Annotated in this window: 45 protein-coding genes, 1 tRNA gene and 1 pseudogene (2 of these 47 only partly in view); 12 read left to right on the forward strand and 35 right to left on the reverse strand. The window is 59.8% G+C overall.

The annotated features are described in order from the left end of the window. The 3 genes from nagE to C4J84_RS20700 all read left to right on the forward strand — a co-directional run. Positions 1–212: the 3' end of an N-acetylglucosamine-specific PTS transporter subunit IIBC gene (nagE, locus tag C4J84_RS20690; protein ID WP_124371754.1), read on the forward strand. 1,495 nt of this gene lie to the left of the window's left edge; only the last 212 of its 1,707 coding nucleotides appear in the window; its start codon lies off the left edge, out of view; it ends in the stop codon at positions 210–212. Between the two features lie 78 nt (positions 213–290). Next, positions 291–6,290 (forward strand): membrane-targeted effector domain-containing toxin, encoded by a 6,000-nt coding sequence (locus tag C4J84_RS20695; protein WP_177412758.1) that lies wholly within the window; start codon positions 291–293, stop codon positions 6,288–6,290. Positions 6,291–6,449: 159 nt separating this feature from the next. Beyond that, positions 6,450–11,123 carry a dermonecrotic toxin domain-containing protein gene (locus C4J84_RS20700; RefSeq protein ID WP_124371755.1) on the forward strand — a complete coding sequence of 1,558 codons (4,674 nt, stop codon included), beginning with the start codon at positions 6,450–6,452 and terminating at the stop codon, positions 11,121–11,123. A gap of 65 nt (positions 11,124–11,188) precedes the next feature. Here the strand turns inward: C4J84_RS20700 and C4J84_RS20705 are convergent, their stop codons facing one another. Beyond that, positions 11,189–11,500 carry a YqfO family protein gene (locus C4J84_RS20705; protein WP_124368244.1) on the reverse strand — a complete coding sequence of 104 codons (312 nt, stop codon included), beginning with the start codon at positions 11,498–11,500 and terminating at the stop codon, positions 11,189–11,191. 4 nt (positions 11,501–11,504) lie between these two features. After that, positions 11,505–15,401: a phosphoribosylformylglycinamidine synthase gene (gene purL, locus C4J84_RS20710; RefSeq protein WP_124371756.1), complete on the reverse strand. Its 3,897-nt coding sequence runs from the start codon at positions 15,399–15,401 to the stop codon at positions 11,505–11,507. A gap of 286 nt (positions 15,402–15,687) precedes the next feature. Here purL and mltF point away from each other — a divergent pair, with 286 nt between their 5' ends. The 3 genes and pseudogenes from mltF (at position 15,688) to C4J84_RS20725 (ending at position 20,607) form a co-directional block, all read left to right on the forward strand. Next, entirely contained in the window at positions 15,688–17,148 is a 1,461-nt protein-coding gene (gene mltF, locus C4J84_RS20715; RefSeq protein WP_124369020.1) for a membrane-bound lytic murein transglycosylase MltF, read from the forward strand. A gap of 169 nt (positions 17,149–17,317) precedes the next feature. Beyond that, positions 17,318–17,491 (forward strand): annotated as a pseudogene (locus C4J84_RS20720) (UTRA domain-containing protein); the annotation flags it as partial. Between the two features lie 65 nt (positions 17,492–17,556). Beyond that, positions 17,557–20,607 carry a membrane-targeted effector domain-containing toxin gene (locus C4J84_RS20725; protein WP_124371757.1) on the forward strand — a complete coding sequence of 1,017 codons (3,051 nt, stop codon included), beginning with the start codon at positions 17,557–17,559 and terminating at the stop codon, positions 20,605–20,607. A 68-nt stretch (positions 20,608–20,675) separates the two neighbouring features. Here C4J84_RS20725 and guaA read toward each other — a convergent pair whose 3' ends face one another. The 4 genes from guaA to C4J84_RS20745 form a co-directional block, all read right to left on the reverse strand. Continuing rightward, a complete protein-coding gene (guaA, locus tag C4J84_RS20730; protein ID WP_124368247.1) occupies positions 20,676–22,253 on the reverse strand; it encodes a glutamine-hydrolyzing GMP synthase in 1,578 nt (525 codons plus the stop codon). Positions 22,254–22,334: 81 nt separating this feature from the next. Next, positions 22,335–23,804 carry an IMP dehydrogenase gene (gene guaB, locus C4J84_RS20735; RefSeq protein ID WP_015885726.1) on the reverse strand — a complete coding sequence of 490 codons (1,470 nt, stop codon included), beginning with the start codon at positions 23,802–23,804 and terminating at the stop codon, positions 22,335–22,337. A gap of 234 nt (positions 23,805–24,038) precedes the next feature. Then, entirely contained in the window at positions 24,039–24,587 is a 549-nt protein-coding gene (locus tag C4J84_RS20740) for a sugar ABC transporter ATPase (RefSeq protein WP_124364282.1), read from the reverse strand. 144 nt (positions 24,588–24,731) lie between these two features. Next, positions 24,732–25,499 carry a sulfite exporter TauE/SafE family protein gene (locus C4J84_RS20745; RefSeq protein ID WP_124371758.1) on the reverse strand — a complete coding sequence of 256 codons (768 nt, stop codon included), beginning with the start codon at positions 25,497–25,499 and terminating at the stop codon, positions 24,732–24,734. 123 nt (positions 25,500–25,622) lie between these two features. Here C4J84_RS20745 and xseA point away from each other — a divergent pair, with 123 nt between their 5' ends. From xseA to leuA, 3 genes are all read left to right on the forward strand, one after another. Then, the gene (gene xseA / locus C4J84_RS20750) at positions 25,623–27,002 is read left to right on the forward strand and encodes an exodeoxyribonuclease VII large subunit (protein WP_124371759.1); all 1,380 of its coding nucleotides are present in this window, start codon (positions 25,623–25,625) and stop codon (positions 27,000–27,002) included. A gap of 3 nt (positions 27,003–27,005) precedes the next feature. Beyond that, entirely contained in the window at positions 27,006–27,827 is an 822-nt protein-coding gene (locus C4J84_RS20755; RefSeq protein WP_124371760.1) for a peptidoglycan DD-metalloendopeptidase family protein, read from the forward strand. Positions 27,828–28,151: 324 nt separating this feature from the next. After that, positions 28,152–29,831: a 2-isopropylmalate synthase gene (gene leuA / locus C4J84_RS20765; protein WP_124368251.1), complete on the forward strand. Its 1,680-nt coding sequence runs from the start codon at positions 28,152–28,154 to the stop codon at positions 29,829–29,831. A 156-nt stretch (positions 29,832–29,987) separates the two neighbouring features. On the opposite strand, the gene C4J84_RS20770 is transcribed toward leuA, so the two are convergent. The 21 genes from C4J84_RS20770 to trmJ all read right to left on the reverse strand — a co-directional run bounded on the left by C4J84_RS20770 (position 29,988) and on the right by trmJ (position 48,915). Then, the gene (locus tag C4J84_RS20770) at positions 29,988–30,779 is read right to left on the reverse strand and encodes an amidohydrolase (protein ID WP_124371761.1); all 792 of its coding nucleotides are present in this window, start codon (positions 30,777–30,779) and stop codon (positions 29,988–29,990) included. Further along, positions 30,767–31,915: a pyridoxal phosphate-dependent aminotransferase gene (locus tag C4J84_RS20775; RefSeq protein WP_124371762.1), complete on the reverse strand. Its 1,149-nt coding sequence runs from the start codon at positions 31,913–31,915 to the stop codon at positions 30,767–30,769. Before C4J84_RS20775 ends, C4J84_RS20770 begins: the two co-directional genes overlap by 13 nt. A gap of 115 nt (positions 31,916–32,030) precedes the next feature. Next, positions 32,031–33,500: a ribosome biogenesis GTPase Der gene (gene der / locus C4J84_RS20780; RefSeq protein WP_076949869.1), complete on the reverse strand. Its 1,470-nt coding sequence runs from the start codon at positions 33,498–33,500 to the stop codon at positions 32,031–32,033. Positions 33,501–33,770: 270 nt separating this feature from the next. Beyond that, on the reverse strand, positions 33,771–34,922 hold the full coding sequence (gene bamB / locus C4J84_RS20785; RefSeq protein WP_124364291.1) for an outer membrane protein assembly factor BamB: 1,152 nt from the start codon (positions 34,920–34,922) through the stop codon (positions 33,771–33,773). Continuing rightward, a complete protein-coding gene (locus tag C4J84_RS20790) occupies positions 34,915–35,556 on the reverse strand; it encodes a YfgM family protein (RefSeq protein ID WP_124364292.1) in 642 nt (213 codons plus the stop codon). The genes bamB and C4J84_RS20790 overlap by 8 nt, the downstream gene beginning before the upstream one ends. 41 nt (positions 35,557–35,597) lie before the next feature. Next, entirely contained in the window at positions 35,598–36,887 is a 1,290-nt protein-coding gene (hisS, locus tag C4J84_RS20795; RefSeq protein WP_124368255.1) for a histidine--tRNA ligase, read from the reverse strand. A gap of 23 nt (positions 36,888–36,910) precedes the next feature. Beyond that, positions 36,911–38,020, reverse strand: a complete 1,110-nt coding sequence (gene ispG, locus C4J84_RS20800) for a flavodoxin-dependent (E)-4-hydroxy-3-methylbut-2-enyl-diphosphate synthase (RefSeq protein ID WP_124368256.1) — start codon at positions 38,018–38,020, stop codon at positions 36,911–36,913. A gap of 2 nt (positions 38,021–38,022) precedes the next feature. Continuing rightward, positions 38,023–38,994, reverse strand: coding sequence for a RodZ family helix-turn-helix domain-containing protein (locus tag C4J84_RS20805; protein ID WP_124371763.1), 972 nt, complete (start codon positions 38,992–38,994; stop codon positions 38,023–38,025). After that, the gene (gene pilW, locus C4J84_RS20810) at positions 38,994–39,752 is read right to left on the reverse strand and encodes a type IV pilus biogenesis/stability protein PilW (protein ID WP_124371764.1); all 759 of its coding nucleotides are present in this window, start codon (positions 39,750–39,752) and stop codon (positions 38,994–38,996) included. The genes C4J84_RS20805 and pilW overlap by 1 nt, the downstream gene beginning before the upstream one ends. 12 nt (positions 39,753–39,764) lie before the next feature. Further along, the gene (gene rlmN / locus C4J84_RS20815; protein ID WP_124371765.1) at positions 39,765–40,913 is read right to left on the reverse strand and encodes a 23S rRNA (adenine(2503)-C(2))-methyltransferase RlmN; all 1,149 of its coding nucleotides are present in this window, start codon (positions 40,911–40,913) and stop codon (positions 39,765–39,767) included. A gap of 29 nt (positions 40,914–40,942) precedes the next feature. Further along, the gene (gene ndk / locus C4J84_RS20820; protein WP_003175956.1) at positions 40,943–41,368 is read right to left on the reverse strand and encodes a nucleoside-diphosphate kinase; all 426 of its coding nucleotides are present in this window, start codon (positions 41,366–41,368) and stop codon (positions 40,943–40,945) included. A 90-nt stretch (positions 41,369–41,458) separates the two neighbouring features. Beyond that, the gene (gene iscX, locus C4J84_RS20825) at positions 41,459–41,659 is read right to left on the reverse strand and encodes a Fe-S cluster assembly protein IscX (protein ID WP_003238461.1); all 201 of its coding nucleotides are present in this window, start codon (positions 41,657–41,659) and stop codon (positions 41,459–41,461) included. Positions 41,660–41,673: 14 nt separating this feature from the next. Further along, a complete protein-coding gene (gene fdx / locus C4J84_RS20830) occupies positions 41,674–42,015 on the reverse strand; it encodes an ISC system 2Fe-2S type ferredoxin (RefSeq protein ID WP_057723961.1) in 342 nt (113 codons plus the stop codon). A gap of 3 nt (positions 42,016–42,018) precedes the next feature. Further along, positions 42,019–43,881 carry a Fe-S protein assembly chaperone HscA gene (hscA, locus tag C4J84_RS20835; RefSeq protein ID WP_124371766.1) on the reverse strand — a complete coding sequence of 621 codons (1,863 nt, stop codon included), beginning with the start codon at positions 43,879–43,881 and terminating at the stop codon, positions 42,019–42,021. Positions 43,882–43,932: 51 nt separating this feature from the next. Further along, positions 43,933–44,454 (reverse strand): co-chaperone HscB, encoded by a 522-nt coding sequence (gene hscB, locus C4J84_RS20840; RefSeq protein ID WP_014719822.1) that lies wholly within the window; start codon positions 44,452–44,454, stop codon positions 43,933–43,935. An 8-nt stretch (positions 44,455–44,462) separates the two neighbouring features. Further along, positions 44,463–44,786 carry an iron-sulfur cluster assembly protein IscA gene (iscA, locus tag C4J84_RS20845; protein WP_003209680.1) on the reverse strand — a complete coding sequence of 108 codons (324 nt, stop codon included), beginning with the start codon at positions 44,784–44,786 and terminating at the stop codon, positions 44,463–44,465. Positions 44,787–44,814: 28 nt separating this feature from the next. Beyond that, positions 44,815–45,201 (reverse strand): Fe-S cluster assembly scaffold IscU, encoded by a 387-nt coding sequence (iscU, locus tag C4J84_RS20850; RefSeq protein WP_003175965.1) that lies wholly within the window; start codon positions 45,199–45,201, stop codon positions 44,815–44,817. Between the two features lie 99 nt (positions 45,202–45,300). Then, entirely contained in the window at positions 45,301–46,515 is a 1,215-nt protein-coding gene (locus tag C4J84_RS20855; RefSeq protein ID WP_057723964.1) for an IscS subfamily cysteine desulfurase, read from the reverse strand. A gap of 50 nt (positions 46,516–46,565) precedes the next feature. Then, a complete protein-coding gene (iscR, locus tag C4J84_RS20860; protein WP_003194020.1) occupies positions 46,566–47,057 on the reverse strand; it encodes a Fe-S cluster assembly transcriptional regulator IscR in 492 nt (163 codons plus the stop codon). Positions 47,058–47,359: 302 nt separating this feature from the next. Further along, positions 47,360–48,142, reverse strand: coding sequence for a serine O-acetyltransferase (gene cysE, locus C4J84_RS20865; protein WP_124371767.1), 783 nt, complete (start codon positions 48,140–48,142; stop codon positions 47,360–47,362). Positions 48,143–48,144: 2 nt separating this feature from the next. Further along, entirely contained in the window at positions 48,145–48,915 is a 771-nt protein-coding gene (trmJ, locus tag C4J84_RS20870; protein WP_124364301.1) for a tRNA (cytosine(32)/uridine(32)-2'-O)-methyltransferase TrmJ, read from the reverse strand. A 145-nt stretch (positions 48,916–49,060) separates the two neighbouring features. Here trmJ and suhB point away from each other — a divergent pair, with 145 nt between their 5' ends. Then, the gene (gene suhB, locus C4J84_RS20875; protein WP_003175971.1) at positions 49,061–49,876 is read left to right on the forward strand and encodes an inositol-phosphate phosphatase; all 816 of its coding nucleotides are present in this window, start codon (positions 49,061–49,063) and stop codon (positions 49,874–49,876) included. Positions 49,877–50,097: 221 nt separating this feature from the next. Here the strand turns inward: suhB and C4J84_RS20880 are convergent, their stop codons facing one another. The 6 genes from C4J84_RS20880 to queA form a co-directional block, all read right to left on the reverse strand. Beyond that, a complete protein-coding gene (locus tag C4J84_RS20880) occupies positions 50,098–50,640 on the reverse strand; it encodes a glycine zipper 2TM domain-containing protein (protein WP_005791197.1) in 543 nt (180 codons plus the stop codon). A 123-nt stretch (positions 50,641–50,763) separates the two neighbouring features. Next, positions 50,764–51,678: a protein translocase subunit SecF gene (secF, locus tag C4J84_RS20885; RefSeq protein WP_124368263.1), complete on the reverse strand. Its 915-nt coding sequence runs from the start codon at positions 51,676–51,678 to the stop codon at positions 50,764–50,766. Positions 51,679–51,687: 9 nt separating this feature from the next. Further along, complete coding sequence (gene secD, locus C4J84_RS20890; RefSeq protein ID WP_124371768.1) at positions 51,688–53,559, reverse strand: protein translocase subunit SecD; 1,872 nt, start codon at positions 53,557–53,559, stop codon at positions 51,688–51,690. Between the two features lie 62 nt (positions 53,560–53,621). After that, positions 53,622–53,960 carry a preprotein translocase subunit YajC gene (gene yajC / locus C4J84_RS20895; RefSeq protein WP_003175975.1) on the reverse strand — a complete coding sequence of 113 codons (339 nt, stop codon included), beginning with the start codon at positions 53,958–53,960 and terminating at the stop codon, positions 53,622–53,624. Between the two features lie 43 nt (positions 53,961–54,003). Continuing rightward, the gene (gene tgt / locus C4J84_RS20900) at positions 54,004–55,119 is read right to left on the reverse strand and encodes a tRNA guanosine(34) transglycosylase Tgt (protein WP_162279259.1); all 1,116 of its coding nucleotides are present in this window, start codon (positions 55,117–55,119) and stop codon (positions 54,004–54,006) included. A 5-nt stretch (positions 55,120–55,124) separates the two neighbouring features. After that, positions 55,125–56,174, reverse strand: coding sequence for a tRNA preQ1(34) S-adenosylmethionine ribosyltransferase-isomerase QueA (queA, locus tag C4J84_RS20905; RefSeq protein WP_124371769.1), 1,050 nt, complete (start codon positions 56,172–56,174; stop codon positions 55,125–55,127). Between the two features lie 108 nt (positions 56,175–56,282). Here queA and C4J84_RS20910 point away from each other — a divergent pair. Beyond that, a tRNA-Leu gene (locus C4J84_RS20910) sits at positions 56,283–56,367 on the forward strand. Between the two features lie 165 nt (positions 56,368–56,532). Here C4J84_RS20910 and C4J84_RS20915 read toward each other — a convergent pair. After that, positions 56,533–56,841: a DUF3077 domain-containing protein gene (locus tag C4J84_RS20915; protein WP_076949885.1), complete on the reverse strand. Its 309-nt coding sequence runs from the start codon at positions 56,839–56,841 to the stop codon at positions 56,533–56,535. Between the two features lie 220 nt (positions 56,842–57,061). After that, complete coding sequence (locus tag C4J84_RS20920; protein ID WP_124371770.1) at positions 57,062–57,436, reverse strand: MerR family transcriptional regulator; 375 nt, start codon at positions 57,434–57,436, stop codon at positions 57,062–57,064. Between the two features lie 75 nt (positions 57,437–57,511). Between C4J84_RS20920 and C4J84_RS20925 the strand changes: the two genes are divergently transcribed. Beyond that, a protein-coding gene (locus C4J84_RS20925) for a hypothetical protein (RefSeq protein ID WP_124371771.1) crosses the window boundary here: on the forward strand, positions 57,512–57,671 show its start. The gene runs 287 nt beyond the window's last position; the window shows 160 of its 447 coding nt (coding positions 1–160); its start codon is at positions 57,512–57,514; the stop codon falls past the right edge of the window.

The raw sequence follows: 57,671 nt of genomic DNA on the forward strand, positions 1-57,671 counted from the left end.
TGCAACTGGACTGCGTGGCCATGACCCGTATTCGCTTGCAACTGGCCGATGATCAGGCGCTGTCGGAGCAGCAGCTCAAGGCTCTGGGTTGCCAGGGTGTGAGTCAGCTCGACGGTGGTATCTGGCACCTGTTGGTGGGTGATTCGGCCCAGGGTTTAAGCGCCGCTCTCAAAGCGCTTTCCAGCCGCAGCTCGGTAGGCTCCAGCGTCTGACACCGCTACCTATCTACCGCCCGACCACGGGCACGACTCTCCATGCTGGACTCTTGTCCCAACATGGAGAGCGTTCCTGTGAGCACCACCACCCAGGCCGTTGAAGGCATCAAAGGCAATCTCAACCAGATTGGCAATCACCTGCTCAAGATCGAAAGACCGCTTCTGCCAGAGCAAAAAGCTTCAACCGAACTGGCTTATCTGGAAACACTGAACGGCGTCCTGAAAAGCTATCGGCAGCAGTTTCTGACCAAGAGCCGAGCGTTTTATCAAGCACTGGAGCCGCATGATTTACCGCAAAAACTTGCGCTGCTCAAGACGACGCTGAACGCTCATCTACAAGACCTCGATCTCTCCGAGCAGATCGGCGGTAAGTCACGCAAATCCTTCATGACCTATAACGCAGGCTTCACCGCGCTTGAGCATGAAGCCGCCCTCGGTGTCCAGGATCGCCTGTTACACCCGCAGGAACAGAAAATCCTCGCAAAGGTGTCGCGGGGACCAGCGCTACGTCCCGGCGTTTACGCACTGACTTTCCGCTACCAGGAACAGGTCGTCGAACTGGCCGGTGCCTTTGTACTCACCGAAAAATCCAGCCCGCTGGCGACCGACCTGTCGCCAGGCCAGGCAGTCGGCGCAGTGATGCTGTTCACCCCTGCGCATGGAATCGAATCATTCGACTCGCTGGATAAACTCAACAACCATTTGCTGCAAGGCATGGATGACACGGCTCAGCATCGCGACTTCATGAGTCTGCTGCCTATGCGCTATCACGCCCTGACACCCGCTGGGATCTGGCCGCTGGAACTGTCGCCCATAACCGATGAACCGCTGTTCGAACACACGTACAACGCTCTGCTCGACAAACGCACCCAGGACATCGACCGAGCCTTGAGCCTGATCGATAACCCGACACAGGACGCGGCGCAGTTGATCGATGCCCTTGATCTCGCCATCACCTGCGCCCTACCCGACCTCAACGCCCGTCTGGAGTGGCGCGCTCAGCGCTTGCTGGAGCGCCACCTGCGCAACAGCGCCCCGGACTGGTATCGCAGCGCCAGCGAAACCCGGCGAGCCACCCTGGCCGAGCATCTGGCCCGCTATAACGAAGCGCGTCAGGACATGCTCGACCTGCTCAACCCTGTCGCCACGCCTGAAACCCTGGCTCGTTATCAACTGCTCGAACGCCTGAGCGATGACCTGGATATTCACCACCTGAACCCGGAACACCTGCAGGTCATCACCCGTCGCCATGTCGCCCCTATCGGCGAGTATGAACACGACCGCAATCTGATCGACCTGGCCCTGCGCGGCCTGCGCACCGGTGATGAGTTGCCCGGTTCCGACTTCCTGGAAAAAACCACTCTTCTCTATAATGGCGCGCCCCTGCCCGAAGACTACGACGACCTGACACCGGCCTGGCTGGCGCAGCAGCTGAGCACACTGCAACCGCGCATCGCGTTTGGCGATATACAAATACAACTGCACAAGAAGCCCGAACTCAGACACGCCATCGAACAGATGCTCGATCAGCGGATCAACGCACTGGCCTATACCGCAGTGCTCCAGGGCCACCTGCGCGAGGACGACTTCCAACTGGTTCAAAGCCTGCGCCAGGACAGCGATAGCCAACTGAGCGCCGCGACACTTTCACTTCATGAGGCACAACTTCAAGACTTGTGGGTATTGCGTCAGAGCGATGCCAGCGGCGTGGTCAAGCGCCTGTTGCTGTGTACTCCCGAGGCGCCTCAAGAGCAGCAATTCCAAGCATTTGACAGCGAAATCGCCTGCCAGAACCATATCCTCGGCTGGAGCCTGGACAACGGCCACAGAGAACCGCCAGGCACGTTGACCGACTATCTGATCAAAAGGGTCCCCCTGCGTTTTCGCCCGGCCATGAAACGTGTCTTGAGCGGCCTGAGCTTCAAGCCCCACGCCCAGGAATACAACGAGGTGGCTTTCAACAATATCGGCAGTCATGCCGATTGCCTCAAGGCAATGTCAGCCCACGTCTTGGCAACCCGTATCGACGACTACGCACTCGGCACACCGAACTGGTTTCGCTCCACCAGCACCGACAACCGCCGGAAACTGTTGCAACTGGCCGAAGATTCCCGCCACGCCTTGCGCATCTACAACGATTTGCCGTTGTCCGAAGCGCGCTACCCAAGCTTTTCCGACTACCTGCATGAACAGGCGAAAAAGAAGCTGAACGAGCTGCTGGGGCGCAGGCAAAACGATGTTGATCCCGATACGGTGTGGGCCTACTCACCTGCGGCAGTGCTGGGCAAGTTGACCCCACCCCCCCTGACTTACACTGAACTTTATCGCGACGGCTACAGCGAAGGCGTGGGTTTTCTCGACCAGAAATTCTCTCGATCAGCCCGCTTCAAAGGCCCGCAAGGCATTGATATCAGCCCACTGACCGCCGAAAAGGTCGCACGCTCGGTCACTGGCGTGTGGATCGGCGCGCGCTACATCAACGAACTCAAAGCGAAATTGCTCGACAGGGCCAGTGCGGGCTACAGCTTTCGGCGTAACGCGACACTGGCCATCACCCAATTGCAGTTGCAAACCGCCGCCCTTGAAAGCCGCCTGCAAGGAGATATTGCCGACGTTGACCTGATATGGCTGAACCAAAGTATCGCCAGCATGGGCGAGACTTCGACACAGACACGCGGCAATTATGCGATCCACCGACTTCTGATCGACGGCGAATGGATCATCGATACCTACCTGTTCAGCCACGGCGATAACCCCGTGCTGCTCTACACACCGCAAGCGCCAGATGGCATCAGCTTTCGCGAGGCCCGGCAGTTCAACTACCTGCTGAAAAAGCTACCCGGCATGATCACCTACCTCACCAGCCGCGTCGGTGTGCCGTCCCGGACACGCGTGCGCACATTCCTGGAGGAAGCGCAAAAACAGCTGCCTGAAAACCTGGATAAAACCACCGCCAGCCCAGCGCGTTACGACTCGACCCGCGCCATACCTCCAGTACTTGACCTGCGCCGGCTGCTGTATGACATGAAGCTGCAGCGCAAAATCGATGACGTGCAAGCAACCACCGTCAATCGTACCCAAATGATCGCCGGCATCCTGTGGACCTGCGTGGAGTGGGTGAGCGCCGTTGCCACGGCCCCGTTTCCGGCGCTGAGCCTGAGTTTGGGGATGCTGCTGGCTTTCAAGGACGGCATGCTGGCCTTGCACGCTTACCATCAGGGCGATGACGCAGGTGCCCTGAAACACTTGATAGGCTATCTGCTCAACAGTGCCGGCGCAGCCTTCACCGATCTGCGCCCGGCCCTCGCGTCACTGGAGCAGCTAAGCAAACCGGCTTTGCGCCAGGTCGCGAGAAGAGCCCCACAGAACCCGGTCATGAAGCTGATCCAGCAATTGGAACCTGCGCCACTCCCAACCGCTGACATGCAAAGAGTGCTGTTTGACAGTGAATTCCTTTGGGCCAAAAAGACGCCGGATGAGATCGGTCGCTACTTGTTGTATCGCCTCGACCCGATCAGCGGGCAACTGGTCTCTACCACCCGTGTGGCAGCGCCAAACGCACAAGGGGTCTGGACACGTACCGGCGTCACTGGCGGAGCACCCAAGTATGAAAAACTGCCTGAAGCACCTGACACGCTGAAAAACTATGAGATGCCAGCCAAACACTGGCGCGATGTTGAGCGCGTACTGGACCCGGACATCGGTGCCGCCATGCGGCAACGCGCAGACGAGTGGTTCAGCGATCCTGGCCTGCTCCCCAGTGTCGCCGCAGCACAGCTGGCACCTGCGCTCAACATTTATAAACAACAAGTCGAACGTCTGACGAAGGACGCCCAGAATTTCTTCAAATACCTCGACCCTCTCGCGCCACGAGCCGACGCCCTTGCTGTCGAGGCCAACACTCAGTTCCCACAATTGATTGCCAGCGATGCTTTTGCCGCAAACCAGAACCTGGTCATCGGCGCGGTCCCCGGCTCTATCGCCAGCAAGCAATTGCTGATTGAGCAGATGGATGCGTTGATCGAAAACGGTTTCAAGCGTCTCTATGTGGAATACCTGCCCGGCGATGTGTTTCGACCCAAGCTGGAGAAGCTTAATCGCGGCAAATCATGGAAGCATATTGAGCGGCACTTGAAGAACCTCGACAAAACCGTGGGCTTCGCCGAGAACGCCGAATACTCCTACCTGGCCCTGGTACGCAAGGCGCGCGAGAAGGGCATCAAGATCAAGGCGCTGGACGCCTCGACCTCCTACCACCTGGAGGATGCCCTGCAAATGGGCGATACCTCCCCGACCACGCCGCGGGACAACGCCATCAGAAACTTCTACTCCCACCGCGCCATCGAAGCGGATGCCCTCACCGAGCCCGACGAGCGTTGGGTCGCACTCGTGGATTCATCCCGCCTGCGTACGTTCAATGAGACACCTGGCCTGGCGGACCTGCAAAATGCCGTCGCCCTGCGGGTTGAGGACATCGGCCCGAACCAGCCCGTGGGTATCTGGGCAGACACCCCCGGATCGATACCGGGTGACCCTTCAGCCAGGGGAGACTATCGAATGACACTGCAAACATCCTACAAAGCGCCCGCCCCTATCGAGCCGAAGGCTGGCGGCGTCAGCGCAGGACAAGTCGACCCGGTGGCCGGCACATCATCCTCGGTGCTCAATGCCAACGAGTTTGACATCCCTGTCTCCATGAGAGATGAAATTATTCGCCTGGATTACAGCAGCCGCCGTGGCCTGGATCCCGTTTACCGTCCTCGTGGCGGGGTAAAGGGGGCTGCTTTCGACACTTTTATCGAGGCGCGAACCCGGCTGCACGTCAAGGCTGAAGAGTTCTTTACCGACTACACTCCCCCCTCTCGACCGACGTTGCCCACCATAACGGACAACACCACACCTGAATCTTTTCTGAAACAGATCAGCGACAGTTCCTTGCCAGGGCTTGTGCTGGGTGAACCCCACGGCATGGAGTCGAGCAAAAAACTGCTGATAACACAGATGGAAACCATCAAGAAGTTGGGTTTCAAGACACTCTATGTCGAACATCTGTATACCGACCTTCATCAGGCCGAACTGGAGGTGTTTCTTAAAACCCAACAGCTTCCTGACAACCTCAAGAGATACCTGAAACAACAGGACATAGGCCACATGCACTTCCGTCATGCCGGCCCTCACACCTACACGGAGGTCTACCAAGCCGCCAGCAAATACGGCATCCGTATCAGAGCCCTGGACTGCGTCGCCAGCTATAACCTCAAGGGAATGCCCGACGACGCCCGGACCAAGATGTTCAATTATTTTGCCTCACGGGTCATACACGCTGACCAGGCGGCGCATGGGCCGCATAAATGGATCGCTTTCGTCGGCAACTCACATGCCAATTTCTACGCAGGGGTACCTGGGCTGGCAGAGTTACTGACGACGGTCAGCCTGAACGTCCGTGATGTTGCGCCTGGCCTGGGCAAAAAAATTCACCTCGGTCACTGGGAAACACTGGATAGCATAAAGGGCCGGAGCGCATTGCGTAACGACTTCAAACTGGAGGAGGTCATTGTCGGACAGCCAGCACGTATCCCCGATGTTCCCGTCGACAGGTCAACCTTGAAAGACCCGCGCCACTACCTGATCGAACGCCTATCGGACCCTGAGACCAATCTGCTGCGCTACTCCGCCGCCGAGGGCATCATCTCTACGCCTATTCAGATAGACGATACCGGTCTGTTCTTCATTGATCTGGAGGGTATGGCCCATGAGCGCTTCAAATACCAGAAAGACCTGATCTACAAAGTGACAAGGGACCTGCAACTGACGCCGGCGCCTGTTGTACCTGCAAAAAGGACATGGTTGAAAAAAACCGGGCACTACGTGATCGAACGGCCATCGGAAACCGAGGCTAATTTGATACACCTCTCCCGTAACGATGGCGTTATGGTTACAGCCATTCAGAAAGACGATGCAGGGAAGTATTTTATTACTCGATGGAATATGGAGCAGCGACGCTTCGACTCCGAGGACGCCCTGATCAAGTCACTCCAAATATATCCAGGTCTAAGACCCGAACCAGCACCGTAACTTGCTTTTTCGATTGCTCTCCGCTGTTTGGAGAGCAATCGTCGGCAACATCGACCCTACAAATATCCGCCATCTGCGCCTTTGCCGAGCATCTATCTACCGCTCGATGCGCTATCCGCCCGTCTACGTTAGACGCATCAACCAACAGGGAAGATTGGCATGCGCACTACGTTAGAACTCTCTCCAGCGATTCAACAGGCCCACGCATCACGCGACTATCTATCACCATTATTTGCCGCCCGACCGCGGCTGACGGCGGTGGCTCAGTCATTGCTCCAGGAGTGGATCAAGGACTGGGCGATGGGCAACTCGTTACAAGCGAGCGACCTGTGGGTGGGGGTGCAACGGGAGGGCGCGGGACCAGGCTTCAGTCAACTTCAAACCTTGAGTGATGCCCTGATTCGGCGCTGCATGAGTCGAGAGCCGTTGAATTACACGCCTGGGCACCATCGTTTGCTAGCCAGTTCGACAACCTCGCGACCGGTGTCAACGACGGGGACCGAAGCCGTGTCGATTGATGACATCGAACTCATGCTCAACACCTTGGCACCCGAGTTGGGAAAGGCGTTTACTTCCCATTTGGTAGCGTATTGGAACGCTGCAGTGCCCGCGAATGCCTCACTGACACGCTGGCGGGCCGTAAGCAATCATCTGCACTTGGGTTTACAGCGGGCACGGCAGAATCCGCCGTTAAACGCGTTGGAGCGGGAGATGCTGTTGGGGGACGAGGCGTACGTCACACGTCAGGCAAACCGCACAGGAACTACGTGGGACAGTAACGGGCTGCGGTTCTATCAGGTGTATGCCGCCAGTGAAGGGCAACCCGGCCAGTGGCCTCCCCTGCTGGTACTGCGCCGACAGGTAAACCAGCAGGAGGTTGTCCTCGTCTACATTCCGCCCATTCAGCTGTTGAAACTCGATCAGTTGGCGGATGTGGGCGCCTTGTTACCCCGCTATATGAGCGAGTACACCCCGGGGCTGTCGATCCAGTGGGTCCTCAAGGAGATTGATAGCAACCCCTTCGATTACCTGGCGCAAAGCCTGCTGGAAAAGCAACTCAGGGACTTGGCCCGCATTGACTGGTCGCAATACGCCGAAATCGCCGACTATGAGCAACTGTTCAAGGACCTCACCGACCCACTGGCCTGGTTCGATCCCGACCGCAACACCCCGTTGATCAATGAGGAGCAACTACCTCTCTGGTTGCAGACCGCCTCGATCGCTGATCGCCTCACCTATGGTCAGTTGCTTTCCCGACTGACTCAGGTGCAACAACGCACAGCCGGGGCCGGATTCATGGATGGGCTTGACCCGATTGATGTGTATGCCCGCAAGGCCCTGCAACGCCAGATGGCGCTGGATTATCCACAGGAAGTACTCATTAACCCGGGCGACTACCGGCTGACCTTTACCCGAACCCAGGGTGGGACGGTGGGCTGGACGCAGCAAACTGTTCTGACCCTGACGCAATCTGCGCTGGAAAACCCTTTCGCTACGCCCTATGCCCGTGTAGAGATCAGTAATCAGGCAGAACCCGGTTACGTGCCCGATTGGTGGCTCAAGCCGACCTACCTCAAGAAACTGATCGAAACCGTCAATGTAGGCCGGCACTATCCGGCACTCCTCAAGGACCGCTTGATTATGAACGCGGTCGAGTCCGGTCGGCGCCGGCGGTTGTTTATCGACCAAATGACCGTCCAGTTGCCCTTGCAGGCGCTGGAGTATTGCCTCAGCAAGCGGCAAGGCGTCACGTTTTCCGGCTTTCAGGTAGTCCGGGCGCTGCTGGCGGATGAACCGGCACAGCGTCAGGTCGACGGCGAAGCCATCGTCGCGCGCCCCCTGGCATTCCTGACCTACGAGGGAAGTGCTGCACACAGGGCCGGCAATATGTTTGTGATTGGCCCCCGTGACAACAGCACGCTGCCGCATATTCTCTATCGCCCTGGCCACACTGAAGCCCTGCGCCAATTTCCCAGCCGGGAAGCACTGCTCCAGGCAATTGCTCAAGGCGATAGCACTTTACAAGGGGCGGTATTGGAGAGCTTCTCCGAGCAAGATCGAGCGTTGTTCCGTAACGGCGGGTTTATGCAGCCCCACACCCAGCGCTTTCTGCAAGGCGATGAACATGAGCCGCTATTTACCCCCAGCCCGGTATTGCTCAGTGATACACCCGTGTCGGGGGATTTCCTGGCCAGCGTATTTGATGAAAACGCCAGGAGCCTGTGGCAGCGCGCGGAAAAACAGTCGACCTCCAATGAAGCGTTGCGCTGGACACTCTTCAAGAATGATCTATGGCAGGTGTTCGGCGCCTTTTTACCGCTGATAAGGGGCCCGGTGGCGACGGCTGGATGGCTGTACACATTGCTGAGCAGCCTGCACACGTACGTGAGATTACCGCAAGAGGCTGATCCAACAGCCCGGGCCGATGCACTGGCAGAGCTGCTCTCCAGTATGTCGGCGTTGCTGCTGAATCATGCACTGACGCTGGACGAGCGCCTGGCGGTGAATCCCGCAAAAATGCCCATCAGGCCCAGACTTATAGAAAGCGACTTCAGTCCGCCCGTGCATCAGAAAAAAACTCCATCGGCATTTGCGTGGCAGCGTCTGCATGCAGACATAACAGAGATGAATTTGTCCTGGTCCGATCCATCCGGTCAACCGACGGGGAGGCTGAAAACAGCATTGGAAACCTTCAAGTGGCGACCGGCTGCGGGTGAACAGTCACCGGACATTCTCAAAAACGTTGAAAGAACCGGGCCACTGAGAGGTCTGGTCAGCAGACCCGTTACCGGAGCAGAACCGCATCATCTCGCAGTCCTTCAAGGGGCACTGTACGCCGTCAAGAAGTTCGAGGGGCATTTACGAGTGGTCGACCTCAAACAACCGGGACGCTGGGGCCCTTGGATCAGGCGCAATAACAGGGGGGTGTGGACCATTGATTTGCAGATGCGCTTGCGCGGCGCTGGGCCGAAAAAAACAGTGGCGGCCCGGCGAGCGCAAATCCAGCACTACAATCAAGAGCTGCAAAACAGATACCACGATGTGACAGCCCGGTTGATGACGGCTGAACGGGCCGTGCAGATAGCCTCCACACTCGATGAAAACCCCGCGCTTTCCATACAGCAACGGCCGGCAATCAGGGCGAGCCTCGTCAGCAAGCTCGAGGAACAGATGCGTTTTCAATTCGAGAAGTTGGATCTGCTGTACGCAAAAAACCACAACCAGCCCCTCCCCGGGTTCGAGCAGGAACTGATACAGCAACAGGAAGCCCTGGTAGACAACCTGCGGCATCAAATGGCTGTAGTCATTCAGGAGCGCCACGACGCTGCTCCGTCGAAAGCGGTTCAGAATCAGTGGCTGGAACAACTCGATGAGACCGACGAGGGCACCGCCCAGGCGGCTCATAAAAACATACAGGACTACCTGGGCAAGGTTGCGGGTTTTAACGACCGACTGATTGAGTTGAGCACGCTGGAAAAAAACAACCTGCAGCAGCTGATGTCCGTCCCCGGTTTTGATCTGTCACGCAGCACGTTGGCACAGGATCCAGTACAGGCAGCACCGCTTGACTGGATGTTCGCACAATTGGACGTGTACAAGAGCCTGATTTTGAGGCGACCACCGCTGCCCGAAGAGTTTGATGATTTTGTGCACCTCAAGCAGTTATGCGACAGCGTGATGCTGGCCACCGCGTCGCAAAAGTACGTGCAAGCCCCTGGCCTCGTCTCGCCTGAGCTACGGATTAGCGGGCTTGAAAAACTCATTCATGAGTACACGGATACCCAGTCCTGGCTGATTTACTATAAGCAGGCCCAATCGGGACTGATAGACCCTGGGCATTTAATGGGGCTCTGGCGCCAGATCGACAAAGTAAGGCAGATGGCGGAACAGGATCTGGCCTTAGCCATCAGTGAGCAATCGCACATCCCTGAACGGCAACCGACACCAACTCCGAGCCTGAGCCCAGGCAAGCGAGTGATACGTGACCGTAAACAGCGGGTCTGGGTCGGCCAGGAGCGCGAGCGCACCCCGGAGTTGGACGTAGAAATCATGGATGTTATCGGACCTGTCGATAACCAGCCGGTGATCAGTTTTCGCAAGAACGCTACGACGGAGGAGTGGGAGGAGAATATCGAGCCCAAAAAACCGTCCTTCAGACCCGCTCGGTCGCTGAAAAAACTGCTGGCTGACGCAAGAGATTTGCTGTCCAAGGGCCCCTCCACGATAAGTCGAGAGCAAAAAGAATCACTGAAATCCAAAACACCGAACAGTACCGAGGCACACCTGGCTCGCCTGGCCGATGCAATGGATGAGGTGGCAGGGAAAATTCGTGACATCTGGGCGCAAGATCCAGCAAGAAAAAAAGCGGCCGACGAACAGCTGGTCGATAAGCTGACCCAGGATGCCACCGGCCTGCGGGAGCAAGGTCGATTGCTTCGAGTTGCCATCATCGAGCGCAATCTACCCAACGAAGCGGGGATTGAATACTTGAAGGCTCAAGGGGAAATCGACATTTCCCTTATAGAAGGACGGGTCAAACTCAAGTCAGAAAACGACTACCTGCAAGAGTATGTGATTCATAAAAAAAACCGGCAGGTGCTGGCCTATGCTCACTTCCACTATTCAGCGGCTGATACCGCCAACCCTCAGTTCAACGCCGCCCATCTGAAATTGCCGGAACAGCGCTACCTGAGCTTTGCTAGCCTGGCCGTACAACCGAAGGAGAATATTCTCCCAATCTACTACAGCCGTATCAGCCCCAGGCTGGCCGAACCGCTGTTTCTGAGCGTCACTCGTTCAATCAAGCGCCACGGGAGGAAGGACTATTGGTAAATGACGCCTAATAAAAAACCACTGGCCAATCAGGCCAGTGGTTTTTTGTTTTTACAGCTACCGGATCAAAAATCCGCCAACTGCCACACCTCATACGCGGGTGTTTCATAGGGATGGTTGAGCTTCAACGCGGCCACTACCGCCACGATCAACTCATCCGCCACTACCAATTCAACTTTCCATTCCTGGACCACTTCAACCTGCCCGACCTGACCGATAAACGGCTGGCTGCCGTCCATTGGCCGGAACTGGCCGCGGCCCAGCACCTGCCAGGCGCAGCTGTCGTAGGTGCCGATGCGCCCGCCGCCGGCGGCGAAGACGGCGGTTTTCACCGTCTCCACGTGGCTGTCGGGAACAAAGAAGGCAAGCTTGTACACCGCCTTAGTTCACCCAAACGCGGGCGTTGCGGAACATGCGCATCCAGGCGCCGTCTTCGTTCCACTCTTCCGGGCGCCACGAGTTCTGCACGGCGCGGAATACGCGCTCCGGGTGCGGCATCATGATGGTCACGCGGCCGTCGCGGCTGGTGAGGCCGGTGATCCCGCGCGGCGAGCCGTTCGGGTTGGCCGGGTAGTTCTCGGTGACCTTGCCGTGGTTGTCGACGAAACGCAGGGCCACGGTGCCGGACAGGTCGGCTTCGAGCAGGGCTTCTTCGCTGGCGAACTCGGCATGGCCTTCACCGTGGGCGATGGCGATCGGCATGCGCGAACCGGCCATGCCTTGCAGGAAGATCGAGTTGGATTCCTGCACCTGCACCATAGCGACACGGGCTTCGAACTGCTCGGAACGGTTACGCACAAAGTGCGGCCAGAACTCGCTGCCCGGGATCAGTTCGCTGAGGTTGGACATCATCTGGCAACCGTTGCACACACCCAGGGTGAAGCTGTCGTTGCGCTCGAAGAAGCCCTGGAACGCATCGCGGGCACGGCTGTTGAACAGGGCCGACTTGGCCCAGCCTTCACCGGCACCCAACACGTCGCCGTAGGAGAAACCACCGCAGGCCACCAGACCTTTGAACTCATTGAGGTCAACGCGGCCGGCGAGGATGTCGCTCATGTGCACGTCGATCGCATTGAAGCCGGCACGGTCGAACGCCGCCGCCATTTCCACCTGGCCGTTGACGCCCTGCTCACGCAGCACGGCAACCTGTGGGCGAATGCCTTTCTTGATGTAGGGCGCGGAGATGTCCTGGTTGACGTCGAAGCTGAGCATGGTGCTCAGGCCCGGGTTGTCTTCTTCCAGGATCACGTCGAATTCCTGCTCGGCGCAGTCGGCGTTGTCGCGCAGGCGCTGGATCTGGTAGCTGGTCTCGGACCACTGGCGTTGCAGCAGGCGGCGCTGGCCGGTAAAGACCGTGTCACCGTTGAACGAGATATTCACTTCGCCGTTGTTGATCGGCTGACCGATCACCGCCACGCACTCAGCCAAGCCAGCGGCGCTGAACTGTGCCAGAACGTCTGGAGTCGCGTCCTGACGCACCTGGATCACCGCACCCAGCTCTTCGTTGAACAGGATGCCGTTGATTTCGGCAGCATCCTCGGCAACGCTGTCGAGCACGATGTTCAGGCCGCAGTGACCGGCAAACGCCATCTCGACCACGCTGGTCAGCAAGCCGCCGTCGGAACGGTCGTGGTAAGCCAGCAGGTGGCCGTCGGCATTGAGGCCCTGGATCACGGCGAAGAAGGCTTTCAGGTCTTCAGCGTCGTCGACGTCCGGCGCGTGCTTGCCGAGCTTGCCGTGGGTCTGCGCCAGGATCGAGGCGCCCATGCGGTTCTGGCCACGGCCCAGGTCGATCAGGATCAGGTCGGTGGTGCCCTTGTCCATGCGCAGTTGCGGGGTCAGGGTCTGGCGAATATCGGTGACCGGTGCGAACCCGGTAACGATCAGCGACAGCGGCGAGGTGACGCTCTTGTCGGTGCCGTCTTCATTCCAGCGAGTGGCCATGGACATGGAGTCCTTGCCCACCGGAATGGTGATCCCCAGCTCAGGGCACAGCTCCATGCCGACGGCCTTGACGGTGTCGTACAGACGCGCGTCTTCACCGGGGTGGCCGGCTGCGGACATCCAGTTGGCCGACAGCTTGATGTCGGACAGCTTGCCGATGCGCGAGGCCGCAATGTTGGTGAGGGTTTCGCCGATGGCCATGCGGCCCGACGCCGGCGCGTCCAGCAGGGCCAGCGGCGTGCGTTCGCCCATGGCCATGGCTTCACCGGTGTAGACGTCGAAGCTGGTGGCGGTGACGGCAACGTCGGCCACCGGTACCTGCCACGGGCCGACCATTTGGTCACGGGCCACCAGGCCGGTGATGGTGCGGTCGCCGATGGTGATCAGGAAGCTTTTGCTCGCCACGGCCGGGTGGTGCAGCACGCGTTCGATGCTGTCGGCCAGTTCCAGGGTGCTTGGGTCGAAATCATCGCCCAGCTCGGCTTCACGTACCGCCGAACGGTGCATGCGCGGGGCTTTGCCCAGCAGCACTTCCAGCGGCATGTCCACCGGGCTGTTGCCGAAGTGGCTGTCGGTCACCGTCAGTTGTGGCTCGGCAGTGGCTTCGCCGACCACGGCAAACGGGCAGCGCTCGCGCTCGCAGATGGCCTGGAAGCGCGCAAAGTCTTCAGGGCCGACCGCCAGCACGTAACGTTCCTGGGATTCGTTGCTCCAGATTTCGTGCGGGGCCATGCCCGGCTCGTCGTTTGGAATGTTGCGCAGTTCGAAACGGCCACCGCGCTCGCCATCGTTGACCAGTTCCGGGAACGCGTTGGACAAGCCACCGGCACCGACGTCGTGGATGAAGCTGATCGGGTTCTTGTCACCCAATTGCCAGCAACGGTCGATGACTTCCTGGCAGCGACGCTCCATCTCCGGGTTTTCGCGCTGTACCGAGGCGAAGTCGAGGTCGGCCGAGCTGGTGCCGGTGGCCATGGAGGAAGCCGCGCCGCCGCCCAGGCCGATCAGCATCGCCGGGCCGCCGAGCACGATCAGCTTGGAGCCGACCAGGATTTCGCCTTTCTTGACGTGTTCTTCACGGATGTTGCCCATGCCGCCGGCCAACATGATCGGCTTGTGGTAGCCGCGCACTTCGTCGCCACGCGGGGTGGTGATGGACTGCTCGAAGGTACGGAAATAGCCGGTCAGTGCCGGACGCCCGAATTCGTTGTTGAACGCGGCGCCGCCGAGCGGGCCTTCGATCATGATGTCCAGCGCGGTGACGATGCGCTCGGGCTTGCCGTACGGCACTTCCCACGGCTGTTCGAAGCCTGGGATCTGCAGGTTGGACACGGTGAAACCGGTGAGGCCCGCCTTGGGCTTGGCGCCACGGCCGGTAGCGCCTTCGTCGCGGATCTCGCCGCCGGAACCGGTGGCTGCGCCGGGGAACGGGGCAATCGCGGTCGGGTGGTTGTGGGTCTCGACCTTCATCAGGATGTGCACCGGTTCCTGCACCGCGCCGTACTGGCGGGTTTCAGGGTCCGGGAAGAAGCGGCCGGCGACGGAGCCGACGATCACCGAGGCGTTGTCCTTATAAGCCGACAGAACCCCTTCGCTGTGCATCACGTAGGTGTTCTTGATCATGCCGAACAGGCTTTTTTCCTGGCTTTCGCCATCAATGTCCCAACTGGCGTTGAAGATCTTGTGACGGCAATGCTCGGAGTTGGCCTGCGCAAACATCATCAGCTCGATGTCGTGCGGGTTGCGCTTCAAGCCGATGAAAGCGTTGACCAGGTAGTCGATCTCGTCTTCGGCCAGGGCCAGGCCCAATTCGGTGTTGGCCTTCTCGAGGGCGGCGCGGCCACCGCCCAGTACGTCAATCGCGGTCAGCGGCTTGGGTTCGGCGTGGCTGAACAGGCCGGCAGCCTGTTCCAGCTGGCTGACGATGATCTGGGTCATGCGGTCGTGCAGGCTGCTGGCGATCAGCTCGGCCTCGGCATCGCTGAACTGCCCGGCAACGTAGAACGCGATACCACGCTCCAGGCGCTGGATGCTCGAAAGGCCGCAGTTACGGGCGATGTCGCTGGCCTTGCTCGACCAGGGCGAGATGGTGCCGAACCTTGGCAGAACCAGGAACAAGCGGCCGGTCGGCTCTTGAACCGGAACGCTGGGGCCGTACTTCAGAAGGCGTGCGAGCACTTGCTGTTCGTCGGCGGTCAAGACGCCGGCTACGTCGGCGAAGTGAGCAAATTCAGCATACAAGCCTGTAACAGCTGGAACCTTCTGGCTCAGTTGCTTGAGGAGTTTGCTGTGGCGAAAGGCAGAAAGGGCAGGAGCGCCGCGCAGGATCAACATCTTCGGGACAGCCTCGGGAAGGGGTGTGCTTTGAGGCCGTGCATTCTAGCGTAAACCTTCGCCAACGGCACCCGAAACGCTACCGTTGGCCGCTGCCGAACGTCAGTTGGCACGGTTTGCACGGGGCCCTGGGGTGTTCCCCGGCATCGGGCGCAGATATTTTAACCGTCACAATCGGGCGCCAAGCCACGTTTCTGCGGGGTGCAGCACAGTTTTGGCGGCGCTAGCAGACAAGTCCACCGCTGTCGAGATATGGCGCCGTGGGCCGTTTGCGTATACTGCGCAGATGTTCTCCCCAACTGTTTTGCGCCCGCGATGCGCCAAATGGCTCATCGCCACCGGACTCTTCCTGATGCTCAGCGCCTGTGTTGATAAACCCAGCACGCTCGAGCGAATCAAGGAGGATGGCGTATTGCGGGTGGTTACCCGGAACAGCCCGGCGACGTATTTCCAGGACCGCAACGGTGAAACCGGTTTCGAATACGAGCTGGTCAAGCGCTTTGCCGATGACCTGGGCGTTACGCTTAAAATCGAAACCGCCGACAATCTCGATGACCTGTTCGGTCAGCTGGGCAAGCCCAACGGCCCGGTGCTGGCCGCCGCCGGCCTGGTCAGCAGCGAACAGCGCCAGCAACAGGTGCGCTTCTCTCACCCGTACCTCGAAGTCACGCCGCAGATCATCTACCGCAACGGCCAATCGCGGCCCACCAATGCGGCGGACCTGGTCGGCAAGAAGATCATGGTGCTCAAGGGCAGCACCCACGCCGAGCAGTTGGCGGCGCTGAAAAAGCAGAACCCTGCCATCGAATACGAAGAGTCCGACGCCGTCGAGGTGGTCGACCTGCTGCGCATGGTCGACGAAGGGCAAATCGACCTGACCCTGGTGGACTCCAACGAAGTCGCCATGAACCAGGTGTACTTCCCCAACGTGCGGGTGGCGTTCGACCTGGGCAACGCCAGCAACCAGAGCTGGGCCGTGGCCGCCGGTGAAGACAACAGCCTGCTCAACGAAATCAATAGTTACTTGGACAAGGTCGAGAAGAACGGCACCCTCCAGCGTCTGAAAGATCGCTATTACGGGCACGTCGATGTACTTGGCTACGTCGGCGCCTATACCTTCGCCCAGCATCTGCAGCAGCGCCTGCCCAAGTACGAGAAGCACTTTCGCGCCTACGCCAAGGAAGAAAAGGTCGACTGGCGACTATTGGCGGCCATCGGCTATCAGGAATCGCTGTGGCAACCGGCGGTCACCTCCAAGACCGGCGTGCGCGGCTTGATGATGCTGACCCAGAACACCGCCCAGGCGATGGGCGTGTCCAACCGCCTGGATGCCAGGCAAAGCATCATGGGCGGCGCCAAGTACCTGGCCAAGATCAAGGACGAACTGGACGACAAGATCGCCGAGCCCGACCGCACCTGGTTTGCCCTCGCCGCCTACAACGTCGGCACCGGCCACCTGGACGACGCGCGACTGCTGGCGAAAAAGGAAGGCCTGAACCCGAACAAGTGGCTGGACGTGAAGAAAATGCTGCCGCGCCTGTCGCAGAAGCAGTGGTACAGCAAGACGCGCTACGGTTATGCCAGGGGCGGCGAACCGGTGCATTTTGTGGCGAACATCCGGCGCTACTACGACATCCTGACCTGGGTGACCCAGCCGCAGTTGGAGGGGAATCAGGTGGTGGAAGGCAACCTGCATGTGCCGGGCGTAGATAAAACCAAGCCGCCGGAAGACACCCCGCAGCTCTGATGATCGTTCCCAGGCAGCGTGTGAGAATGATCAATAAAAATATTGGTTTGGCTTTCTGTAGAAGCGAGCTTGCTCGCGTTAACGATTACGCAGCAATACTGGTTTAACGCGGCGCTCTCAGTTTTTTCGCGAGCAAGCTCGCTCCTACAGAGCCACGACGCCAACGGCCATCGAAGCCGTGCCTCGCAGCAAGGACGACCAGGCACATTTAGACCTCGATGGCCAAAGCCATGTGATCGTGGTGAGTAACCAGACGTTTTTGCAGGATGGCCGGCAGTTCGAGTACACCGAATCACGACACACCCTGGATAAGTTCTACTTCTGCGATATCGCCAGGCGATAATTATCTACCCGCCGCCCTTCTGAAGCGCTTGGCATGCTCGGCTCTCCCCCCTCAAGGAGAGCAGCATGCCGCTTACCGACACATCCCCCGCCGCCCAGCAACAACTCAAGGCCCTGGCTCCCGTGGTGCTGGATGCCTACCCGAATATGCAGACGATGGCCATCGAAACCGCCCGTGAGATTCTCGCCAAACATGGCCTGGCGGAGCTGGACCCCGATCATGTGTACTGGCACCGCTTCAGCGGCGGCTACAGTGACCCGGCGACTTATACCGGTTGGAGCCATAACGAAAAACAGCAGGAGTCGATGACGCTGACGCAGTTGGTCATTCACCGCTTCAATGTGCATGACCAGGACAATGCCGACCTGCTCGACGGCGACGGTGGCTTCTATCTCGACGGGCCCGAGGCGCGGCTGTTCGATCACCACAACGAAGTGCGGCTATCGGCCCGAACAGTGCTCGACGATTTCTGGGCGATCAACTTCTGTGATCGCTACACCACCCGCATGGAGGACTTCTGGAGCGCCCACTTCGACGACTTCCGTACCCTGGCCAAGGTCAACTGCCTGGCCCAGGCGCTGCAAGCCCGCCAGGCCGGGCACCTCACCGAGCCCCAGCTGCAAACGGTCCTCCAGGCCTTGGCCAGCAACTTGCCCTGGCCCCCGACCCTGTCCAATCTGCACGCCGAGTCACCTACGATGGATGGGCTGCGTGTGGCGGCGCTGGATATCGGTGGGCATATCGCCACGGACATCCTGCGTATCGTCGACCACGACGGCCGGCAAATCCTCTACGTCCCCGGCGACGCCCAGGCTTTCCATTGTTGCGAGACACCCGCCGACCTGCATTTCTGGCTGCTGAACCAGACCAATCATCCGGACAACCGCGCCCGGTTCATGGCCCACTTCCCGCTGTCAGCCCAAGTCCAGCAGGACGACACCGACGCCGTGACGTGGAAGCAGATGCTGCTCACCCCCGTATTGATCTATCGCACCGCCCAGGCTCTGACGGGTACCCTGCCGCCGGACTGGGTGGACAAGGGCCTGTACCACCAACTCGACCAGCTGTTTATCGACTGGGGCACCTGGAATCACCATCTGATCAACCAGACCGACCAGACGATTGAAGGCGATGCGTTTACCTGGCTGGCACAATCGAGCCAGGCACGCATGCACAACGATGCGGACTTCTCGCTGCGCAGCAATGGCGACCTGCGCAAGAAACTGTGGATCGGTTACCTGAATGCCTTTGGCAAAACCTTCGGCCCGATGGCGGTGGCGGGCTGGCCGGTGGCCTTGGTGGTCGTGGGGGCCAGCGTGGCGAATCTCGGCCTGAATATCGACCAGGCCATCAACGGTAAAACCCTCGCCGAACGCCGCGCCGGGGCGCTGGGCGCGATACTCAGCGCCATCGACACCCTATTCAACCTGGCGCTGCTGAAAGCCGACGGGGTCATGCCGGATATCGCCGAAGCGACCGAAACCCTGGCGGCTGAAACCACGCTTCCCACAGAACGCCCTGCGCCACCGCCGATACCCGAACCTACGGTACCCGCCGCCTACCAGACCAACCTGATACTGGAAGGCGAAACCCTGAATACCGCCCCCGGAAAGTTTCAGCAGATTTATTCCCTCAGGTCCACAGAAGGCATGCCCCAGCACGCCATCCTGCTGGACGATCAGGCCTATTACGTACGTTATGAAGGCGATCCCAATGGCCGTGGTTACTGGGCCATCGTCGACCCGAACAACCCCCATGGCTTTTCCGGCACGCTGGCGGTGCGCCTGAATGAGTTCAACGAATGGGAGCGGGTACCCGGCGCCAAAGGCCTGAAAGGCGGTGGCGGCAACTCCAGCAAAGCCGCAAAGAAAACGCCCCCCTCGCCTACCCCACCACCTTCGCAACCTGTGGCTCAGTCACCCAGCGACGTGCACAGGGTCACCACGCCATTCGATACCCCGCCATCGACCCGCCCGGAAGTAAAACGCTGGGCAATGGGGCTCAATGAAACTCACGTTCAAAGCCGTTTCGGCCGCATCGACCGTTTCACTCACTATTACGGCGCAACCCACCGCAAACTGCTGCAATTGGCGCAAGACTTCTACAACGAACTGCCCTGGACCCGGTTACCGGCTCGCCCGAATATTCCTGCCTTTGAACCCACCGCCACCCTTGATGAAGCCCTCGAGCGCCTGCCCGACGAGATACCCGGATACGTCATCGGCGAAACCCTCGATCGTGTCGCCAGCACCCGCCTGGTCATCGAAAAAATGCCACTCTTTGCACGCAAGGGCGTCAAAACCCTGTACATGCGCCGCCTGCTCAATGACTTCGCCCAGGATGATTTGAACCTCTACTTCCGCACCGGGGTTATGTCCGAGGACCTGGAAAATCATCTGAGCCAATTGGGCACTGACCCGTCCGGGCAATTCAACGAACTGGAACTGGTCAAGGCAGCCAGGGACAACGGCATACGCGTGCAGGCAATCGACTGCGCAGCCCATTACAAATACCCCAACCCTGTCGCCGACCTGTCAGAACAAGTCACGAGCAATTACCTCGCCCACACCCTTATCCAAACCGATAGAGCCCTGAACGGTGGCGGTAAGTGGCTGGTACTGACGGGCGCGAGAAACATCAACACCTTCAATGGATTCGCCGGCCTCAGTGAGCTGGAAGGCGGCATCGGGCTGCGTATCGAAGAGGTGCTGCCTGGGCAAGGTCACGATGTACGCCTGGATCCCGGCGTCGCCATGGATCGCGACAATGCGCCCCTGCCTGAAAGCACCGGCGATAGCTTCGACACTTTCCATGCCGACCTGCGAGTACAAGTAGAGGCGCCTCTGGTGCGGCGCACTGTGCAGCAAAACCATCGGCTGTTGTTTCGCAAGGGCATGTACCTGATAGATGAAAGCCAGGGCAACTACACCCTGCTACACCACAGCAGAGACAGGGGCATCGTCAGCACACCCATCAATCGGCTGGCCGATGGCAGCGTCTACATCGACCGGCCGGCCTGGGCTGCCGTCCATAACGTGCACTTCCCAACGCTGGAAAAGCTGTCCAGTGCGCTCACTAACATGGGCATGAGCCTGCAAAGCCGGCTGCCCATCTGACAGACAATAAAAAACCTGGCCTCGGCCAGGTTTTTCAGTGACTCAACGCTGGCCATGTCGGCCAATGTTTATTCCCACTCAATCGTCGCCGGCGGCTTGCTCGACACGTCGTACGTCACGCGTGAAATGCCTTCGATTTCATTGATGATACGGCCGCTGACGGTTTCCAGCAGTTCGTACGGCAGGTGTGCCCAACGGGCGGTCATGAAGTCGATGGTTTCCACCGCACGCAGGGCCACGACCCATGCGTAACGACGGCCATCGCCTACAACGCCTACGGATTTGACCGGCTGGAACACCACGAACGCCTGGCTGACCTTGTGGTACCAGTCGGCCTTGCGCAGTTCTTCGATGAAGATGTGGTCGGCGCGACGCAGCAGGTCGGCGTATTCCTTCTTCACCTCACCGAGGATGCGCACGCCCAGGCCCGGGCCTGGGAATGGGTGGCGGTAGACCATGTCGTACGGCAGGCCCAGTTCCAGGCCCAGACGGCGGACTTCGTCCTTGAACAGTTCGCGCAGCGGTTCTACCAGCTTGAGGTTCATTTCCTCAGGCAGGCCACCGACGTTGTGGTGGGACTTGATCACGTGGGCCTTGCCGCTCTTGGCGCCGGCCGACTCGATCACGTCGGGGTAGATGGTGCCCTGGGCGAGGTATTTGATGTTGTCCAGGTGCTTGGCCTGGGCATCGAAGACGTCGATGAAGGTACGACCGATGATCTTGCGCTTCTTCTCCGGGTCGGACTCGCCGGCCAGGTTGTTGAGGAACTGCTCCTCGGCGTTGGCACGGATCACCTTGACGCCCATGTTCTCGGCGAACATGGCCATCACTTGCTCGCCTTCGTGCAAGCGCAACAGGCCGTTGTCGACGAACACGCAGGTCAGTTGGTCGCCGATGGCTTTGTGCAGCAGCGCAGCAACCACGGAGGAGTCAACACCGCCGGACAGGCCGAGCAGCACGTTGTCGGTACCGACCTGGGCACGCACCTGGGCGATGGCGTCTTCAGCGATTTTCGACGGCGTCCACAGGGCTTCACACTCACAGATGTCAAGGATGAAGCGCGACAGGATGCGCCCGCCTTGCTTGGTGTGGGTCACTTCAGGGTGGAACTGCACGCCGTAGTAGCGACGCTCATCGCTGAACATGCCGGCGATCGGGCAGCTCGGGGTGCTGGCCAGGATGTGGAAGTCTTCCGGCATCTTGGTGACCTTGTCACCGTGGCTCATCCACACGTCGAGGCCGAACAGGCCGTCGGCGTCGATGTGGTCTTCGATACCGTCCAACAGGCGGCTCTTGCCGACCACGTCAACCCGCGCATAACCGAATTCACGCAGCTCGGAGCCTTCAACCTTGCCGCCCAGTTGTTCGGCCATGGTCTGCATGCCGTAGCAAATGCCGAAGACCGGTACGCCCAGGTCGAACACCGCCTGCGGGCAGCGCGGGCTGTTGGCTTCGTGCACGGACTCGGGGCCACCGGCGAGGATGACGCCTTTGGGTGCGAATTCGCGAATCGCTGCGTCATCCATGTCGAACGGGTGCAGTTCGCAGTACACGCCGATTTCACGCACGCGGCGGGCGATCAGTTGGGTGTACTGGGAACCGAAGTCGAGGATCAGGATGCGGTGGGCGTGAATGTCGAGGGCCATGAAGTCAGTCTCGTCTAATGAATCAGAAACAACTCGGGGCTGAAAGAACAGCCCCGGTTACTTAACGTTTTGCTGGAAGCCTCAACCTACGCGGTAGTTTGGCGCTTCCTTGGTGATCTGCACGTCGTGGACATGGGATTCAGCCATGCCGGCGCCGGTGATCCGCACGAACTCTGGCTTGGTGCGCATTTCTTCGATGTCGGCGCTGCCGGTGTAGCCCATCGAGGAACGCAGGCCGCCCATCAGTTGATGGATGATCGCGCTCAGGGTGCCTTTGTACGGCACACGGCCTTCGATACCTTCCGGGACGAGCTTCTCGGCGCCTGCCGAGGAATCCTGGAAGTAGCGGTCGGACGAACCTTGCGCCTGGGACATGGCGCCCAGAGAACCCATGCCACGGTAAGCCTTGTACGAACGACCCTGGAACAGTTCGATTTCGCCCGGCGCTTCTTCGGTACCGGCGAACATCGAGCCCATCATCACGCAGGAAGCACCGGCAACGATGGCCTTGGACAGGTCACCGGAGAATCGGATGCCGCCGTCGGCGATCAACGGCACGCCGGTGCCTTCAAGGGCCGCGGCGACGTTGGCGATGGCGCTGATTTGCGGCACGCCGACACCAGCGACGATACGCGTGGTGCAGATCGAGCCAGGGCCGATACCGACCTTGACCGCGTCAGCACCCGCTTCGGCCAGCGCCTTGGCGGCAGCGCCGGTGGCGATGTTGCCGCCGATCACCTGCACGTCAGGGAAGTTCTGCTTGACCCAGCGCACGCGGTCGATCACGCCTTTGGAGTGACCGTGAGCCGTGTCGACCACCACCACGTCAACGCCGGCGGCGACCAGGGCCGACACGCGATCGCCGGTGTCTTTACCGGTACCAACGGCGGCGCCGACGCGCAGACGACCTTGGTCATCCTTGCTGGCCAGCGGGTAAGCCTTGGCTTTTTCGATATCGTTGACGGTCATCATGCCCTTGAGGGCGAATTTGTCGTCGACGATCAGCACGCGCTCGATGCGGTGCTTGTGCAGCAGTTCACGCACGTCGTTCTTGTCGGCGCCTTCCTTGACCGTGACCAGACGCTCTTTAGGCGTCATCACTTCGCGGACGGTGACTTCAAGACGGTTCTCGAAACGCACGTCACGGGACGTAACGATGCCGACCAGGTCGCCATCGTGCAGTACCGGAACGCCGGAGATGTTGTGCAGGCGGGTCAGTTCGAACAGATCACGCACGGTGGCGTCGGCTTCGATGGTGATGGGGTCTTTCACCACACCGGCTTCGTAACGCTTGACCTTGCGCACTTCGGCAGCTTGCTGCTCGATGGTCATGTTCTTGTGGATGATGCCGATGCCGCCTTCCTGAGCCATGGCGATGGCCAGACGGGCTTCGGTGACGGTGTCCATGGCAGCGGAAACCAGGGGAATATTCAGCTCGATGCCACGGGTTAGGCGGGTCTTGAGACTGACTTCGTTAGGAAGCACCTCGGAATAACCGGGCACTAGGAGAATGTCGTCGAATGTCAGAGCTTCTTGGCTGATACGCAGCATCGCGGGGGCTCCCGAGCGGGAAAATGGAAGCGCGCCATTATACTCAGACACCCCTCAGGTCTCAACGTAAAACTCTGACATATTTGGGAATAGTGATAGATGGAGAAATCTGGCTTCGCCTGATCGTTCCCGCGCTCTGCGTGGGAATGCCGCCTTGGACGCTCTGCGTCCGGCCGTTGAGGTGACGCGGAGCGTCACAGGATGCATTTCCACGCGGAGCGTGGGAACGATCACCTACAGCTCGACCTTGACCCAAGCGATCTTCTGGTCCAGCCAATCGGCAAATTCGTCGATAAAGCTTTGCTTGAACCCCGCCTCTGCCCAATTGTTGAAGATGAATCCCAGGTTGGAAAACCCGCATTCCTGCAGGAACAGGAAGCCGTTGATGTCGTCTTCGTGCCCACACAGCGGGCAGGTGAAGTTGTCGGTGTGGCCGGGCATCCAGTCTTCCAGGCTGTCGAACAGGGCTTCACCGACTTCCTTGCGGCACTCCGGGCAGCCGGCTTCTTCAAGAAAGCCCTTGGCCGGCGTATAGATGCAGCGTTTGTAGATGATTTCCAGGCCATTGACCGGTTCGTTGAACGGCAGCGCCTGCGGGTGCAGCACCACCGCGCGGGCGCCATCGGCGAGGGCGTAGGCCATGCGATTGCCGGTACGGCCGCAGGTGGTCAGTTCTTCCTTGATGATGTTCTTGCGCACCAGCCAGCGCACGATTGCCCGCGCGCGGGGCTCGTGGACGGGCAAGGTGGAGATTTTCGGGACAAGGATGCTTTGGGAATTCATGGGAGTCCTGCGGTGTGGCTGCTGACGCTATCGGGGGCAAGCCCCCCCTCCCACATCTGAATTGTGAACACAGTGAACTGTGGGAGGGGGCTTGCCCCCAATGGCGCCCTGAAGGCTGGCAGCTTAATCCCTGCTCCACCCAGGTCAAGTACTCAAATACCGCCCAATCAAGGCAATCCCACTGGCCAGCACCAACCACGTCACCAACCGCACAAACGCCTCACGGGACATGCGCATCGTCAACCGGCGCCCGCACCACAGCCCCAGGGCCATCGCCGGCAACAGGCACACCGCCAGCATCAACAAAGGCAAATCGGCATACACGCCGGCGATCAGGAACAGGCTCAGGCGCACCACCGTGCTGCAACTGATCAGCGCGCTTTGCGTGGCCCGCGCCGCGTCCTTGGGCAAACGGCTGTTCAGGTAGATCGCATATAAAAAGCCGCCGCTGCCGAACAACGCCCCAAACAAGCCGCCGACCGTCCCCATGGGAATCGACCAGCCCGCCGCCAACTGCGTGGGCCGCGCCTTCACCGCCAGGCTGTAGACCGCGTACGCGCTGATAAACAGGCCCATCAACAACAGCAACAGGTCCGAATGCAGGTTGAGCAGAAACACCACACCCAGTGTGCAACCAATCGCCATACACGGCAGCAGTCGCAGCAATTCCGGTTTGCTCACGTCCCGACGTGTTTGCAGCAGGCCACCAAAGGCTGCGACAAAATCCAACAAGACCAACAGTGGGATGATCTTCGACAACGGCATGAACAGAATCAGCACAGGCCCTGCCACCAGCGCCGTACCAAATCCGGCGATACCGAAAACGATATAGGCCACGACGATACCGAGGCCGATCACCAGCCACTCAACCGCGCCGAACGACCACTGGCTCATCAGCTCAACCACATTCATGGGCAATTCCTTGAAAGAGAATGCCGACACTTTAGTCATCCGTGAGCATTGCGCCAGTACGAAGGGGCGCGCTGGTGGAGCAATTCTGCCAAACCTTGCGCGAATGCCTATAAACTGCGGCCCATGATTAAAGATCCTTTTGCCCGACTGGGCCTGGACCGCGAAGTCCTGACTGTCAGCCAGCTCAACGGCCGCGCGCGGGTGTTGCTGGAAGACGTGTTCACCAATATCTGGGTTGAAGGCGAGATCTCCAACCTCGCCCGCCCGGCGTCCGGCCATGTGTATTTCACCCTCAAGGACAGCGGCGCCCAGGTACGTTGCGCGCTGTTTCGAAACAACGCGGCGCGGGTGCGCCAGGCGCTGAAGGATGGCCTGGCGGTAAAGGTGCGCGGCAAGGTCTCGTTGTTCGAGGGGCGCGGCGACTACCAGTTGATCCTCGACACTGTGGAGCCGGCGGGCGACGGCGCGCTGCGCCTGGCCTTCGATGCCCTGAAGGAAAAGCTCAGCGCCGAAGGCCTGTTCAGTGCCGAGCGCAAGGTGCCATTGCCGGCGCACCCTCGGCGCATCGGCATTATCAGTTCGCCGACCGGCGCGGTGATTCGCGACATCATCAGCGTATTCCGCCGGCGCGCGCCGAACATTGAACTGACATTGATTCCGACCGCCGTACAAGGCCGCGAGGCGATCGCGCAGATTGCGCGCGCGTTGAAACTGGCCGACGCCCGCGGCTTCGACGCGCTGATCCTGGCCCGTGGCGGCGGCTCGCTGGAAGACCTCTGGTGCTTCAACGAAGAAGCCGTGGCCCGTGCGATAGACGCCTGCGTCACGCCCATCGTGAGTGCCGTCGGGCATGAAACCGATGTGTCAATCAGCGACTTCGTGGCAGACGTGCGCGCGCCTACCCCGTCCGCCGCCGCTGAATTGCTGGCACCGGACGCCAGCCACCTGGTGCGCCAGGTGGAGAACCTGCATCGCCGCCTGGTGATGTTGATGCGCAACCGCCTGAGCCACAGCCGCCTGCGCCTGGAAGGCATGGCCCGCCGCTTGCGTCACCCGGGCGAACGTCTACGCCAGCAGGCCCAGCGCCTGGACGACTTGGACATGCGCCTGCGCCGCGCCTTCGAGCGCAGCCTCAATACCCGTCGCGAACGCTTGATTCGCCTGGAAACCCGCCTCGCCGGGCAGCACCCAGGCCGCCAGCTGGCCCTGCTGCGCCAGCGTCTGGACAGCCTCGCCGAACGCCTGCCCCGGGCCATGCGCGAGGGCCTCAAGGCGCGGCGCCTGCAGCTGCAAAGCCAGGTGCAGACACTGCAGGTGGTCAGCCCGCTGGCGACCCTCGGCCGTGGCTACAGCATCCTGCTCGACGAGCGCGGCCAGGCGATCCGCAACGCCGCGCAAACCCACACTGGCCAGCGCCTGACCGCGCGTCTCGGTGAGGGCCAACTGCAAGTGCGGGTGGAAGACAACCACCTGACACCCGTCACCCTTTCGTTACTGGATTGACCGATGCCACGTTTCCTCAGCTTGTTGATGCTCGTTTGCCTGACCTTCAATGTCCACGCCGACAGCTACATCACGCGCCTGCTGAACAAGCCGGTGCCCGGTGGCGTAGCGGTAGTGGACCTGGGGCCTGCGGCAACGGCGCCCAAGGCCACCTACCTGAACAGACCGGTGCTGGTGGTAAAGGAGCAAAACAACTGGCTGGCGATTGTAGGGATCCCACTGACGGTCAAGCCGGGTACCGAACGCATCGTCCACGGCGGGCAGCAACTGCCGTTCGTGGTGGGTTTCAAGAAATACCCCGAGCAGCGCATCACCTTGAAGAACAAAAGCCAGGTCAACCCGGAACCGGCGCAACTCAAACGCATCGAGGCCGAACTGGCCGTGCAGCTCAAGGCCTATCGCAGTTTCAGCCCGAATACGCCGAGCAACCTGCTGCTGGACAAACCGGTCAACGGGCCGCTGTCGAGCAAGTTCGGGGTAAGACGTTTCTTTAATGGCGAGGAGCGCAATCCGCATTCGGGTCTGGATTTTGCCGTTGGCGCAGGTACGCCGATCAAGACCCCGGCGGCTGGCAAGGTGATCCTGACCGGCAACTACTTCTTCAACGGCAACACCGTGTTCGTCGACCATGGGCAGGGCTTTATCAGCATGTTCTGCCACATGTCGAAGATCGATGTGAAAGTCGGCGATCAACTGACGCGTGGCGCGGTGGTGGGCAAGGTCGGCTCGACGGGTCGGGCAACCGGGCCGCATATGCATTGGAACGTCAGCCTTAACGACGCACGAGTCGACCCGGCGATCTTCATCGGCGCTTTCCAGCCCTGAATGGCCCGATTGCGCAGCCAATAAAGGCTGCGCAATTAAAGTCAGTCACCGCCGAGTTTTCAGCCATAAAATCTCTATTCCCACGCGAATAGCAGAACTTATCTCAATTTTTCGCGACTGCTTGCCATCTTTCACCCCGCCGGTTAGGGTTGGGCTTATGAAAACCTCTCACACCCTCATTCAGCTTCGTCAGCACCGCAGCCTGTGCCTGGTCAGCGCACGACTGCCAGGCTGAATCGATCTGCCTCGTCTTTAAGCTTTATCCCCAATAACAGTTCTACGGCAGGCCGCCTTTTCTCGGCCCCTACAACAAAGGATTTCCCGATGAGCATGCTCAAAGACCCGTCTTCGAAATACCGTGCGTTTCCGATCATCGATATCCCGGACCGCACCTGGCCGTCCAAAACCATCACCACTGCGCCGATCTGGTGCAGCTCGGACTTGCGTGATGGCAACCAGTCGCTGATCGAACCGATGGACGCCGCGAAAAAGCTGCGCTTCTGGAAGACCCTCGTGGCCGTCGGCGTGAAGGAAATCGAAGCGTCCTTCCCCGCCGCGTCGCAAACCGATTTCGATTTCGTACGCACCCTGATCGAAGACAACCACATCCCCGAGGACACCACCATCCAGGTGCTGACCCAGGGCCGTGAAGACTTGATCGCACGGACCTTCGAATCCCTGCGCGGGGCCAAGAAAGCCATCGTGCACTTGTACAACGCCACTTCGCCGTCGTTCCGCCGCATCGTGTTCAACCAGGACAAGGACGGCGTCAAGGCCATTGCAGTCAACGCCGCCAAGCTGTTCGTCAAGTACGCCGCGCAACAGCCGCAAACCCAGTGGACCTTCGAATACTCCCCGGAGACCTTCAGCGCCACTGAGCTGGAGTTCGCCAAGGAAGTCTGTGACGCGGTGATCGAGGTGTGGAACCCGACGCCCGAGCACAAGATGATCCTCAACCTGCCGGCCACCGTGGAATGCGCCACGCCGAATATCTATGCCGACCAGATCGAGTGGTTCGGTCGCCATATCAACCGCCGTGACAGCGTGATCATCAGCCTGCACACCCACAACGACCGTGGCACGGGCGTCGCCGCCACCGAGCTGGGCCTGATGGCCGGGGCCGATCGTGTCGAAGGCTGCCTGTTCGGCAACGGCGAGCGCACTGGCAACGTCGACCTGGTTACCGTGGCGCTGAACATGTACACCCAGGGCCTCGACCCGCAGCTGGATTTCTCCGATATCGACGGCGTGCGCAAAGTCGTCGAGGAGTGCAACCAGATCCAGGTGCACCCACGTCACCCGTATGTCGGCGACCTGGTGCACACCGCGTTCTCCGGCTCCCATCAGGATGCAATCCGCAAGGGCTTCGCTCAGCAGAAAGACGACGCGTTGTGGGAGGTGCCGTACTTGCCGATCGACCCGGCAGACATCGGCCGCAGCTACGAAGCGGTAATCCGTGTGAACAGCCAGTCGGGCAAGGGCGGTATCGCCTACCTGCTGGAGCAGGAATACGACATCAGCCTGCCACGCCGCATGCAGATTGAATTCAGCCAGGTGGTACAGGCTGAAACCGACCGCGTCGGCCTTGAAATGACCGCACCGCAGATCTACGCCTTGCTGCAACGCGAATACTTGCAGGCCAACACCCCGTACGCGCTGGTCAGCCATCGCCTGCAGGAAGAAAACGGCAACAGCTACGTCGAAGTGGAAGTCTCCGGCAAGGGCCAAGGCGAGACCAACCTGCACTGGAAAGGCAAAGGCAACGGCGCGTTGGAAGCGCTGGTGGCGGGCTTGCCGATTGGTGTGGAGATCATGGACTACAACGAGCACGCGATTGGTGCGGGTACCAACGCCAAAGCGGCGGCGTACATCGAACTGCGCGTAAATGGCGAGCGTCCGGTGCATGGCGTGGGGATTGATGAAAACATCACCACCGCGAGCTTCAAGGCGCTGTTCAGTGCGCTGAACCGCTCGCTGAGCCAGCAGGAAGCGAAAGCGGCGTAAGCTATCGGCGCAATGCAAAAGGCCCCTGGGTGAGAATCCAGGGGCCTTTTTATTTGAAAGGTGTGCTGATCGGTCTGGCCTCATCGGGAGCAAGCCCCCTCCCACAGGGGAATGCATTCCAAATGTGGGAGGGGGCTTGCCCCCGATGGCGGTCCGTCAGACAAACTGAAAGCTATCGGCATCCAGGTTCGCCGGAAAGCGCGTGCGATACGCCGCCAACTCAGCCGCATCCAGCTTCACCTGAAACACTCCATCTGCTTCCCCCGCGCTCAGCAATGTCTCACCTTGGAAATCCAGCACCTGGCTATCGCCGGTGTAGGCAAAGCCCTTCCCATCCGTGCCCACGCGGTTCACAGCGGCGACGTAGCACAGGTTCTCGATGGCCCGCGCCGGCAACAGTCGATTCCAATGCTGACGCCGCGCCCCCGGCCAATTGGCGGTGTAAAGCAACAAGTCGGTGTCCTGGGCATCACGACTCCACACCGGGAAGCGCAGGTCGTAGCAAATCAACGGCCGAATACGCCAACCGTTCAATTCGAACTGCACCTGACGTTCGCCGGGGGTGTAGTGATCGTGCTCGCCGGCCATGCGGAACAGGTGGCGCTTGTCGTAATGCAGCACCTCACCGTCAGGCCGCGCCCAGAGCAGGCGGTTACGGTGGCTGCCATCCGCCGCCTGAATGATCACACTGCCCGTGATCACGGCGTTGTATTTTGCGGCCTGGGCCTGGAGCCAACGGTGCGTCGGGCCGTTTTCCGGTTCGGCCAGGGAAGCCGACTCCATGGAGAAACCGGTGGTGAACATTTCCGGCAATACAATCAGGTCGACGCCGCTGGCCTGCTCCAGCAACAGCTCGAAATGCTCAAGATTGGCCTGGCGGTCGTGCCACGCCAGGGTGGTCTGGATCAGGGCAATGTTCAGGTCTGGCAAGGCGCTCAAATCACGCATAGTTTTTCCGCCGCCTGTTGCAGCGTTTCCTCGCGTTTGGCAAAGCACAGGCGCACCAGGCGCTGGCCTTGGGGTGGGTTGCGGTAGAACACAGAGATAGGAATCGACGCCACGCCGTGTTCGCGCGTCATCCATTCGGACATGGCGACATCATCCAGGTCCGGGCGAATCCGGGAATAATCTACCAGTTGAAAGTAAGTCCCCGCCGATGGGCTGAAGCTGAACTGCGACGGCGCCAGCAACCGGCAGAACAGGTCGCGCTTGGCTTGGTAGAACGCCGGCAGCGCAGCCACGTGCTCCGGGTGCTCGGCCATAAAGTCGGCCAGCGCGTACTGCAACGGCGTCACGCCACAGAAACTGACGTATTGATGCACCTTGCGCAGCTCGGCAGTCAGGGCCGGCGGTGCAACCACATAGCCGGTTTTCCAGCCCGTGACGTGATAGGTCTTGCCGAACGAGCTGACCACAAACGCACGCGGGTACAGCTCCTCGTGGGCGAGCACGCTGACGTGGGGCACGTCGTCGAACACCAGGTGCTCATACACTTCATCGCTGAGCAGATAGATATCGCGGCCGCGAATCAGCTCGGCCAGTTGGTCCAGTTCCTTACGGCTGACCAGGGCGCCGCTGGGATTGTGCGGGGTATTGAGCACAATCATGCGCGTGCGCGGCGACAGCGCGGCCTTGATGCGCTCGAAGTCCAGGCTGAAATCCTGCAGGCCCAGTTGCACATGCACGCAGCGCCCGCCGGCCAGCTCTACCGAGGGCGCGTAGCTGTCGTAGCAAGGGTCGAAGATGATCACTTCGTCACCGTTGCGAATAACCGCCTGGATAGCGCAGAAAATGCCCTGAGTCGCGCCCGGCGTAATGGTTACTTCACGGTCGGCATCGACGCTGACACCGTAGCTGCGGGCAATCTTCGCCACCACCTGTTGGCGCAGCGCGGGCAAGCCGCTCATCGGTGCGTATTGGTTATGCCCGTTGGCGACGTGCCGCCCCACGGCGTCGAGCAAGTCTTGAGGGCCATTGAAGTCGGGAAAACCCTGGGACAGGTTGATTGCGCCGGTTTCGGCCGCCAACTGCGACATGCTGGTGAAAATGGTCGTGCCGACATTCGGCAGCTTGCTGGTGATCATGAAAGGCCCCTGCAGGTGAGCCCCAAGTTTTAAGCTGCCTGCCGCATCGGGTCAAGGCACAAACCGTCACGCACAAAAAAGGGCTCGCAATGAGCCCTTTTTTGACACGTCGATATCAGCGCTTGTCGCGGCGCTTTTTATCGGCTTTCTTGTGATGCGTCATCATCCGACGCTTCTTGTTGACCTGGCGGTCGGTAAGGCTGTTCTTGTTGCCTTCGTATGGGTTCTCGCCGCCCTTGAACTCGATACGGATCGGCGTACCGACCAGTTTCAAGACACGGCGGTAGGTGTTTTCCAGGTAACGCACATAGGACTTGGGCACCTTCTCGATCTGGTTACCGTGGATCACGATAATCGGCGGGTTGGCACCACCCAAGTGGGCGTAACGCAGTTTGATGCGGCGGTTGTTGACCATCGGCGGCGCGTGCTCGCCCACCGCGTCTTCCAGGATCTGGGTGAGGCGGTTGGTCGGCCAGCGGGTGACCGCTGACTTGAACGAGTTCTGTACGGAGGCGTAGAGGTTGCCCACGCCAGTGCCGTGCAGTGCCGAGATGAAGTGGATATCGGCGAACTCAACGAAGAACAGGCGACGCTGCAGCTCGATCTTGACGAAATCGCGCTCGCTCGGCGTCATGCCGTCCCACTTGTTGATCGCGATCACCAGCGCACGACCGGCTTCCAGGGCGAAGCCCAGCAGGTTCAGGTCGTGGTCCACCACGCCTTCGCGGGCGTCCATCACGAAGATCACCACGTTGGCGTCTTTGATAGCCTGCAGGGTTTTGACCACGGAGAATTTTTCAACTTCCTCGTGGATCTTGCCGCGCTTGCGCACACCAGCGGTGTCGATCAGCGTGTACTTCTCGTCGTTACGCTCGAACGGGATGTAGATGCTGTCACGGGTGGTGCCGGGTTCGTCATAGACGATTACCCGGTCTTCACCGAGCATACGGTTGACCAGGGTCGACTTGCCGACGTTAGGGCGGCCGATGATGGCGATCTTGATACCGTCTTTTTCGCTCGGGCCAGGAATGCGCTTGGCTTCCTCGCCTTCGGCGACGATCTCCTCCTCACCCTCTTCTTCCTCATCGTCATCCTTGGGAAAGGTGCTGAGGGCAATTTCCAGCATCTGCGTGATGCCGCGACCGTGGGCACCGGCAACCGGGATCGCATCGCCCAGGCCCATCGGGCTGAATTCGGCACGGGCCGCCTCAGGATCGATGTTATCGATCTTGTTCGCGACCAGGTAGGAACGCTTGTTGCGCTTGCGCAGGTGCTCGCCAATCATCTGGTCGGCAGCGGTGTAGCCCGCACGGGCGTCCACCAGGAACAACACGACATCGGCTTCTTCAATGGCCAGCAGCGACTGCTCGGCCATTTTTTCGTCCATGCCATGTTCGTCACCGGAGATACCACCGGTGTCGACAATAATGTAGGAGCGCCCTTGCCACTTTGCCTCACCGTATTGGCGATCACGGGTAAGACCGGACAAGTCGCCGACGATGGCGTCGCGAGTCCTGGTCAGGCGGTTGAACAAGGTGGACTTGCCGACGTTAGGTCGGCCCACCAGGGCAATTACGGGAACCATGCGGCTCTCCACTTCGTTATTTCAGAAAATACAAAAGCCGCTGCAGGGCAGCGGCTGGTGCTCGACTGTAGGAGCGAGCTTGTCGTGGCGAGGGAGCTTGCTCCCGCTGGGCTGCGTAGCAGCCCCAAAACCATTCGACCGAGATGCATCAGATGCACCTGTTTGACCAGTTTGGGAGCGCTTCGCACTCCAGCGGGAGCAAGCTCCCTCGCCACATGACGCTCGCTCCTACAGGTGAAGCTGCCAGGGGCTAAGCCCCAAGCATAGTTCTTACTTGATGGTCAGGGCTTCCAGCTTGCCGCTGTTGCCATACACATAAAGCATGTTACCCACCACCAGCGGACGCGCACGCAAGCCGTCGCTGTCGATACGCTCGCGACCTACAAAGCGACCGTCCACCTGGCTCAGCAGGTGCAGGTAGCCTTCGAAGTCACCGACCGCCACGTAGCTGGAAAAGACTTCCGGGGCCGACAGTTGACGGCGAGCCAGGGAGTCGTTGCTCCACAGTGCCGTGGTGGAACGCTCGTCGACACTTTCAACGGTGCCGGACGCCAGGCTCACATAGACGCTGCCAAACCCTTGGGCGACACCGGCGTAGCTGGAAGCATCACGCTGCCAGTTGACCCGCCCGCTCTGCAGGTCCAGTGCCGCGACACGGCCCTGATAAGTGGCGACGTAGAGGGTCTCGCCGGACAGTAACAGGCCGCCGTCGATATCCACCACACGATCCAACTCGGAACGACCTTGCGGGATAGCCACGCGGGTTTCCCAGGCCGGCACGCCATTCTGGGTATTCAGGGCGACCACTTTACCGGTCGACAGGCCCGCAACGGCCAGATTGTTGGTCACAATCGGACCGCTGGTACCGCGCAAGGTCAACACCGCCGGGGTGCTGTCGTACAACCAGCGCTGGTTGCCGGTAGTCGCGTCCAGACCGATCACGCGGTCATCCTGGGTTTGCACCACGACGACATCGCCGTTGGTGGCAGGCGGTGCGAGGACTTCACTGGTCACGCGAGCGCGCCATTTCTCTTCACCGGTGCTGGAATCCAGGGCCACGACCTCACCCTTGAGCGTGCCGAGCATGACCATGCCGTAACCCACGCCTACGGCGCCGGAAACAGGCAACTCAAGGTCTTTCTTCCACTTCACGTCGCCGGTCATGCGGTCCATGGAGGTCACGATGCCAGTGACGTCAGCGGCCACAATGTTGTCACCGTCAATTGCCGGTACCAGCATGTTGTAGGTTTCACCCTGACCGTCACCGATAGAGCGGCTCCACTGCTTTTGCAGGACCACTTCTTCCTTGAAGCTGGTCAGCTCCGCAGGCGGCAGTTCTTTTTTACTGTTGCTGCTGCAACCCGCGGCCAGAACGGCCAGAGCCAGCAATGCTGCATGTTTCCAACGGATCACGTCACGCATCCCCTTTGGCCAAGTCGTCCAGCTTGATTTGTAAGCCACCGACCGCCGCTTCATCAGACAGCGCCGCCTTGGCTTTTTGGTACGCAGCATTGGCTTCGTCGGTACGACCCAATTGGACCAACAGGTCGCCCTTGAGCTCTTCGCGAGTGGCTACAAATGCCTTGTCAGCATCGCCGTCGAGCAGTTTGAGTGCTTCGTCAGCCTTGTTCTGTGCAGCCAACACCTGTGCCAGGCGCTGACGTGCGATTTCACCCAGGGTCGGGTTGGTCGGTTTGTCGGCGATGGCCTTGAGTTCAGTGGCTGCATCATCGAGCTTGCCGGTGTCGACCGCGACTTTCGCGACGAACAGGCTGCCGTACTGCGCGTAGGCAGTACCGCCAAATTCGTTCTTCAGCTTGCCGGCCAGGTCTGCCACTTGGGCAGGGTCGGGCTTGCCGTCCGGCGTCAGGGTAGTTTCCAGCAACTGCTGATAAACGATCGAGGCGCCCTGGGACTGGTTGGCCTGATACTTGGTCCAGGCCTGCCAGCCGAACACCACCACTAAAGCCAGCAGACCGCCAGTAACCAGGGGCTTGCCGTTACGCTGCCACCAGTCCTTGAACTCGGCCAGTTGCTCATCATCAGTACTCGACACCCCAATACTCCTTAATCGCTAAATTCGGCTGTTCGACAGCTTCAACCCTGCACGACGCAGGTGGCCAGGTGCGCAGCGAGCGCATCAAAGGCAATGTTCTGTTGTTCGCCCTGACCACGCAGGGGTTTGAAACCTATCACTTGCTGGGCCAATTCGTCATCGCCGAGGATCAGCGCATACAACGCGCCGCTCTTGTCGGCCTTCTTGAACTGGCTCTTGAAGCTGCCCGCACCGGCATTGATCTGCAGACGCAGGTTCGGCAGCTGGTCACGCACTTTTTCGCTCAGGGCCAACGCAGCCAGTTCGGCGGCCTCGCCAAAAGCACAAAGATACACGTCCACCTGACGGGAAATCTCTTCGGGCACTTGCTCCAGGGTCTCCAGCAGCAGGATCAGCCGCTCGATGCCCATGGCGAAACCCACGCCTGCGGTGGGCTTGCCGCCCATCTGCTCGACCAGGCCGTCGTAACGACCACCGGCACACACGGTGCCTTGGGCGCCGAGTTTGTCGGTGACCCATTCGAACACGGTCTTGCTGTAGTAATCGAGGCCGCGCACCAGCTTCGGGTTGATCACATACGGGATACCCGCCGCATCCAGGCGAGCCTTGAGGCCCTCGAAGTGCGTGCGGGATTCTTCGTCCAGGTAATCGGCCATTTTCGGCGCATCGAGCAGCACGGCCTGGGTGTCGGCGTTCTTGGTATCAAGCACGCGCAACGGGTTGGTCTTCAGGCGGCGCTGGCTGTCTTCGTCCAATTTATCCAGGTGGGCAGACAGGTACTCCACCAGGGCGACCCGGTAGCGGCCCCGGGATTCACTGGTGCCCAGGCTGTTGAGCTCGAGCTTGACCGCGTCGCGGATGCCCAACTGGCCCCACAGGCGCCAGGTCAGAACGATCAGTTCGGCGTCAATGTCCGGGCCGTCCAGGTTGAAGACTTCGCAACCGATCTGGTGGAACTGGCGATAACGGCCTTTCTGCGGACGTTCGTGGCGGAACATCGGGCCGATGTACCACAGTTTCTGGGTCTGGCCGCCACCGGTGATGCCATGCTCCAGCACAGCGCGAACGCACGCGGCGGTGCCTTCCGGACGCAGGGTCAGGGAGTCGCCGTTACGGTCTTCAAAGGTGTACATCTCTTTTTCGACGATGTCGGTCACTTCACCGATGGAGCGCTTGAACAGCTCGGTGAATTCAACGATCGGCATACGAATCTGCTTGTAACCGTAGTTATCCAGCAGGCGCGCGACCGTGCTCTCGAAATAGCGCCACAGTGGCGTCTGCTCCGGCAGGATGTCGTTCATGCCACGAATGGCTTGCAGAGACTTGCTCACATCAAATCCTTAAATTCGTTCAATCAGCCGCGAGCGATCAGCGCTGCATCAGCGGCGACCTTTTCGGCCGCTTTCTGGCGGATCAGCTTTTCCAGCTCATCCACCAGATTGTCATTCGTCAATTTCTGCGACGGCTTGCCGTCGATATAAATCAGGTTCGGCGTACCGCCGGTCAAGCCCACATGCGCCTCTTTGGCCTCGCCCGGTCCGTTGACCACGCAACCGATCACCGCCACATCCAGCGGCACCAGCAGGTCTTCGAGACGCAACTCCAGGTCGTTCATGGTTTTCACCACGTCGAAGTTCTGTCGCGAGCAGCTCGGACAGGCAATGAAGTTGATGCCACGGGAACGCAAACGCAGGGATTTGAGAATGTCGTAACCGACCTTCACTTCCTCTACGGGGTCTGCCGCCAGGGAGATGCGGATAGTATCGCCAATCCCTTCGGCAAGCAGCATACCGAGACCCACCGCAGATTTCACTGTGCCTGAACGTAAACCGCCCGCTTCAGTGATGCCCAGGTGCAATGGCTGCACGATTTCCTTGGCCAGCAGGCGGTAGGCTTCTACGGCCATGAACACGTCGGAAGCCTTTACGCTGACCTTGAAGTCCTGGAAATTCAGGCGTTCGAGGTGTTCAACATGGCGCAGGGCCGACTCGACCAGCGCCGCCGGGGTCGGCTCGCCGTATTTCTTTTGCAGGTCTTTTTCCAGCGACCCGGCGTTAACGCCGATGCGGATGGGGATGCCGCGATCACGGGCCGCATCGACCACAGCGCGCACACGGTCTTCACGACCGATGTTGCCCGGGTTGATGCGCAGGCAGTCCACACCCAATTCGGCTACGCGCAATGCGATCCTGTAATCGAAGTGAATGTCGGCAACCAGTGGCACCTTGACCAATTGCTTGATACGGCCGAACGCTTCAGCAGCGTCCATGTCCGGTACGGAAACCCGCACGATGTCCACGCCGGCCGCTTCCAGACGATTGATCTGGGCGACGGTGGCGGCCACGTCATTGGTGTCGCTGTTGGTCATGCTCTGCACCGCGATGGGGGCATCGCCGCCCACCGGCACCGAGCCGACCCAGATCTTGCGCGATACGCGACGTTTGATTGGAGATTCGCCGTGCATGACTATTGTCCCAACTTGAGGCGAGCTGTCTCGCCACTGGTGAACGGCGCCACGTCCACAGGCTGGCCGTTGTAGGCCACTTGCGCGCCACGGGCGAAGCCCAGACGCAGCGTCAAAGGAGGCTTGCCGCCCTGGTCAAGCGTATCTCCCTTACGCTTGAGGCCGCTGAACAGCACTTTGCCGTTGCCATCGGTGACTTGCGTCCAGCAGTCGGCAACGAAGGTGATCTGTACGCGCCCGTCACCGGCGATCAACGCAGGCGTGGTGGGCGGCGAAATGGCGGGCGCAGCCGGTGCAGGCGCCTGTGCCGGAGCGGCTGGTGCAGGGGCTTGGGCGACAGGCGCTGCTGGAGCCGGAGCGGGTACGGTCGCAGTCGCAGCAGGTGCGCTGGCGGCGTCTGGAGCCGGCTGTTCGACGGGGGCAGGCGCTTCTGGCGCGGCTTGTGATTCGGCAACCGCCTGGTCTTCCGGCTCATCCAGCGGATGAATCTGGGTGGTGCCATCGGCGCTTTCGACTTCGACGTGTTCCAGCGCGTTGCTGGTCAGGTCTTTATTGCGCTGGGAGGCCTGGTCTTGCCACCAGACGAAGCCACCGCCGATCACCGCAATCAATAGCAACAGGCTGACAATGCGCAAAATCGTGTGGGAAACCCGAGTGGGCTCTTCGATACGCCCAAGGCCATGGACGTTACTGCCCTGGGAGTCGGTGCCGGTGTACTGGTCGAACGCCTGGACCAACGCGGTCTGGTCGATGCCCAGCAATTTGGCATAGGCACGGATATAGCCGCGGGCAAACGTGTGCCCAGGCAGTTTGTCGAACGCGCCAGCCTCCAGGTTGGCCAGGGAGGTGCTGGTCAAATTGAGCTTGAGGGCCACTTCCGCCAGCGACCAACCATTGCTTTCGCGGGCCTGACGCAAGGTCTCGCCTGGGTTGACGCGATTAGCTGCTACAACTTCCGGGTGCGCGGCTTTCATCATTGCTCCGACAGGTATTGCTGATATTCCGGCGTACCGGGATAGAGTCGTTCGAGTTGCTGGCCAAAACGTGCGGCCGTGTCGCGTTCTTCATGAACCGTCGCCAGGCGCACACCGAGCAACAGACTACGTGCATTGTGCCCGCTGAGCCGGCTGAAACGCTCGTAATAGTCGCGTGCCGGCACATAATGCCTGTCTTCGTAAGACAACTCAGCCATTTCAAGCAAAGCGCGTGGTTGGCGAGCGTTCAGGAGCAGGGCTTTTTCCAGTTGCTGACGCGCCAGCTCGCGCTGGCCGAGGTGTACCGACGTCACCCCAAGGTTCTCGAACACACGCGAACGCTCAGGATAAAGGGTATCGCTACTGGCCTGCCGGAAATAAACGGCAGCCTGCTCATAACGCTTCTGCTCGAACAGGAAGCTGCCGTAGTTGTTCAGCAACCGGGCGTCGCCAGGACGGGAAGCCAGCGCCTTGGTGAAATACTGATCGGCCAACTCGGGCTCGGCCTGCGCCTTGAACACTAGCGCCAGCGCGGCATTGGCATCAGCATCGTCGGCATCCAGCTCGAGGGCCTTTTTCAAGGGCACCTTGGCCTGCTCGTTCATGCCTTGTTGCAGATAGCCCAAGCCCAGTTGCACATAGGCCGCTCGCGCCGCGTCACGGCCCTTGCCGGTTTGCAAAGGGCTGTCATGGCCCGATGAAACACAACCGGTCGCGAGACCGGTAACAAGCAACAGCAGCGCAAGGCGCAAGGGCATAGAGGTCCTCTCTCAGTTTCGATTTGCAGCGCTTTGCGGTGCATCGTCGGCGGCGCTCAACTCACGCACGGCGATGTAACGCTCACTGCGACGGGTGCGATCCAGCACCTGCCCTACCAATTGGCCACAGGCGGCGTCGATGTCTTCACCGCGGGTCGTGCGGACGGTGACGTTGTAGCCGGCCTGGTGCAGTTGATCCTGGAAACGGCGGATGGCGTTGTTACTCGGCCGCTCGTAGCCAGAATGGGGAAACGGGTTGAACGGAATCAGGTTGATCTTGCACGGGGTGTTCTTGAGCAGCTCGATCATCTCGACCGCGTGCTCGACCTTGTCGTTGATGTCCTTGAGCATGGTGTACTCAATGGTCAGCACACGCTTCTCGCCCAAAGTCGCCATGTAGCGCTGGCAAGATTCGAGCAGCATCTTAAGCGGATACTTCTTGTTGATCGGCACCAATTGGTTACGCAATGCGTCATTCGGTGCGTGCAGCGACAACGCCAGGGAAACGTCGATGTGCTTCGCCAGCTCATCGATCATCGGTACCACGCCGGAGGTCGACAGGGTCACACGGCGCTTGGAAATGCCGTAGCCCAGGTCGTCCATCATCAGGTGCATGGCCGCAATCACGTTGTCGAAGTTCAGCAGCGGCTCACCCATGCCCATCATCACCACGTTGGTGATGGCACGGTCGACGGTCGCCGGGACGCTGCCAAAGGATTTGTTGGCAATCCACACCTGGCCGATGACTTCGGCGGCGGTGAGGTTGCTATTGAAGCCTTGCTTGCCGGTGGAGCAGAAACTGCAGTCCAGGGCACAGCCTGCCTGGGACGAAACGCATAAGGTGCCGCGCTTGCCCTGGGGAATGTATACGGTCTCGACGCAGCTGCCGGACGCCACGCGCACCACCCACTTACGGGTGCCGTCGGTGGAGATGTCTTCGCTGACTACTTCGGGACCACGCACCTCAGCAATGGCCTTGAGCTTGTCGCGCAAGGCCTTGCTGACGTTCGTCATGGCGTCGAAATCGTCGACGCCAAAGTGGTGAATCCACTTCATTACCTGACCGGCACGGAAACGCTTCTCCCCGATTGAGTCGAAGAATTTCTCCATTTCCGGCTGAGTCAGACCCAGCAGGTTGGTTTTAACAGTCGATGTTGTCATGGATTCACCCTCACTCTTTAAGCCGATGCTTAGCGAGCGGTTACTTCGGTAGCTGCGAAGAAGTACGAGATTTCGCGAGCAGCAGCGGCTTCGGAGTCCGAACCGTGTACAGCGTTGGCGTCGATGGATTCAGCGAAGTCAGCACGGATGGTGCCGGCAGCAGCTTCTTTAGGGTTGGTAGCGCCCATCAGCTCACGGTTCAGAGCGATAGCGTTTTCGCCTTCCAGAACCTGAACAACAACAGGACCGGAGATCATGAAGGCAACCAGGTCGCCGAAGAAGCCACGAGCGCTGTGCTCAGCGTAGAAGCCTTCTGCTTCAGCCTTGGACAGTTGCTTGAGTTTCGAAGCTACAACCTTCAGGCCGGCTTTTTCGAAACGAGTGGTGATCTCGCCGATGACGTTTTTTGCAACAGCGTCAGGCTTGATGATGGAGAAAGTACGTTGAACAGCCATGGTGTAACTCCAGAAACGGTAATTTACGAAAAATTAAACCCGCGAATTATACGCGGGTTATTGGGTATTGCCTAACTGCGTAAAGGCGGCTCAGTCTGCTTCTTCGATCCACAGGCCCTGAATCGCCTCCAGAACCTTCTCGCCACCCCGGTCGGGGATGTCGTCGAAGTCCGGCAGCTCCATTACGAGGTTGCGCAGCTTGACGAAGTTCACCGTAAGAGGATTGACCTCGGGATGAGCTTCAGCAAGCTGTATAGCGATTTCTTGTACATCAACCCATTTCAGGCTCATGACATTTCCTTGAATCAATGCGGCGCTTCGGCCGCATGGTTGAGCGAATATTTCGGGATTTCGACAGTGATGTCTTCAGTGCCGACCTTGGCCTGACAGCTCAGACGAGAAGTCGCTTCCAGGCCCCAGGCGCGGTCAAGGAAGTCCTCTTCCAGCTCATCGGCCTCTTCCAGGCTGTTGAAGCCTTCGCGGATGATGCAGTGGCAGGTGGTGCAGGCACACACACCGCCGCAGGCGCTTTCGATCTCGATGTGGTTATCGTGGGCGACTTCAAGGATGGACTTGCCGGTCTCAGCCTCCACGACCATACCATCCGGGCAATGCTCGGCGTGTGGCAGAAAAATGATCTGCGGCATCAGTTAATCCTCAAGTTCATTCAGGTTGCGGCCCGCCAGGGCGGCTTTTACCGACTGGTCCATACGACGGGCGGCAAAGGCATCGGTCACTTGCGACAGACGCTTGGTCTGCTGCTCGATGGCGTAACCATCGGTGCCTTTCATGAGTTCGGCCAGTTCCTGCATCTGCAGGTCAATGACCATGCGCTCTTCGGCATCCAACAGGCGCTCGCCGTCAGCCTCAAGGGCGCCCTGCACCGCTTCGAGCAGGCGCTGGGCGTCGACTTGCTGCTCACGCAACACGCGGGCGACCTTGTCGTCGCTGGCATATTGGAACGAGTCCTTGAGCATCTTGGCGATTTCGCCGTCAGTCAGCCCGTAGGACGGCTTGACCTGAATGCTGGCTTCAACGCCTGAGGCCAACTCGCGCGCAGCCACGCTGAGCAGGCCGTCGGCGTCCACCTGGAAGGTCACGCGAATCTTCGCCGCGCCCGCCACCATGGCCGGGATACCGCGCAATTCAAAGCGCGCCAGGGAGCGGCAGTCGCTGATCAGCTCGCGCTCGCCTTGCAGCACATGGATCATCATGGCCGCCTGGCCATCTTTGTACGTGGTGAAGTCCTGAGCACGGGCGACGGGAATGGTGGTGTTGCGTGGAATCACCTTTTCCATCAGGCCGCCCATGGTTTCCAGGCCCAGGGACAACGGAATCACATCAAGCAGCAGCAATTCGCCACCATCGCGCTTGTTGCCGGCCAGGGTATCGGCCTGGATCGCGGCGCCAATGGCGACGACTTGGTCCGGATCGATTTCGGTCAGCGGCTGGCGGCCAAAGGCTTGGGCGACGGCTTCACGCACGCGCGGAACACGGGTGGAACCGCCCACCATGACCACGGCACCGACGTCTTCCAGTTCGATACCGGAATCTCGCACCGCCCGGCGGCAGGCTTTCAGGCTGCGGGCGACCATGGGTTCGATCAACGCATCGAAGGCTTCGCGCGTCAGTTGGGCTGACCAGGTGCCGTAGGAAACTTCAACAGTTGCAGCATCCGTCAGCGCTTCCTTGGCGGCGCAGGCGGTTTGCAGCAGGCTGCGCTGTGCACCCGGGTCCAGGTCGGCAGACAAGCCCGCACTGCTGATGATCCAGCTCGCGATGGCGTGATCAAAATCGTCACCGCCGAGGGCGCTGTCGCCGCCGGTCGCCAGCACTTCAAAGACGCCGCCGGTCAGGCGCAGGATTGAAATATCAAAGGTGCCGCCTCCCAGGTCATAAATCGCGACCAGGCCTTCAGCATGCTGATCCAGGCCGTAAGCCACGGCAGCCGCGGTCGGCTCGTTGAGCAGGCGCAGCACGTTCAGACCGGCGAGTTTGGCCGCGTCCTTGGTGGCTTGGCGCTGCGCGTCATCGAAATACGCCGGAACGGTGATCACCGCACCAACCAGTTCGCCGCCCAAGGTGGTTTCCGCACGTTGGCGCAGCACCTTGAGGATATCGGCTGACACTTCCACCGGGCTTTTCGGGCCTTGGACGGTGTCGATGAACGGCATATGGGATTCGCCGCCGACAAAGCGGTACGGCAGCTGGTCGCCCAATTGCTTGACGTCGGACAACCCACGACCCATCAAGCGCTTGACCGACAACACGGTGTTCAAGGGGTCGGTAGACGCTGCCAGCTTGGCCGACTCGCCCACTTCGATGCGGTCGGCGTGATAACGCACGGCGGATGGCAGGATCACCTGGCCATCGGCATCGGGCAGTGGCTCGGACAGGCCGCTGCGCAAGGCGGCGACCAGGGAATTGGTGGTGCCCAGGTCAATCCCGACCGCCAGGCGACGCTGGTGTGGTTGAGGGCTTTGGCCGGGTTCGGCGATTTGCAGTAGAGCCATGGTAATCAGGTCTTATCTGTCTATCAGGCGTGCATCACGGGCAGCACTGGGTTAATCGTCGAGGCGCTCTTCTAGCTGGCGCACTTCGTAGGTGAGCTTGTCGAGAAACTGCATGCGCCGCATCAGGCGCTCGGCCTGCTCACGTTGCGCCGCATCATCCCAACAGGCTGCGAAGCTTTCGTTGAGCTCATCCTGGGCGGTTTTCAGACGCCGTTTGAAGACCGCGACGCCAGCCACATCGGCTTCGTCCTGCAACTCTTCAAGTTCTTCGCGCCACTGCATCTGCTGCATCAGGAAGTCCGGGTCATGCACGGTGACTTCCATCGGCAACTCACCGCCCTTCATCGCAAGCAAATAACGCGCGCGCTTGGGGGGGCTTTTCAGCGTCTGATAGGCTTCGTTGAGGCTGGCCGATTGCTCCAGCGCCAAGCGCTGCTCACGCTCGGAAGCGTCAGCGAAACGGTCCGGATGCACGCCACGCGCCAATTCTCGATAGCGCGTGGCAAGCTGCTCGAGGTCCAGCCGAAAGCTCGGTTGCAACTCGAATAAAGCGAAATGACAAGGAGTACCCACAAGAAGCCTCAGATGTTGAAGCTTTCGCCGCAGCCACATTCACCGCGTACGTTGGGGTTGTTGAACTTGAAGCCTTCGTTCAACCCTTCCTTGACGAAATCGAGCTCGGTGCCGTCCAGGTAGGTCAGGCTCTTTGGGTCGATGATCACTTTCTCGCCGTGACTTTCGAACACCTGATCCTCTTCAACCACCTCGTCGACAAACTCCAGCACGTAGGCAAGGCCGGAACAGCCCGTGGTGCGAACACCCAGACGAATCCCCTCACCTTTACCGCGCCCATTCAGGGAGCGGCGAATGTGCTGCGCAGCCGCTTCTGTCATGCTGATAGCCATCGTTGACTCCTTACTCGTCGCCAAATACTTAGATCAAGCCTTTCTTCTGCTTGTAGTCGCGAACGGCCGCCTTGATGGCGTCTTCGGCGAGTACCGAGCAGTGAATTTTCACCGGCGGCAGGGCCAGTTCTTCGGCCAGCTGGGTGTTGCTGATGGTGACAGCCTCATCCAGGGTCTTGCCTTTCATCCATTCGGTCGCCAGGGAGCTGGAGGCGATGGCCGAACCGCAGCCGTAGGTCTTGAACTTGGCGTCTTCGATAACGCCAGCGTCGTTGACCTTGATCTGCAGGCGCATCACATCGCCGCACGCCGGAGCGCCAACCATGCCAGTGCCGACATCAGGATCTTCCGCGTTCATCTTGCCGACGTTGCGCGGGTTTTCGTAGTGGTCGATGACCTTTTCGCTGTAAGCCATGGTACTGAATCCTCACTCATCAGGGCCGCTCTGGAACCCTGTAGAAACGCCTGCGTTTTCCGCCACGTTCCTACAGAGCTTGGGTGGCGGCTTCTATATTTAGTGTGCCGCCCACTCGATCTTGGAAATGTCGACACCGTCTTTGTACATGTCCCACAGCGGCGACAGAACGCGCAGCTTGTTGACGGCTTCGCAGACTTTCTGCGCGGCGTAGTCGACTTGCTCTTCAGTGGTGAAGCGGCCGAAGGTAAAGCGGATCGAGCTGTGTGCCAGTTCGTCGTTGCGGCCCAGGGCGCGCAATACATACGAAGGCTCAAGGGACGCCGAGGTGCAGGCCGAACCGGACGATACCGCCAGGTCCTTGAGCGCCATGATCAGCGACTCGCCTTCGACGTAGTTGAAGCTCAAATTCAGGTTGTGCGGTACGCGGGCGGTCATGCTGCCGTTGATGTACAGCTCTTCAAGGTTCTCGACCTGCTTGTAGAAGCGATCGCTCAGCGCCTTGATGCGCACGTTTTCGGCCGCCATGTCTTCCTTGGCGACGCGGAAGGCTTCGCCCATGCCGACGATCTGGTGGGTCGCCAGGGTGCCGGAACGCATGCCGCGCTCGTGACCGCCGCCATGCATGGTCGCTTCGATACGCACCCGAGGCTTGCGGCTCACGTACAGCGCGCCGATGCCTTTAGGGCCGTAGGTCTTGTGGGCCGAGAACGACATCAGGTCGACTTTCAGCTTGGACAGGTCGATGTCGACCTTGCCGGTGGACTGAGCGGCGTCGACGTGCAGCAGAATGCCCTTGGAGCGGGTCAGTTCGCCAATCGCTTCGATGTCGTTGATGGTGCCGATTTCGTTGTTCACGTGAATCACCGAAACCAGGATGGTGTCTTCACGCAACGCGGCTTCGATCATGGCCGGGGTGACGATACCGTCGGTGGTCGGCTCGAGGTAGGTGACCTCAAAACCTTCACGCTCCAGTTGGCGCATGGTGTCGAGGACAGCCTTGTGCTCAATCTTGGTGGTGATCAGGTGCTTGCCCTTGGTCGCATAGAAATGCGCCGCGCCCTTGATTGCCAGATTGTCGGACTCGGTGGCACCGGAGGTCCAGACGATTTCGCGCGGGTCTGCGCCAACCAGGTCGGCGACCTGGCGCCGAGCGTTCTCGACCGCTTCCTCGGCTTTCCAGCCGAACACGTGGGAACGGGAGGCCGGGTTGCCGAAGTTTCCGTCAACCAGCAGGCATTCGCTCATTTTTTGCGCGACACGCGGATCAACCGGGGTGGTCGCTGAGTAATCAAGGTAAATCGGCAATTTCATGGACTTTCTCCTAAATCAGGCTGGCTGGCGTGCCGTTAGCTCTGCGGCTGTCACTCGACGGCGGACGCTTCGATCTTGTCCAGACGCGGCGCCTTGGTGTTGCAACGGCGCTGGTCCTGACGCTGGGCTACTTCTTGCACCTCACGGCGAGTCACAAGATCAGCCAAGCTGATACCACTCAAAAACTCATGGATCTGCAGGCTCAAGTCACACCACAAGTGGTGTGTGAGGCAGGTGTCGCCGGCGTGGCAGTCACCCAAGCCCTGGCATTTGGTGGCGTCGACGGATTCGTTGACCGCATCGATCACCTGGGCCACCTGAATGCCCTGCATGTCGCGGGACAACTGATAGCCACCACCTGGCCCCCGCACGCTGGAAACCAGGTTGCTACGACGCAATTTGGCGAACAGCTGCTCGAGGTAAGACAGGGAAATGCCTTGGCGCTCGGAGATATCGGCCAGGGACACCGGCCCAGTTTGCGCGTGCAAAGCCAAGTCAAGCATGGCAGTCACCGCGTATCGGCCTTTTGTAGTCAGTCTCATGGACAAGTACCAAGGTGTTTCAGAATGGGAGCAAGTATGCGATTCCCGAGTATTTAAGTCAACTATAAGACCTAGTACTTTAGTCAGGATTACCCGTAAAAAGGGCGCGCGAATCATAGCAGGATGGGGTGGAAGCGAACAGCAGGAACAGGGTTTGGCAGAAATTCCCAGACCAATGCAGATCAAAATGTGGGAGGGGGCTTGCTCCCGATAGCAGTGGATCAGCCAAAACTCTGGTGGCTGACACTCTGCTATCGGGAGCAAGCCCCCTCCCACAGGGTTATTGCGGCGGGTCTTAGACCTCAGCTGGCCTTGGTGGCCGCTTCGCTCTTGATCTCGGCGAAGTCTTCTTCGCGCAGCTCAGGCAGGTCTTTTGCGCAGTAGCTGCTGCCCAATTCCTTCAGCGCGCCGCACATCCCGTCCAGCTTGCCGTCCACCGCTTGCAGGTGGTCAAGCAACTGGCCGATGGCGCGCGCCACCGGGTCGGGCATGTCTTCACTGACGCCGTAGGCATCGAAGCCGATTTTTTCGGCCATGGCCTTACGCTTGGCCTCCTGCTCGTCGCCCACTTCCGGCTTGACGATGATCCGTCCAGGAATGCCCACAACCGTGGCACCGGGCGGCACTGCCTTGGTCACCACCGCATTGGAGCCCACCTTGGCACCGGCGCCTACGGTGAACGGGCCGAGTACCTTGGCGCCCGCACCTACCACCACGCCGTCGCCCAGCGTCGGGTGGCGCTTGCCTTTATTCCAGGTGGTACCGCCCAGGGTGACACCCTGATAGAGGGTCACGTCATCGCCAATCTCAGCCGTCTCGCCAATCACGATGCCCATGCCATGGTCGATAAAGAAGCGACGCCCGACCTTGGCGCCCGGATGAATCTCGATCCCGGTCAACCAGCGCCCGAAGTTCGACACCAACCGCGCCAACCATTTCCAGCCCATGCCCCACAAGGCGCCGGACAGGCGATGAATCCAGATCGCGTGCATGCCCGGGTAGCAGGTCAGCACTTCAAAGGCGTTGCGCGCCGCCGGGTCACGGTGGAAAACACTCTGGATATCTTCTCGCAAACGCTCGAACATTTTTAATCCTTCCGCTTAAGGAGCTCACCACGGGCCGCTTTCTGGGTCTCCGTGAGGATGCCACGCAATATATTCATTTCCGCCCGGCTGACCGAGCTGCGCCCGTAAAGGCGACGCAGGCGCGCCATCAAGTGCCGTGGTTTTTCAGGATCGAGGAACTCGATGGCCACCAGGGTTTGCTCCAGGTGCTCATAGAAGCGTTCCAGCTCGTCCATGGTGGCGAGCTCGCCACTTTTGGTCGATGCAACCTCATCCTTCTCCATCTTGCTTGGCTGACCGGCAGCCGCCAGCCAGGCCATGCGCACTTCATAAGTCAGCACCTGCACCGCCGCGCCGAGGTTCAGCGAACTGAACTCAGGGTCTGATGGAATGTGCACGTGGTAATGACATCGCTGCAGCTCTTCATTGGTCAGGCCGGAGTCTTCACGGCCAAATACCAACGCGATTTCTGCACCGCCCGCCGCCTCTTCTACCACTTTGGTACCGCACTCACGCGGGTCCAGCAGCGGCCAGGGAATGCGACGATCACGAGCGCTGGTGCCGAGCACCAGGTTGCAGCCGACCAGGGCATCTTCCAGGGTGGCGACAACCTGGGCGTTTTCCAGGATGTCATTGGCACCGGATGCGCGGGCATCGGCCTCGTGGTGCGGAAACACACGTGGCTCGACCAGCACCAGGCGCGTCAGCCCCATGTTTTTCATGGCTCGCGCCACCCCGCCGATGTTGCCGGGATGACTGGTATTGACCAGGACGACACGAATGTTTTGCAGCAAGGGAGGCGCTCTCGGACACGGGAAAGGGGAGCAAATCTTACAGAACCGCCCAAGGTTATGCCATGAAAGCTAACGTCGTCCTTCACCTGCAGAAAGTTTCTGCTAGAATGCCCGGCTTTCTTTAACAACCTTAGGTGACACATCCATGCAGCCCATGCTGAATATCGCGCTGCGCGCCGCCCGCAGCGCCAGTGAATTGATCTTCCGCTCTATCGAGCGCCTGGATACCATCAAGGTCGACGAAAAAGACGCCAAGGATTATGTATCCGAGGTGGACCGCGCCGCCGAACAGAAAATCATCGACGCCCTGCGCAAGGCCTACCCTACCCACGGCATCCTCGGTGAAGAGACCGGCCTGCACAAAGGCAGCGGTGAAGGCGAAGACTACCTGTGGATCATCGACCCACTGGATGGCACCACCAACTTCCTGCGCGGCATCCCGCACTTTGCTGTGAGCATTGCCTGCAAATACCGTGGCCGCCTGGAACACGCCGTCGTTCTCGACCCGGTTCGCCAGGAAGAATTCACCGCCAGCCGTGGCCGTGGCGCCCAGCTCAATGGCCGTCGCCTGCGCGTGAGCGGGCGCACCAGCCTGGATGGCGCCCTGCTGGGCACTGGCTTCCCGTTCCGTGACGATCAAATGGACAACCTGGAAAACTACCTGGGCATGTTCCGCGCCCTGGTTGGCCAGACCGCGGGTATCCGTCGCGCTGGCGCAGCGAGCCTGGACCTGGCTTACGTTGCCGCTGGTCGTTTTGATGCGTTCTGGGAGTCGGGCCTGTCGGAGTGGGACATGGCTGCAGGCGCCCTGTTGATCCAGGAAGCGGGCGGCTTGGTGAGCGACTTCACCGGTGGTCATGACTTCCTTGAGAAAGGCCATGTGGTTGCCGGCAACACCAAATGCTTCAAAGCAGTGCTGACGGCGATCCAGCCGCACCTGCCGGCTTCGCTGAAGCGCTAAGCGAGCGAGCATAAAAAAGCACCCCTCGGGGTGCTTTTTTATGCTTGGGATTTGAGCCAGGTCCATGCATCAGCAGCAACACTTAACAAGTGTGGGAGGGGGGGTTGCCCCCGATTGCAGTATGTCAGTCAGAATATCTGGTACTGATCCACCGCTATCGGGGGCAAGCCCCCTCCCACATTATGAAGCTCACAAGCTTTGAGGCCTGCGCCAGACTCAGATTACTGCTGATTCTGACCGAGGATCAGGCGACCTTCTTTGTCCACTGGAATCTGACCACCTGGATCACGCTCCATACGCACCGTGCCTTCCTTGCCGTCCAGGTTGTAACGCACGTCGTAGCCAACCACCTTGTCACTGATGTCGTTCACGGTGTTGCAACGCGTCTGGGTAGTCGTATAGGTATCGCGGTTCTGCATACCTTCCTGAACCTTGTTACCGGCATAACCACCACCGACCGCACCCGCTACGGTGGCGAGTTTCTTGCCGTTACCGCCACCGATCTGGTTACCCAGCAGACCGCCTGCCAACGCGCCTACGACGGTACCAGCGATTTGATGCTGATCCTGCACCGGACGCTGCCGGGTCACTGTGACGTCCTTGCAGACCTCACGCGGGGTTTTAATCTGGGTTTTTACCGGCTGCACCGCCAGCACTTGCGCATACTCAGGGCCGCTTTTTACCAGGCTGTAGGTGGCAACAGCACCCCCGGCAGTCACACCGACAGCACCCAATACCGCACCAACCAGCAACGACTTGTTCACGTTGAACCTCCTGACCATCACAAACGGATCGAAAGATCCGCGCTATACCCAGCCTTGGAGCCAAAAAAAAGGCGCGAGTTCAATCTCGCGCCTTTCTTGTAACCGCTGATCAACAAACGCCCATCAAGGACGGTCGTCGACCTCCTTGCCAGTGCTGGCCGGAGGGATCAGGTCTTCGCTGTTCAGGTTCAGCCAGATCAGCACCACGTTGGCGATGTAGATCGACGAGTAGGTACCCGCCAGCACGCCGATGAACAGTGCCAGGGAGAAGCCCCACAGGTTGTCGCCACCGAAGATCATCAGTGCCGCGATCGCCAGCAAGGTGGAGATCGACGTGGCCATGGTCCGCAGCAGCGTCTGGGTGGTGGAGATGTTGATGTTCTCGATCAACGTTGCCTTGCGCAGTACGCGAAAGTTCTCGCGAACCCGGTCGAATACCACGATGGTGTCGTTGAGCGAGTAACCAATGATCGCCAGCACCGCCGCCAACACCGTCAGGTCGAACGTGATCTGGAAGTAGGCCAGGATGCCCACGGTCACGATCACGTCGTGGATCAGCGACACAATGGCGCCGACACCGAACTTCCACTGAAAGCGGAACGCCAGGTAGATCATGATGCCGACCAGCGCCATCAGCATGCCGAGGCCGCCCTGGTCGCGCAGCTCTTCGCCCACTTGCGGGCCGACGAACTCGACGCGCTTGACCGATGCCGGGTTGTCGCCACCGACCTTCTGCAAGGCCTCGGCTACCTGGTGACCCAGTTGCGGGTCTTCGCCAGGCATGCGCACCAGCAGGTCGGTAGTGGCGCCGAAGCTCTGCACCACCGCCTCGTGATAGCCGGCCTTGACCAGCTCGTTGCGCACCAGGGTGACGTCGGCCGGCTTCTCGTAGGTCAGCTCGATGAGCGTACCGCCGGTGAAGTCCAGGCCGTAGTTCAGGCCCTTATGGAACCAGCTGAACAAGGCCAGAACGGTAAGGAGCACGGTGGCGCCGAACGCAATGTTGCGAACGCCCATGAAGTTGATTGTACGTAACATGGCAGCCCCTTAAATCCACAACTTCTTGAAGTCACGTCCGCCAAAGATCAGGTTGACCATTGCGCGGGTCACCATGATGGCCGTGAACATCGAGGTAAAGATACCGAGGGACATGGTCACCGCAAAACCTTTGACTGGGCCTGTGCCCATGGCAAAGAGAATCCCGCCGACCAGCAAAGTGGTCAGGTTGGAGTCGAGAATCGCGGTAAATGCCCGGCCGAAGCCTTCGTTGATTGCACGCTGTACGGTCATGCCCGCCGCGATCTCTTCACGGATCCGCGAGAAGATCAGCACGTTGGCGTCCACCGCCATACCCATGGTCAGCACGATACCGGCGATACCCGGCAGGGTCAGCGTAGCGCCCAGCAGCGACATCAGCGCCAGCAGCATCACCATGTTGCCCGCCAGGGCCACGGTGGCAATGATGCCGAAGAAGCGATAGATGGCGATGATGAACAAGGACACGAACAGCATGCCCCACAGTGCCGCGTCGACACCCTTGGTGATGTTGTCGGCACCCAGGCTCGGGCCGATGGTGCGCTCTTCAGCGAAGTACATCGGCGCGGCCAGGCCACCTGCACGCAGCAGCAGCGCCAGCTCGGAGGACTCGCCCTGGCCGTTCAGGCCAGTGATGCGGAATTGCGCACCCAGCGGCGACTGGATGGTCGCCAGGCTGATGATCTTCTTCTCTTCCTTGAAGGTCTGCACCGGCACGTCTTTCTCGACGCCGTTGACCATCTGCTTGGTGTAGGTGGTAACAGGGCGCTGCTCGATGAAGATCACCGCCATGCTGCGACCGACGTTGCTGCGCGTGGCGCGGCTCATCAGTTCGCCGCCGTGACCATCCAGGCGGATGTTCACTTCAGGGGTGCCGTGCTGCGAATCGAAACCAGCCTTGGCGTCAGTGACCTGGTCACCGGTGATGATCAAGCCACGCTCGATCAGCGCCGGAGGACGGTTACCTTCACGGAATTCGAATTCTTCGGAAGTGGCGCGCGAAGCACCCGGCTCAGCCGCGAGGCGGAATTCAAGGTTGGCGGTTTTACCCAGGATACGCTTGGCTTCAGCGGTGTCCTGCACGCCCGGCAATTCAACCACGATGCGGTTGGCGCCCTGGCGCTGCACGATCGGCTCGGCCACACCCAGCTCGTTGACGCGGTTACGCACCGTGGTCAAGTTCTGCTTGATGGAGTATTCGCGGATTTCCGCGATCTTGGCCGGGCTCATCGCCAGACGCAGCACAGCCTGACCATTCAAGTCGGCTGGCACGATGTCGAAATCGTTGAAGTTCTTGCGGATCAGCGCACGGGCCTGTTCGCGGGATGCTTCGTCAGCAAAGCCCAACTGAATGGCGCCATTGAGCTGCGGCAGGCTGCGATAACGCAGCTTCTCTTTGCGCAGCAGGCTCTTCACGTCGCCTTCATAGACTTTCAGGCGTGCGTCGAGGGCTTTGTCCATGTCGACTTCCAGCAGGAAGTGCACACCACCGGACAAGTCCAGACCCAGCTTCATCGGGTGCGCGCCAATGCTGCGCAACCATTGTGGCGTGGTCTGTGCCAGGTTGAGTGCGACAACATAGTCATCACCCATGACCTTGCGCACGACGTCTTTGGCCGGCAATTGGTCTTCTTGCTTGGTAAGGCGCAACAAGCCGCCCTTCGCACCAGCCGCCAATGTTGCCGCTTTAACCTGGATGCCCGCGTCGTTGAGCGCTTTGCTCGCGCGTTCCAGATCAGCCTGGTTGACCTGCAGCGAAGTGCTGGCGCCAGAGATCTGGATCGCCGGGTCATCAGGATAGAGATTGGGAGCGGAATAAATAAAACCGACCGCCAGCACCGCCAGGATCAGTACGTATTTCCACAGAGGGTATTTGTTCAGCATCACGCCGCCCGCTTATAACGCGGGGCGCCTTGCGCGCCCCGTCGATTGGTAAAGGTTGTTACTTAGATCGCTTTGAGCGTGCCTTTAGGCAGCGTGGCGGCGATGGCGCCCTTCTGGAACTTCATTTCCACGGTGTCGGAGACTTCCAGTACCACGAAAGCATCGGAAACCTTGGTGATCTTGCCGGCGATACCGCCAGTGGTCACGACTTCGTCGCCTTTCTGCAGGCTGCCCAGCAGGTTTTTCTGCTCTTTGGCGCGCTTGGCCTGTGGGCGCCAGATCATCAGGTAGAAGATGACCAGAAAGCCGACCAGGAAAATCCACTCGAAACCACCGCCCATCGGGCCGGCAGCGGCAGGCGCAGCGGCGTCAGCCATGGCGTTAGAGATAAAAAAGCTCATTTAGCACTCCAGTTGCAAATAGTGAATCTTAGGGTCGGGAAACTCAGTCCAAGGGCGGCACAGGGAGCCCGCGCTTGGCATAGAAGGCATCGACGAAGGCGGCCAATGTACCCTGTTGAATAGCCTCGCGCAAACCAGCCATCAGGACTTGGTAATGACGCAAATTGTGGATGGTATTCAACATGCTACCCAGCATTTCCCCGCACTTGTCCAGATGGTGCAGATAAGCACGGGAGAAGTTCTGGCAGGTGTAGCAGTCACAGGTGGGATCCAGCGGCGAATCATCATGGCGATGGAACGCGTTACGGATCTTCAGCACGCCTGTATCGATGAACAGATGCCCATTGCGGGCATTACGGGTTGGCATCACGCAATCGAACATGTCCACACCGCGGCGCACACCCTCTACGAGATCTTCCGGTTTGCCAACGCCCATAAGGTAACGAGGTTTGTCAGCCGGCATCAGGCCCGGCAGGTAATCCAGCACCTTGATCATTTCGTGCTTGGGCTCGCCCACCGACAAACCGCCGATGGCCAGGCCGTCAAAGCCGATCTTGTCGAGGCCTTCCAGCGAGCGCTTGCGCAGGCTTTCGTGCATGCCGCCCTGGACGATACCGAACAACGCGGCCGTATTATCGCCGTGGGCATTCTTCGAACGCTGCGCCCAGCGCAACGACAACTCCATGGAAATGCGCGCGACGTCTTCGTCAGCCGGGTACGGCGTGCACTCGTCAAAAATCATCACGATGTCGGAGCCCAGGTCGCGCTGCACCTGCATCGACTCTTCCGGGCCCATGAACACCTTGGAACCGTCCACCGGCGAGGCGAAGGTCACGCCCTCTTCCTTGATCTTGCGCATGGCGCCCAGGCTGAACACCTGGAAACCACCGGAGTCGGTGAGGATCGGGCCCTGCCACTTCATGAAGTCATGCAGGTCGCCATGCTTCTTGATCACTTCCGTGCCGGGGCGCAGCCACAGGTGAAAGGTGTTGCCGAGGATGATCTCGGCGCCAGTGGCAACGATGTCACGCGGCAGCATGCCCTTGACGGTGCCATAGGTGCCGACCGGCATGAACGCCGGGGTCTCCACGGTGCCGCGCGGGAAAGTCACGCGACCACGACGAGCTTTACCGTCGGTGGCCAATAATTCAAACGACATACGACTCATAAGTTGTCCTCAGGGCCGCGCGGCGCCGGGTTGCGGGTGATAAACATCGCATCACCGTAGCTGAAAAAGCGGTACTCGTTGACGATGGCCGCTTGATAAGCGGCCATGGTTTCCGGGTAACCGGCAAAGGCCGACACCAGCATCAACAGCGTGGATTCCGGCAAATGGAAGTTGGTCACCAGGCAGTCGACCACATGGAACGGCCGGCCCGGATAAATGAAGATATCGGTGTCGCCGCTGAACGGCTTGAGCACACCATCGCGCGCCGCACTCTCCAGCGAGCGCACGCTGGTGGTGCCCACGGCCACCACACGCCCACCGCGCGCCTTGCACGCATTGACCGCATCCACAACGTCCTGGCTGACTTCCAGCCACTCGCTGTGCATATGGTGGTCTTCAATGTTCTCCACACGCACCGGCTGAAACGTCCCGGCCCCCACGTGCAGGGTCACATAAGCGCTTTCGACGCCCTTGGCGGCGATGGCATCCAGCAGCGGCTGGTCGAAGTGCAACCCGGCCGTCGGCGCCGCCACCGCACCGAGGCGCTGGGAGTACACCGTCTGATAGCGCTCGCGATCCGAGTCTTCATCGGGACGGTCTATATAAGGAGGCAACGGCATATGGCCGACGCGTTCCAGCATCGGCAACACCTCTTCGGCAAACTTGAGCTCGAACAAGGCGTCATGACGCGCGACCATCTCGGCCTCGCCACCGCCATTGATCAAGATACTCGACCCCGGTTTCGGCGACTTGCTGGAGCGCACATGGGCCAGCACGCGATGGCTGTCCAGCACCCGCTCCACCAGAATTTCCAGCTTGCCGCCGGAGGCTTTCTGGCCAAACAGCCGCGCCGGAATCACCCGGGTATTGTTGAACACCATCAAATCGCCCGGGCGCAAATGCTCAAGCAAATCAGTGAATTGACGGTGTGCGAGGGCACCGCTCGGCCCGTCCAGGGTCAGCAGTCGACTGGCGCGACGCTCGGCCAACGGGTGGCGAGCGATCAGCGAATCAGGGAGCTCAAAAGTAAAGTCAGCAACGCGCATGATGGGGTTCGTCTAGCAGGGCCGGGAAGTCTAGCGGAAATAGTGAAAATTGACCATGAAACGTGATTGACCAACGGTAATCTCATCTCTATACTTCGCCGCCATTGAGCCCTGATGGCGGAATTGGTAGACGCGGCGGATTCAAAATCCGTTTTCGAAAGGAGTGGGAGTTCGAGTCTCCCTCGGGGCACCATCTTAAAAAAAGACCTTGAAATTCAAGGTCTTTTTTTTCGCCTGTAGAAAAGTGGGTGGCCAGCTGATTCATCGCTCACCGCCCACTCCGAGCCTGAAACACAGTCCAAATGTGGGAGCTGGCTTGCCTGCGATTCGCCGGCTCAGACACCCTCAAACCACCTGCCTACACCCCAACCGAATCACCCTCCTCCGTCACCCCATTTGGCAACATCCCATTCGCCAAATCATCCACCACTGCCTTCGCCATCTCCCCCAAATAATGCGCTGCCCAAGCAAAACGATCCGCGCCTGTATCCATCGCTGCATCCAATGCCAGCATTTTTGAACAGTGGAGAAGCTCGGAGGCGTGCTCCAAGGCATCGCGGATGGGCACGCCGGAATTGACGCGGAATAGACGGTGGAGGTTGGGCTGTTTGCCGCAGGTGGAAAAGGTGATGACGCCGAGGGTTTTGTTGAGGGGTGGGTTGATCATTGGGCACCTCCCAGGTGGATGGGAGCGTGAGTTGCGGGATTGCGAGGGTACGACTGATCAGAAACGCTCATTGATAAGCTCCTAAGTAAGTGAGCCTATTGTTTTCGGATTATCAGGTCCGGTCGCTGGATTGGAAGCGACGGTGGAAGGTAGCGCGGGAACGGCTGGGGCTGGAAGGTCGGATCTGTGGCGAAAGGTTTCCCGCAAGGGGATCGGTCATTCAGGCAGAGGCAGCTGGACGGGTGCCCATTAACGGACATATCTGCACTGCTTGCTCGGCAAGGAGATTGCGCAGCGTTTGCATTTGTCCGATACGCTCATCCAGTAAAGCGATTTTCTCTTCAAATAACTGAGTCAACAGGTCGTCGGAGGCACCTTCGCTCTCCCACAGCAATGGCAAATTTTCGCCAATCTCTCTTAGCGAAAATCCAAGCTGCTGCGCCAGCTTGATATACCCCACCAGTTGCAGCGTCTGCTCGGGATAAAACCGATAGCCGTTGGCAGCACGAAGCGGCTTGATCAAGCCTTTCTCTTCATAAAATCTTAGGGCGTCGACTGACACCCCCATGTGGGCTGCCACTTCTCCGATCTTCATAAAATTTCAATCTCGCGTTGACTCTGGACCTAACACCAGGCTTTAGCCTGCGGGCTCGAACTGTAAGGGGCCATTATGATCAGCGTAAATAGAAATCTACAAATTGTCCGGGTCAGCGCTTTCTATGACTTGGTAGTTACCGCGGGCTTTATGACGCCCTGGACCGCAGGATTGGTTTTTAAAGGCTTCGCCGTGCTCTCCGGCATGCTTGCATTGGACCGACCAGTACCGACAC

It is taken from the genome of Pseudomonas sp. R11-23-07 (assembly GCF_003852295.1).
GTDB lineage: Bacteria > Pseudomonadota > Gammaproteobacteria > Pseudomonadales > Pseudomonadaceae > Aquipseudomonas.

Bases quoted from the DNA above. Each gene is read 5' to 3' on its own strand.
- leuA (WP_124368251.1), top strand. From the start codon at position 28,152: ATGAGCATGCTCAAAGACCCGTCTTCGAAATACCGTGCGTTTCCGATC.
- yajC (WP_003175975.1), bottom strand. From the start codon at position 53,960: ATGAGCTTTTTTATCTCTAACGCCATGGCTGACGCCGCTGCGCCTGCC.
- iscR (WP_003194020.1), bottom strand. From the start codon at position 47,057: ATGAGACTGACTACAAAAGGCCGATACGCGGTGACTGCCATGCTTGAC.
- guaB (WP_015885726.1), bottom strand. From the start codon at position 23,804: ATGCTGCGTATCAGCCAAGAAGCTCTGACATTCGACGACATTCTCCTA.
- C4J84_RS20770 (WP_124371761.1), bottom strand. From the start codon at position 30,779: ATGCGTGATTTGAGCGCCTTGCCAGACCTGAACATTGCCCTGATCCAG.
- secD (WP_124371768.1), bottom strand. From the start codon at position 53,559: ATGCTGAACAAATACCCTCTGTGGAAATACGTACTGATCCTGGCGGTG.
- C4J84_RS20740 (WP_124364282.1), bottom strand. From the start codon at position 24,587: ATGAATTCCCAAAGCATCCTTGTCCCGAAAATCTCCACCTTGCCCGTC.
- guaA (WP_124368247.1), bottom strand. From the start codon at position 22,253: ATGGCCCTCGACATTCACGCCCACCGCATCCTGATCCTCGACTTCGGT.
- rlmN (WP_124371765.1), bottom strand. From the start codon at position 40,913: ATGACAACATCGACTGTTAAAACCAACCTGCTGGGTCTGACTCAGCCG.
- xseA (WP_124371759.1), top strand. From the start codon at position 25,623: ATGATTAAAGATCCTTTTGCCCGACTGGGCCTGGACCGCGAAGTCCTG.
- C4J84_RS20725 (WP_124371757.1), top strand. From the start codon at position 17,557: ATGCCGCTTACCGACACATCCCCCGCCGCCCAGCAACAACTCAAGGCC.
- mltF (WP_124369020.1), top strand. From the start codon at position 15,688: ATGTTCTCCCCAACTGTTTTGCGCCCGCGATGCGCCAAATGGCTCATC.
- C4J84_RS20775 (WP_124371762.1), bottom strand. From the start codon at position 31,915: ATGATCACCAGCAAGCTGCCGAATGTCGGCACGACCATTTTCACCAGC.
- iscX (WP_003238461.1), bottom strand. From the start codon at position 41,659: ATGAGCCTGAAATGGGTTGATGTACAAGAAATCGCTATACAGCTTGCT.
- tgt (WP_162279259.1), bottom strand. From the start codon at position 55,119: ATGTCGTTTGAATTATTGGCCACCGACGGTAAAGCTCGTCGTGGTCGC.
- hscA (WP_124371766.1), bottom strand. From the start codon at position 43,881: ATGGCTCTACTGCAAATCGCCGAACCCGGCCAAAGCCCTCAACCACAC.
- iscA (WP_003209680.1), bottom strand. From the start codon at position 44,786: ATGGCTATCAGCATGACAGAAGCGGCTGCGCAGCACATTCGCCGCTCC.
- C4J84_RS20700 (WP_124371755.1), top strand. From the start codon at position 6,450: ATGCGCACTACGTTAGAACTCTCTCCAGCGATTCAACAGGCCCACGCA.
- ndk (WP_003175956.1), bottom strand. From the start codon at position 41,368: ATGGCTGTTCAACGTACTTTCTCCATCATCAAGCCTGACGCTGTTGCA.
- queA (WP_124371769.1), bottom strand. From the start codon at position 56,174: ATGCGCGTTGCTGACTTTACTTTTGAGCTCCCTGATTCGCTGATCGCT.
- C4J84_RS20855 (WP_057723964.1), bottom strand. From the start codon at position 46,515: ATGAAATTGCCGATTTACCTTGATTACTCAGCGACCACCCCGGTTGAT.
- iscU (WP_003175965.1), bottom strand. From the start codon at position 45,201: ATGGCTTACAGCGAAAAGGTCATCGACCACTACGAAAACCCGCGCAAC.
- C4J84_RS20920 (WP_124371770.1), bottom strand. From the start codon at position 57,436: ATGAAGATCGGAGAAGTGGCAGCCCACATGGGGGTGTCAGTCGACGCC.
- bamB (WP_124364291.1), bottom strand. From the start codon at position 34,922: ATGCGTGACGTGATCCGTTGGAAACATGCAGCATTGCTGGCTCTGGCC.
- cysE (WP_124371767.1), bottom strand. From the start codon at position 48,142: ATGTTCGAGCGTTTGCGAGAAGATATCCAGAGTGTTTTCCACCGTGAC.
- C4J84_RS20745 (WP_124371758.1), bottom strand. From the start codon at position 25,499: ATGAATGTGGTTGAGCTGATGAGCCAGTGGTCGTTCGGCGCGGTTGAG.
- C4J84_RS20915 (WP_076949885.1), bottom strand. From the start codon at position 56,841: ATGATCAACCCACCCCTCAACAAAACCCTCGGCGTCATCACCTTTTCC.
- C4J84_RS20755 (WP_124371760.1), top strand. From the start codon at position 27,006: ATGCCACGTTTCCTCAGCTTGTTGATGCTCGTTTGCCTGACCTTCAAT.
- ispG (WP_124368256.1), bottom strand. From the start codon at position 38,020: ATGCACGGCGAATCTCCAATCAAACGTCGCGTATCGCGCAAGATCTGG.
- suhB (WP_003175971.1), top strand. From the start codon at position 49,061: ATGCAGCCCATGCTGAATATCGCGCTGCGCGCCGCCCGCAGCGCCAGT.
- purL (WP_124371756.1), bottom strand. From the start codon at position 15,401: ATGTTGATCCTGCGCGGCGCTCCTGCCCTTTCTGCCTTTCGCCACAGC.
- der (WP_076949869.1), bottom strand. From the start codon at position 33,500: ATGGTTCCCGTAATTGCCCTGGTGGGCCGACCTAACGTCGGCAAGTCC.
- C4J84_RS20805 (WP_124371763.1), bottom strand. From the start codon at position 38,994: ATGAAAGCCGCGCACCCGGAAGTTGTAGCAGCTAATCGCGTCAACCCA.
- fdx (WP_057723961.1), bottom strand. From the start codon at position 42,015: ATGCCGCAGATCATTTTTCTGCCACACGCCGAGCATTGCCCGGATGGT.
- secF (WP_124368263.1), bottom strand. From the start codon at position 51,678: ATGTTACGTACAATCAACTTCATGGGCGTTCGCAACATTGCGTTCGGC.
- pilW (WP_124371764.1), bottom strand. From the start codon at position 39,752: ATGCCCTTGCGCCTTGCGCTGCTGTTGCTTGTTACCGGTCTCGCGACC.